This is a genomic window from Cellulophaga baltica 18 (assembly GCF_000468615.2).
GTDB lineage: Bacteria > Bacteroidota > Bacteroidia > Flavobacteriales > Flavobacteriaceae > Cellulophaga > Cellulophaga baltica.
This window is the reverse complement of record NZ_CP009976.1, coordinates 576,715-634,385: the sequence shown is the minus strand read 5'-3', so window position 1 is coordinate 634,385 and position 57,671 is coordinate 576,715. Positions and strand designations below refer to the sequence as shown.

The window sequence follows — 57,671 nt, the reverse complement described above, 5'->3', positions numbered from 1 at the left end:
TTTAAATGCAAACCATGCAGCGGTGATGCCTTTTGGGTTTATTCGCGATTTAGCTTCTCCCGAAGTTAAATTTAATACGGATAAGCAGTGGTTTGGTGAAACTAAAAGTGGCGCAAAGCAATATATTGAAATGCTCCATAAGAATAATATTGCGGTGATGTTAAAACCTCAAATTTGGATATGGCATGGGGAATTTACTGGAAATTTAAAAATGAATAGCGAAGCGGAATGGTTGACACTGGAACAATCTTATAGTGACTTTATTCTAACTTATGCAGAATTGGCGCAAGAAGCTAAGGTAGAGATTCTGTGTATAGGAACAGAGTTAGAGCAGTTTGTGGTAAATAGGCCAGAATATTGGACGGCTCTTATTCTTAAAATAAAAGAACGCTATAAAGGGAAGCTTACCTACGCTGCTAATTGGGATGAATACAAGAAAGTTCATTTTTGGAATACTTTAGATTATATTGGTGTAGATGCATATTTTCCTTTATCTGAAGATAAATCGCCATCTGTTGAGGTTCTGAAAACGGGTTGGCAAAAGTGGAAAACTGGTTTAGCGGAGATAGCGTCAAAAGAAGATAAGCCTATCTTATTTACAGAATATGGCTATAGAAGTATGGATTATACCGCTAAGAAACCTTGGTTGGTAGATCGGAATGATGAAAATGTAAACTTAGAAGCACAAGTAAATGCTACAGAAGCTATCATACAAGAATTTTGGTCGGAAGATTGGTTTGCGGGAGGATATGTTTGGAAGTGGTTTATAGATCACAAACAATCTGGCGGGGGTACGGATAATAGGTTTACGCCCCAAAACAAGCCAGCAGAAGAAACCTTAAGAAAATTATATAAAATCAATTATTGATTTGAAATTTTTTACCATGAAATTAAATTATTTTTTCTTAAGTCTTATTTTCATGGTGTTTGGTACGGTCTTAGGGCAGGATCTAATCATTAAAGAAATTACAATAACAGGTGTAAAAAGAACCAAGCCATCTTTCTTGTCAAAAATTATTACAACAAGAAAGGGGGATGTTTTAGATACCCTTGCGTTAGAAAATGATATTCTAAAATTAAAAAGATTACCACCAGTAGCAAATGCAACTTTTAAAATAAACCAACTACAAGAGGGTACTGTAGCAGTTGTTTTTGCCATTGAAGAAAATTTTACCTTAATTCCTTTTGCAAATCTTTTTAGTTCTTCAAATGATGATTTTGCATTTCGGTTGGGTTTACAAGAATTTAATTTGTTAGGCAGTAATATTACCCTAGGAGGTTTTTATCAATACGATATATTTAATTCTTATGGTGTAAGTATAAGGGCGCCCTATTTGTTTTCTGATAAATTTGGTTTAGCAGTAAGTTATAATGATTTTACAACACAAGAGCCCGTTTTTTTTAGTGAAGCTACTGCAGATTATAAGTATAATAATAAAGGGGTGGAGGTTTTAGGTTTGTACCAAGTTAACCTAAAAAATACAGTGGAGTTTGGGTTTTCTTTTTTTTCTGAAGACTATCAATATATTGATGGCTTTACAAGCAATGAAGTGCCTACAGCATTAAAAGTTGACAAACGCTTATGGAAATTACTGTATAACTTTGAAGCGTTGAATTATCATTACCAATACTTAAATGGCTTTAAAAGCGCATTAAACTTGCAGTATGTGCATAGCGCAGATGCAAATCTTCCAGATTTTGTCATAGGCTTTAATGATTTTCTGTTTTATAAACGTGTAGGTCAAAAAGGAAATTGGGCCAACAGAGTCCGCTTAGGGTTGGCTACTAATTCTGATAGTCCATTTGCTCCTTTTACCTTAGATAATAATTTAAATATTAGAGGGGTAGGTAATACCATAGATCGCGGTACCGGTGCCATAGTATTTAATACAGAGTATAGACATACCTTAGTAGATAAAGATTGGTTTGTATTACAGAGCAATGTTTTTGTAGATGGAGGCTCTTGGCGAAACCCAGGAGGTGAATTAAGTGATTTTTCTCAGAATGGAAATATTAGAATTTATCCTGGGGTAGGTTTGCGTTTTATGCATAAAAGAGTTTTTAATGCCATTTTTAGGATAGATTATGGATATGGAGTCACAAAAGATGCAACAAAAGGCTTAGTATTTGGAATTGGACAATATTTTTAATAATATTTACTACAAATATCAGTATCAATGAACTACAAAAAAACAATCCCCCCTTTTTTGGCTTTGTTCGCGATGATTCAGTTTGGTTTTTCTCAAGAGAAATATCAGACATTTGTTGCTCAAAAAGGAGACGGAATTGTTTCTGTTTTATGGAGAGAAGGCCTTCAGGTAGATAAGTATTACCAGGAATTTTTGAAACTTAATAGGGGTTCAATTATCGATGGAAGTTATTTGGAACGTGGAAAAACCTATAAGATTCCTAATAGCGAAAGTTCTTTTCGGAATATGGGGAGAATGATAACCCTGAGCAATCAAGAGGATCGTCCTATTTTCGATACTACGAAGACAGCGATAAAGAAAAGAGATAGCCTGCTCAATAATACCGTATATTATTTACTTATTGATAATTTTAATGCCGATAATTTTCAGCAAGTAAAAAAGAACTCCAAAAGTAATTATCAGTTAGCTACAGCTATGGCTGTTAATTTGTTAGCTCATGGTGCTCGGGTGTTTTTATTTGAAAATGATAAAGAGGAGGGAGTAAAGTTAGGAGATTATGTAGCTGCAATAAATCAGCGGTATTTAAAATACCAAGAGGACTATCAGCGGCTTTTGGTGGTTGATGTGGGGAATGGCAGTCTTAGTGCTTCTTCTATAATTTCGGTAGCTCATGATCAGAAGAGTAAGGAGGGAAAACATTTTGCCAATAGCATTACAAAAACGTTTAAATCAAAAAAATTTAGATTGAATGCGAAACAATATGAGGCTGAATTTTTATCAAACAAAACCAACTTATATTTAATCAATAATGTGTTGCCAGCACTAAGCTTTATTACCGTAGAAAATCAGAATAAAAAAATACCATCCGTTACAGCTACTGAAGCAAATAAAAGTAAATTTGCCAATGTAATCACTACTGGTATACAAATTGATTACTCAACCATAGCCATGGAAGATAAAAAGTAACGCTTCCAAACACATAAAAATTTATAAATTGAATTTTGAAATTACCATGTTAAAATCAGGCATAAAATATGTTTTGTTTGTCTTAGTTTGTACCGTTATTCTTCCGGTAAATGCTCAGGACTCTGTGAACACCGTAGTTGCGGAAAAAGGAGATGGGATACTCTCCTTATTAAGAAAACACGGGGCAGATCCGTACGAAACTTATGAGGAGTTTGTTTCTATGAATGTTCATAATCTTCGTGATAGTGTTCATCTGTATGAAGGCAGAGCATATAAAATACCTAAAGTAGTCCAGAATTTAAATCTTAAGGTAGAGCCAGAAGCTACATCTGTCGCAGGTGTTTCTTATGAGATATTTGGTAAGAAGTATGCCGAAGTGATTCCGCAAAGTACCAAATTAAAAAATAATGTATACTATTTAGTTTCAGGGCATGGCGGTCCTGATCCTGGAGCTATGACTACCTATGTTGGGAAACCAATTTCTGAAGATGAATATGCGTATGATGTTACCTTAAGGCTTGCTAAAGAATTACTTTCTCACGGGGCCATCGTATATGTTATTATTCGCGATCCTGATGATGGTATCCGAGATGAACGTATTTTGGAGATGGATAGAGATGAGGTCGCTTATCCAAATGAGGAAATTCCGTTAAATCAAGTAGCCCGATTAAAACAACGTGTGGACATCGTTAATAAACTCTACAAAGAAAATAAAGGAAAGTATCAGCGTTTGATTGTAACACATGTAGATAGCAGAAGTAAAGGTCAAAATATTGATGTTTTCTTTTACCATCATGAGGATAGTAAGAACGGTAAAAAATTAGCGGAAAGTATTCATAAAACTTTCGAAGCCAAATACAAGCAATACCAACCTAATAGAACATATTCTGGTACTTTTGAAGATAGGACTGCGCTTTATTTAGTGCGTAAAACGCACCCGGCAATGACTTTTATAGAAATTGGAAATATTACCAATGAAAAAGATCAACGTAGAATTCTTGACCCAGATAACCGGCAGGCACTCGCTAAATGGATTAGTGAAGGGGTGATATTAGATTACGAAAACTAAACGGCTACTTTTCTTCGGTAATAATCGTATAATTTTTCTGGACCAGCACCTAGATAGTTTTTTAAGTGAATGACGCCAAAATGATACTGTAATGTAATTTTCCCTTTATCATCATACCTTCTCGTAGAGGTTTTTACGTGAAAAGGGAGTATGGTAAAATTGGATATTTTGTATATACGTCTTATGAATTCATTATCCTCATAAATGATATAGTTTTCATTAAAACCACTAGTTCTATCAAATAATTTTTTGGTAATAAAAAGCGATTGGTCTCCTCCTCTACAAATAGATAAATTAATTCTAGTAAGCCATCCAAAAAAGTTTAAAAACCTGCTATTGGTATCAAATTTAAGTAAAAAGCATCCTACCTTATTTCCTTGCTTCACTTGATTTACGATAAGACTATCAAATTTTATAGGAGGAAAGGTGTCTACATGTAAGAAGTACAATATAGCACCCTTTGCAGACATTGCTCCAGTATTGAGCTGCTTTGCTCTTCCTTTATCAGAATGAATGACTTTAGCACCATTCTCTAATGCAATCTGTACCGTCTTATCCGTGCTTCCACCATCAATAACAAGAATTTCTTCAATGCACTCAGGACTACTGTGTGTAGTGAGGTACTTGAGAATTTTACTGATGAACTGTTCTTCATTTAGAACAGGGATAATAATGCTTATTTTATAATTACTTGATTTCATTTAAGCTCCAGTTGTAATCAAGGTATTTTACTTTAGCATCTGTGCTTATTGCTATTTTGCTATATGGTTTTATGTATTCTTGTAAAGATACTTTTGTTGTAAAATCACTTTTATACCATTTAAAAATATTAGAAAGTTGTAATTCGTTTTCTGATATAGTATTACGGGTGGTATCGTTTATGAAACTGAACGTTGCTTTCTGTAATTGTGCTTCCATAGTTGCGGGAAGGTAAGCGGTATTTTCAAGCTTAGGACAGGAGTAAGAAGCGCAATTAATTGCAAAATGAATTCTTGGTTCATTCATTTTACGTAAAATTTTATGTTCAATAGTTCCTAATGAATACGTTTTGTTACCAATTTTAACCCATTCTTGATCCCAAGGACTTTTAATATCCTTGATGCTTTTTACGGGGTAATTATCTAGAATTAATTTTACGGTAGCAGCATTGTATAAGTTAATATAGTAAGCTAGTTTCTCATCTTTAGACCATTGATCTGTAGGAGCATTTTTTGCTAAGCTATCTAAATAGGTACTTAAGGCAAAAGCGTCTTTTTTAAAACCTGTATAATTTACATTACCTTTTTGATCAACATATTTTCCAAGCAGTGTATTCCATTCCGCATGGCTGGGTTTGCTGTTGGTATTGGGTACGGAATTACTAGTACTCGTAAAACTAAGAGAAAACAGGGTAAACAGTATTAAGGTAAAAACTTTCATAACTCACTTTTTTACATTAGTTGAAATTTAAAAGATAACCTTACAAGATTTTTTTTATCGGCTTGTATAATCGTTTAAACGTACTTTTTTCCTTAAAGTTGTTTGATCAATTCTCTAAAGAGCTGTACCATACTAGGTTCTGTTTTTTCTGCAACAGCTATAATATCATTAATATCAACAGGTTTCAAGTTTTCTGGATTGCACTCATCTGTTAAAACGGAAACAGCAATAACGGGTAGGTTTAAATGATTCGCAACTATCACTTCGGGAACGGTACTCATACCTACTGCATCTGCTCCTAGAATTTTAAGCATTTTATATTCCGCTCTAGTTTCTAATTGTGGCCCAACAACAGAAGCGTAAACACCTTCTTTTAAGATAATATTTTCTTTTTTTGCTATGGCGAGTAGCTTATTGCGCATATCAGCATCGTATGGAGCGCTCATATCTGTAAACCTAGTGCCAAACTCGGCAACATTTTTAAAAGCGAGTGGTGAGCCTCCTTGAAGGTTTATGTGATCTTCAATAAGCATCATGTCTCCCTTTTTTAAATTGGTATTAATAGCGCCCGAAGCATTAGAGATAAAAAGTTTTTTAATTCCTAATTGATGCATTACACGTATTGGGTAGGTGACATCTATTAAATCATACCCTTCATACATGTGAAAACGTCCTTGCATGACCACAACTTTCTTTCCTTGCAAGGTGCCAAATATTAGTTTCCCAGAATGAAACTCTACTGTTGCTAATGGAAAATAGGGGATGTGGTTGTAGTGAGCTTCAATAGGGTCTTCTAAATCATTTGCTAGTCTACCTAGTCCTGTTCCTAATACAATTCCTATTTCTGGCGCGTCAAAACCTTTTCCAATTAAATAGCTTACAGATTCGTCTAATTCTTTTTTGTTCATGAGTGTTATTTTTTTAAGAAAGATTGAAAGGCTGGATGGTCTTTGATATCTTCTATGACATCAACATCATTCTTTATCTCTAATAAAGTTGTTTTTTTATCTTCTAAATTTTTTAAGGTATCTTTTAATACGGTAGGAGTACCCCACGCTTTGTCCGTGAAAACAGCATGTTCTACTGCCTTCATGCCTAATAGGTAATAACCACCATCTTCTGCGGGTCCTACAACAAAATCAGACGTGTCTAATTGTGTAAAGGCATTCTCCAAATCTTTTTGGTTCAGATCATACATATCACTACCTATAACAATGATTTTTTTATATCCTTGTTTAAATCCAGCTTTAAATGCATTCTCCATGCGTAGTCCAAGGTTAATTCCTTTTTGAAGTTTCTTATCGTAAATTTCGGTACTCCAAATATCGTCTTTCCAAATTTCCTCAGAATAATATAACTGTTTTTTTATATCCAGGTTTCTAGTGATTTCTTCGGTATGGTGGAGTAAGAATTTGTAAATAGCTAATGCTTTTTCATCACCAATACTGGCCGCCAATCTGGTTTTGCATTTGCCAAGTTCTGGATTTCTCGTAAAAATTAAAAGAAGGTTTTCTTTAGACACAAGTGTTTGTTTAGTTTATGATTTTATTGCCTTTGGTCAGTAATTTTCCCCAGTACTTACTAAATACATGGATGTTTTCTGTTCGGTTTTCCTCCGAATCATATACGGGGAGATCTTCTTCTATCCATTTAAATATGCCACCGTATAGATTTTGGACATTAGAATATCCATTTGCTAATAATTTTTCGCCAATATTTTCGGAACGAACCCCTATAGAACAGTAGACCACTATCTTTTGGTTTTTGTCTTGCAGTTTTAATTTATGGGCGTCGTAATTATCATAACCCACCCAAATCGCATTTTTTAGATGGCTTACTTCATATTCCTTTAGTTCTCTTGTGTCTAAAATGATGAGACTGTCTTGTTGTTGTAATTCTGCTACAGTGATGTATGGGATGCTTTCCTCATTGAGCTTTTCTAGCGTTTTTTCAATAGATCTTTGTCCTATTAAAAAATTAGAAAAGCAAAGAAGAATGATTAGAACCAAGTATTGTCTTTGCACTGTAAATTATTTTCTAACAAAGATACCAATTAGAAAAGCTGATTTCAAAACAGTTTTTTATCTTTCTGTAAAGTGGCGCTAATTTCACTATTTTTATACTTCAATAAAATGTATATGAAGGTTATAATCAGGTGTTTATTTTCTTTTATGGGGTTGGTATTCTTACTTTCTTGTCAGTCTAAAGAAAAGAAAAACAAAGTTAAAGAAGAGTCTATAGAGGCTACCGAGGTGGCAATTTTGCCTAATACAGAGGCATACCGGCCTCAGTATCATTTTACTCCGCCAGAAAAATGGATGAATGACCCTAATGGTTTGGTGTATCATCAAGGAATTTATCACCTCTTTTATCAATATTATCCAGATGATATTGTTTGGGGACCTATGCATTGGGGGCATGCGACAAGCAAGGATTTATTACATTGGGAGCATAAACCTATAGCTTTATTTCCAGATAAAAATGGGTATATATTTTCAGGGAGCGCTGTTATCGATACAGAAAATACTTCTGGTTTCGGCACTAAAGAAAACCCTCCGTTAGTAGCTATTTTTACGTATCATGATATGGATGGAGAAAAAGCAGGAAAAACAGATTTTCAAACCCAGGGAATCGCTTATAGTTTGGATAATGGAGAGACTTTTACGGTGTATGAAGGTAATCCTGTTATAGGGAATGACGGAATTAAAGATTTTAGAGATCCAAAAGTTTTTTGGAATGAAAAAGCAAATAATTGGACGATGCTTTTAGTGGCTGGTGATCATTTGCAAATATGGCAATCTGATACACTTATTTCGTGGAAAAAAGTTAGTGAGTTTGGCAAGAACCAAGGCGCACACGGTGGCGTTTGGGAATGCCCAGATTTGTTTCCATTAAAGGTTGCAGGAGAAGCTAAAGAACAATGGGTGCTGCTTATTAGTATTAATCCAGGAGCACCAAATGGCGGTAGTGGTACGCAATATTTTATTGGAGATTTTGATGGAACCACATTTACGTCTACCCAAGAAGAGGATAGGTGGTTGGACTGGGGGACAGATAATTATGCTGGAGTAACCTATAATAATACGCCCGATGGGAAAAGAATTTTCATAGGATGGATGAGTAATTGGTCCTATGCTAGAGATACGCCTACAGAAAAATGGCGCAGCGCTATGACTATTCCAAGAGAATTGAGTTTAGAGAAAATCAATGAGCAGTATGAGTTAATTAATTATCCAATTACAGGATTGAAAAAAGTGTTGAAATCCTCAAATTCTTTTAAAGCTAATCCTATATATTCTGTTGCAGGTTTAAATATTAGTCAATCAGAGATTGTCTTTACCACAGCTTCGAGAGATTTTGAACTTAGTTTTACGAACCCAAAAGAGGATAGACTTAAATTATTATTTGATGGTGCAAACAAGCAAGTTGTTTTAGATAGGGCTACTTCTGGTAAAACAGATTTTCAAGAAGATTTTGCCAAAGAAAATCAGTTGATGCCCATCAAAAATTTACCAGAAGGCGCTGTAGAAGTCCGAATTTTAATGGATTGGTCTTCTATTGAAGTTTTTATAAATAAGGGGCAATATGTGATGACCTCGCAAATTTTCCCGAATGAACATTACACCAATCTAAATTTTCACCAAAGAGGAGAAGAACCTGTAGAAGTTAAGAATTTAGAAATTAGAGAGATTGAAAGTGTATGGTAAAGCCTTTGTATAGACTGTTTCTTTTCAATTAGAAATGTTTTTTTGATGAAATCCATATAAAAATAGCGCTAAGAAGTTTAGCGCTATTTTTATATCCTAATTTTAGGATGAATTGAAATGAATTTAGCCTAAAATTATTTTTTACTTTTTTGAAAGACTTTTAAACTATCTCTATTTTGAGTAACAATGATATAAGGATTTTCTTCTGTGGCATGTTTTACTTTAATCATATGTTTTGCATCACCTGGAACTAAAAAGCCACTTTCGCTAGTTTCAATAGCTTTAAAATTTCCTTTTCCATCACCTTCTAATAAGCATCCGTTTAAAGCATCAAAACGACCAATAAAAACCTCATTACCAAAATCATTACCAACTAGCAAGAGGTCTAAATTCCCATCATTATTATAATCTAGACTTAAAATGCTATTGATAGGAGAAACTTGTGCTTCCCAGGGCAACTGCGTGTATTTGAACTTGCCGTTTCCTAAATTTTCAACGTAGATACTTCGGTCATAATTGCCTGTTAGTGTGGTAGCTCCTTCCAATTCTTTTTCAGAGAGTAAAGTTTTTTCTGTTGCGAGTGCATATTCCTTGTAGAAGTTATATTTTGATCTAAATAGCGTACTCTGGCTGTAAAGGTCTCCCCAGAAATTAGCAGGGAAAGATTTGTAGCTAGTATCTTTATAGCTGTGTTTAAAGTAGGCAAACATGATAGGGTCTAATGTACCATTCTTATCAAAATCTTTAGAGATAAGCGTAACTGGTCTTTCTGCAGAGGGTTGATATAAATTATTACCACCCATATTTCCTACGATAAAATCAATATCTCCATCTTTATCAAAATCTTCCGCGGCTATACTTTCCCACCATCCAACTAGTTGGTCTAGGCCTGTGTTTGCCATTATTTTTAAAGATTTGGTATCATTTTTAAAAATAGTTATGGACATAAATTCTCCTACGACGATTAAATCATCAGAACCGTCTAAATCAACATCTTTCCATGTAGCACTGGTAACCATGCCTATATTTCTGAGTGCTGGAGCATAGCCATCTGTAACATCTTCTAATATGCCATTATTGTTTTTGAGCAAAAAGCTATTATCTGGGATAGGGTGCTTTGCAAATGGCGTTCGGCCTCCCACAAATAAATCAACAAAACCATCTTTGTTAAAATCGGTTACCGTAACAATGGAGCCGCTAGAACTAATCTTTGGCATTTTATTTGTTGCTATTGTAAAATTGCCCTTGCCATCATTAATTAGGAGTCTATCGTCATAAAAACCATTATCTAGCATAAATTCATTACTACCTGATACCAAGTAAATATCTAAATCACCATCATTCTCTAAATCAAAAACAGCGATACTTTCTTCTTCGAAGTTTTTGTTTTTAGGGTCATTAAATAAGTCTTCTTGGATAAAGGTACCCTCCGTATTTTGAAAGAATAATTGCGGAGAAAAGCCTGAGGAACTACCTATGATAAAATCTTCAAATCCATCCCCATTTAAATCGCCAGCGGCAAGGCAAGGACCGTTTTGTGTAAGCTTATGAGGTAAGATTCGTTGTACATTAAAATCAATAATATCTATTTCTTCATGTTTGTAATTAATGGCCGTATTTCTTGTAATGTCTGATAATAAAGGTGTTGAGTTTTTTGAAATTAAAGGAAAACTTAGCTCTTCCTTTGATGGTACGTGCGCTTTGTTATAGTTAAATTGTAATTTTTGGTTTGCAGCAATATTGGATACTTTTTCAAATTGGCCATCAGACCAAAGAACCTCTATGCTTTTTATTGTTTTTTCTGCGCCTAAACCAAAGTGCAATTTACTTTCTACAGAAGACATATAGCCTCTACTTAAGTAATGTTCTTGGTATTGAAATAAATCATTTTCAAATCGGATAACTACTTTACTACCAACACCAAGTTTATTTGTTTTAGGACCAACTAATTCTACTTGGATGTAATTATTTTTTTTAGTGCTATTATTTTTAAAAAGGAAAGCTTCATCATTTATATTATTAACCACATAATCTAGATCCCCGTCGTTATCCAAATCTGCATAGGCCGCTCCGTTTGAAAAAGAAGGAATATTAAGACCCCATTCTTCTCCTACATCTATAAATCTGCCATCTCCATCATATTTGTACGCATAGTTCGGAATTTTGATCTCGGGTATAGAGTCTAATAATTGCATATTACTTAGATAGCGACTCACATTAAATTTGAAGTCGCGAAAGTCTAAATCAGTGATATCTCTAGGGAAGCCGTTCGTAATTAATAAATCTTTATAACCATCGTTATCCATGTCTGCAAAAAGGGGAGACCAACTCCAATCTGTTCTAGAAACACCGGCCATAAGCCCAATTTCACTATAAGGTATTCCGGGACCGTTCCCTTTTTGTAACATGTTTCGACTATACTGATACTCATAATCAAATTTTTCATTGAGTACATAGCTTGTATATTTATTTTTATCAACGGTTGTTTTAAGTCTTTGATTTGTCTCACTTAACATGTCAAGTGTAATAATATCTAGATACCCATCATTGTTATAATCAGAAATATCAGAACCCATTGAAAATTTACTTTGATGTTTGATGACGTCTTTGATTTGGTTGGAGAAGGTTCCATCTTGATTATTAAAATATAGAATGTCATTGGTCAAGTAATCATTACTCACATAAATATCTGGCCAGCCATCATTATTCAAATCTGAAATTGCTAGACCTAGTCCGTACCCTTCTATGGTAATTCCGGCTTTGAGGGTTACATCTGTAAATGTTCCATTGCCATTATTGTGGTACAATTTATCATTGCTTAAAGAAGAGCCGTCCGTGATTTTTTTTCTATAATTGGATGGGAGCACATGAATGTCTACATTGTTAAGTACATATAAATCTAAAAGCCCATCCTTATCATAGTCAAAAAAGGTAGCATTCATACTATTTTCATTACCAGAAATTCCATACTCATGAGCTTTCTCTATGAAGGTTGGAGTGCCATTTTTATTCAGTCCTTGGTTCACAAAAAGCTTATTTCTTTTTTTCTCTTTTGATAGCATGGCAGAGCAAACGTAGATATCTAGTAAACCATCATTGTTAATATCTACAAGGGCAACACCTGTATTCCAATTTTCTTTAGCTTCTGTTCCAGATTCCTTGGAAACATCTACAAATTTTAAGTCTCCTTTGTTAAGGTACAGTTTATTAGCTTCTTGGTTTCCTGTGAAGAAAATGTCAGGTAAGCTATCATTATTAAAGTCGCCAACAGCAACACCGCCACCATTAAAAATATACTCATTATTAATAATGTTAAAACTATCGGTTTCTACTATTTTGTTGTTGAACGTAATACCAGAATGATTAGAATTTATTTTAGAAAATAACGTGTCTTCTTTTTTACCGCAAGAACTGATAATTGAACATAAAATAATAAAAATAAAGATCAGATTTTTCATTGTGTTGGCTGTGTTGTGGTATTTGATCAATTAGGATATTGTGCTGCATTATATTGGTCAAATTAAGAATTATTAGTGACACTCGCTACAAGAGAAAGTATTAGTTTGTAAGTTTTTGGTAATTCATAATTTGTCTCTAAGCAACAGTGTCAATTCAGGATGTTTTCTTTTATGGCTGCCTCCAATTTATTTTTAGAATATTTTGAAAATCATTATAATACGCTTCATTATTTAGATTTAATAAAGCTTGATATTACTAATTTATTTCAAAAAAAACCACCCAACAATTAGTATGTTGGGTGGTTTGGTATTTTTCGCGCTAAAAAATGTTAGCGGAAGACTATGGTCTTATTCCATAGCGCTAATAAAGTCTATTGCACTCTTAGGTAGTAAAACCTTGTCTATGATATGAGCTACACCATTTCTAGCAATAATGTCTGCAGTGGTGATATTCGCATTGACATCGTTGGTTTCATCGCCGATAACAAAATTTTCAGTTCCAAGAACACTGATGATTTCGATATCTCTTTCAGAAACGGTGGTTGCCATTCCGGCAGCTAAATCTGTGCTCATTACTTTACCTGCTAAAACGTGGTATAGAAGTATGTCACTCAGAAGTTCTATTTCCTCATCAGTATCAAAACTTGCAATACCAGTGTAGTCAGCTCCTAATGCATCAAAAAGATCTGCAAATGCAGCATCGGTAGGTGCAAATACAGTAGCAGGTCTAAAATAGGTGAAATTAGTAGCTGTAGTATCCTGTACATTCATGGCATCCGTGAAAGCTCCAACCAAATCGGCTTTAATTAATGCTTCTTCTAATACGCTTAGTTGAGCAGCTTCAATTACCGTTGTCGCTAAGTCATCAGCGCCAAGTAAGGCTATAAAATCTAATGCAGATTGAGGTAAAAGCACTTTGTCGATAATGTCTACAACTCCGTTTCTAGCATCTATATCAGCGGTGATTACACTAGCGTTGGTTGCCGTGGCATCACCAAATGCAAATCCAGCTCCATCAGCAATTACGTCAATAAGGTTATCTGTTAAAAGAGTTGCTGCCGGTCCTACTACTAAATCTGTAGACTCGTTTGCAGGTGGTAATACATGGAATAAAAGAATATTGCTTAATAATTCAATTTCAACCTCATTGTCAAAATCATCAACACTACTATAATCATCTCCTAGTGCGTCAAAAAGATTCTCAAAGGCCTGGTTGTTAGGAGCTAAAACTCTTGCGGTATCCAATGCTGCAATGGCATCTGATAAACCAGCTTTGTCTATAGCGCTTGCCAAAATACTTAAATCTTCAGTTCCTTTTGCCCATTCTAAAAGTGTAGGACGGGTATCAAAACTTAAGGCATCAATGGCAGCTTGTGGTAAAAGAACTTTGTCTATTAAGTGAACAATTCCATTATCTGCATAGTTGTTTGCTTGAGTTACGGTTGATACAGGGTTTGTTTGTGATAATTTTGTTGCATCAAGCAATTGTACGTCGCCATCAGCAGTTACTATTACGGATAGGTCATCTCCTAAAACGGTGGTTAGTGTAGCGCCATCTGTAAAAGAACTCGCTTCTAAATTACCAGAAACCACATGATAGCTTAAGATTTGTGAAAGTAAATCTTTATCTATATTGGCTAATAAATCTTCAGTAGCTGTAATTTCTTCTGTAGTCTCATAACCCAAGGATACTGCTAATGCAGTAAATGCAGCATCAGTAGGAGCAAAAACAGTAAACGGCCCTGTGCCTTCCAAGGTAGCAGGAAGATCTCCTGTGGCAGCAATAAGAGCTGCTTCTAAAGAGGTAGCGCTTCCACTTGCGCTTATTCTAGTATATACGGATCCAGGCCCAACAATGGCGGCTCCGGGAGAATCGACCTCGTCATTATCACAGGAATTTAATCCTACTAATGCGAGCATCGACAATACAATACTTATAGTTTTAAATTTATTCATATCTATATTTTATTAAGATTTTATTGCTTGAAACTTTAATTAATACCCAGGATTCTGGTCTAATACACCTCCACTTTGGTCAATGGCATTTACAGGAATCGGGAACAGGTCAAATTTCTCTGTGTATGCTCTAAATCTGCTATAATCAGATTGATTTATATCAGCAGCTTCATTGGCGATATAAGCGTTAATAACTTCTTGTGCAACACCCCATCTTCTTAAATCAAACAATCTATGTCCTTCCATTCCTAATTCTAAACGACGCTCAAAACGTACCGCTTTTCTAGCAAATTCTTGACTAGCGAAAGCACTGTAAGGTTCAATTTGATAGTTGGCAGCATTTCCGTCGCCCGCTTCATTTTGAACGTAGGTCATATTTTTAGCACGATTACGAACGCTATTGACATACTCTAAAGCAAGGGCTAAATCTGGTGCAGATTTTTCAACAGCAGCTTCGGCGGTCATTAGTAAAACATCAGCGAAGCGCATAACATTATAATTAATACCAGACCAATCAGATCCCCATCCACCAGTTCCGCGGTTGGCATCAACTTCATCTGCTTGGTACACATTTTTCTTAGGTAAATAAGGGCCAGAGACATCTGCAAAAGTTGCTCTGATCCATTCTTTTCCTGGGTTCAGGCCAAAACCATTATAATCTATTCCTCTTCTAGATACGGTATAATCTAATCTTGGATCTAAAGGTCCAGTGTGCGGCGTAAAGTCATCAGCGCTCTCAATGCCATAATCATTAGCAACATCAGTGTCAGCAAATGTATCCAATAATGGTTGTCCGCTGCCGTCTGTTTGGTATGCATTGACTAAATCTTGGGTTGGTTGGTAAAAACCACAACAAGTTCCTAACGGTCCGCCGCCAGGGAAATTTAAGGTGCCTGTACCGTTACCGTTAAAAGAACGGCCGTCATCAGAAACATATTGAATAGCAAACATAGATTCTGAGCTGTTTTCTCCAACAAAATTAAAGTTGTTTACATATTCAGCATTCAAAGAATATGGGCTTGTGGTAACAACCTCATTTAATAAGGTAAATGCTTCGTCCCATTTTTCTTGATATAAATATGCTTTTCCTAAGAATGCCTTTGCAATCCAAGAATTAGCTCTACCATTGACTACCTCAGGACCTAGATTGTCAATTGCAGTTAAGAAATCAGCTTCTATTTGAGCCCAAACAGGCCCCGGATTTGGTTGATTGAACTCTAGGTTGTCAAAATTTTCCACAGAGATAAAAGGAACATTACCGTAAAATTTCTGAAGTTCAAAATTGTAATACCCTCTTAGGAATGTAGCTTCTCCTAGTTGTTGGCTAAAATCTCCCTCAGGTATAGTTGATATCAGAGATAATACGGCATTTGCACTATTTACACCGCCGTATAAGGCACTCCAGCGTCCAAGAAACCATCCGCTACCAGTTTGCCAATCTAGAGTTTCAACTTGGAATAGTTCCGTGTTATCACCATCCGTACTTCCTCTATGTGCGTCATCAGAAACTACATCGGTCCACCAGTTGTCTGCACCTGCCGCAGTTCCTTCACCTAATCTACCAATACGTTCGCCATCCATTGCGGAATACGCAGCCGTTAATTTTAAGTCTACTCCTGTAGCATTTTGTAATGCTTCGTCAGAGAGCGCCCCTGTTGGAGCAATATTTGTAAAATCATCACTACAGGCACCTAGCATCATGCATGTCAGCGATATGGAATAAATTATATTCTTTTTCATTTTTTAAAATTTTAAGTTGATACCTAATGAATAAATTGAGGCTAACGGATAGTTGTTGTCAGATACACCTATGGTAAGGTTATCTATAGAACCATTACTATTAAATCTCGGTTGTAATTCTGGATCTACACCATCATACCCGGTAATAGTAAATAGGTTAGTACCTTGAAGGTAGAAACGAACACTATCCATTCCTAGTAAGCCTGATACTTGATCATTGAAGGTATAACCAATTTGTAAGTTTTTCATACGCATGTATGAACCATCTTCTACAAAAAATGAATTGGCATTACCTTCGTTATTTGTGATACTCTGGCTAAGTGCAGGTAAAGATGCATCAAGATTGGTTGGAGACCACGAGTCTAAAACTCTTACACTTCTATTAGCATTGAAAAAGGTTGGTAAATCAGTATACACTTTATCGTTGTTGAAAATATCATTTCCTTGAGATCCTTGGAAAAAAGCAGAAATATCAACACCTTTATAAGATGCGCTTAAGTTAACACCATATGTAAAATCTGGGTGCGGAGAACCTATAAATGTTCTATCGTCATCGTTAATTGTACCATCATTATTGATGTCACTATATTTAAATCTACCAACACCATCTGCAGCAGAAGCAAAACCTTGATCTGCGCTTGCACTTACCTCGGCCTCTGAAGCAAAAATTCCATCAACAATTCTACCGTAGAAAGAAGATATTGGTTGTCCTTCTTGAGTTCTTGTAACCGCACCTGTAGTTCTAAAACCATCAAATCCTACTTGAAACGCGCTAATTAAATCGATTACTTCATTTTTATAACTAGAGAAATTAAGGTCTACACCATATTTAAAACCAGAATTTAATTCATCTGCATAACTAAGTGTAGCATCAATACCTTTATTCTCAATAGAACCAAGGTTTACATAAGGAGCATTTGCAGCAATTGATGTTGTGCTAAATGCACTGTTATCTTGACTAATTAAATCTTTAGTTTTAATGATGAAATATTCCGCCTCAAGATTTAATTTGTTGTCAAAGAAACCAAGTTCAATACCAAAGTTTGTAGTTTCACTGGTTTCCCATTTTAAATCCGGATTACCCACAGACTCTAAAAGAGCTCCTTGGGTTACAGCACCGCTGCCGTTAAATCCATAATCTGCATATTGTCCACTTAATACTGAAATATTAAAAGTAGGGTTGTCTACAGGAAGCGTTTGGTTCCCTAATTGTCCCCATGATCCTTTAAATTTTAATCTGCTCATTAGGGCATCAGTAGGCCAAAAATCTTCATTACTAGCAACCCACCCAGCACTAAAAGAAGGGAAAATATCGCTTTGATTGTCCCCTAAGAATCTAGAAGATCTATCTTGACGTACCGTAGCTGTTAGTAAATATTTACCTGCGTAACTGTAGTTGGCAGTTCCGAAAACAGAGAATAAAGAGGAAGCATTGTCATAGGCGTATGCTACGTTAGCAGCACCACCACCATTTTCTAATAAATAATAGTCAGGAGTTTCAAAGAAGAAATCAGTTCTAGAAATTTCTTTGCCTTTTCCATTAACATTTAATGCTTCAATACCTACTAAGGCATTAATACTATGTTCTCCGAATGATTTGTTATAACTTAAAGTATTGTTCCAAACCCACTCGTACGTGTCTTGGTCTGCTTCTGTAAGTGTATTTGTTGAGATAGGTTCTGAAGACTCAGGAATTAAAGCTCTAAAACGTCTGTCATTATAGGCTTTAATAGAGCCACCAATAGATGTTTTAAATTGTAAGCCATCAATAATGTCAAGAGTAGCGTAAATATCACCAAAAACTCTAAATGATTTATTAAAGTCATTAGCTTGTCTATTTGCTTCTGCTATTGGATTGTTTGGATTGGAAAGTCCAGTATCATTACTATAGTTACCAGCATAGTTTCCTAAGTCATCATAAACAGGAACTAAAGGAGACATTCTTGTTGCAAAATTATACCAAGATTGACCGCCGCCTCTTCTATCAAAAGAGATGTTAGCGTGTTGACCAACTTTAATTCGATCACCGATTTTAAATTCTGAGTTTAATCGCATAGATCCTCTTTTAAAACCAGTAGCAATTTGAATTCCCTCACGATTTAAATAACTTGCAGAAAACAAGAATTTAGATTTTTCGTTACCGTTTTCAAGAGTAATAGAGGCATTTTGAGTAATGGCTGTTCTATATAGTTCATCTAACCAATCTGTTCCTCCGTTAGGCTTTACTGTTGCAGAAATACCATCTGGAGTTCTCTGTAAAGTTGCGGGAGTAATAGGGTTTGGTCCGCTACCATATTGTGGGTGAGAAGGGACACCCCCATCGTTTCTGATACTTTGCCAGATCATGTCTCCATGTTGTTCTGTGTTTAAAAGCTCTGGTACGTTTGTAGCTGCAGAGAAACCAGTATAGGTATCTAAAGATACTCTTGCTTTATCCATATTGTAGCCACCACTTCTCGTTGTAATAATCACAACACCATTAGAGGCTCTTGCTCCATATATTGCTGCTGCACCATCCTTTAGTACATTCATTTGCGATATATCTGCAGGGTTAATAGAGTTTAAGATACTTGCGTCGTCTGTTTGTACTCCGTCAATAATATAAAGTGGATCATTACTGTTACCAGTACCGTACCCTCTTATTCTTACTGTTGGTGACGCACCAGGAGATCCATTATTTGTAATTGTGACCCCAGAAACACGTCCTTGTAATGCTTCTGCAGCATTTACAATAGGCGCTTTTGTTGCTTCAGAAATATCAACACTACCTACAGAGCCTGTAAGGTCTCCTCTGGTTTGTGTAGAATATCCCGTAACAACAACTTCTTCAAGTGCCGCAGCGTCTTCTTGTAAAACTACATCTATAGTAGACTTTCCATTGACAGCCATTTCTATTTTTTTGTAGCCTACATAACTAAAAACCAATGTAGCATCTGCTTCAGCAGCTATGCTAAAGTTTCCATCAAAGTCTGTTTGTGTTCCAATTGTTGTTCCTTTAACAACAACAGTTGCACCAGGTAATGGGCCAGTTTCATCTGACACCGTACCAGTAACCTGTTGCGCATTACTAAACCCGAAGCATAGCAAAGCTCCAAGGAATAATGCACTTTTAAGTGATTTTAGATTCATAAATTTTAATTTTAGTTGAATTTATCTTGAGTTATTAGGGTAAGCGAAAATCATTAAGAGCTTTTAAATATTTAGTTTAATCTGATATTAAATATTCATTTTTTATCATTAAAATAGGTCTTTGATTATGAATTTTACTAATAAAAAGACCTGTAAATGCATATTTGTAATAAAAGTATTATGTTAAAACTGTATTAATTTGTCATTTTTGATATTTAATTTGTCATTTTTGACACTGATAGATAAACTATAACGTTGTAGTGTATTTATTTAACAATTTGATTAATGATTTTAAAAGTTTGAGGGTAACATATTTTTTGTTTTTCCTTGAAAATGTTAAAATAATAACTAATTCGTAAATCTTATTTATGGAAAATTTTCAATGGAATTTTACTTCTAAAAAAGCAGTGAATGAACATGCTGTCACTATTCAAAGTTTAGAATATTTAAAAAGTATTCCCGATAGGAGGAAGACAACGAGAGATTGGGGGTCTAGAGTAAAGTCTAAATATCATAAAATTATCTATATTAAAAATGGAAGTGGATTTTTCGAATCAGATAAAATTTTAAAACAAGAACTTTTTAAGGATACACTGTTAGTTATTTATCCTAATACTTGGTACAGATGCGTGCCGGATAGTGCTTCTTTATGGGAGGAATATTCTGTGACTTTTAGGGGGAATTATATGGAATATTTAGTTGAGAACGAGCTGTTTAATATGAATCAGCAAGTGTATCAAATAGGTTACAATTATGAGATTGACTTGCAGTTTGAATCCTTAATTGCTATTTTGAAAAATAATTCTTCTAGTGAGGATGTAGGAGTGCAGTTTATTTTTATTGATATTTTGAGGGTACTTTATTCTAATTACGTAAAGAATAAAAATCAAATTTTCAGAAAAGAGAAAATAATAACTGATGTTGAAAGCTATATAAAAGAGCATGTAAAATCTAAAATAGTTTTTGATGATGTTGCTCGAAAGTTTAATGTTAGTTATTCTTTACTGCGAAAACTGTTTAAGGAAAAAACCAATATGACCTTAAAACAATACCACTTAATGCACCGGTTAAATAAGGCTAAGGATATGATAGCTGAGAGCGATCTAAGTTTTTCAGAAATTGCGTTTCAGTGTGGTTTTGAAAATCTACAGTCATTTTCAAAAACTTTTAGAGCTAAAGAAGCTACTACTCCAAGTGCTTTTAGGAGGATAAGAGCGCTTTAAGCTAGCGTTTGTTAGTGTGGTACCCGATGACTATAAGTTGTGATTTCAGGTTTAAAATTCTGGAGTGATTATTACAGCTTCTATAAAGTTATAATTGGGATCAGGATTAGCCTGAAACTCAAAATTTCCAAGGTAGATTTCTTTAATATTGTCCTGATTTGCATCACCTAGTCTCATGGTCATCGGGCGTATTTCAGGAAGCTCAGGATGTGCTATTTTAAATTTAAAATTACCCTCATTAATAAAGTAAAGGACTTGCTCCGTTTTTCTAAACTCCGGCTCAACAAAAAATGAGGAGGAAACCAGATCTGTTAAACCATCATGATTCAAATCTATCTCTAAAAGACTTGTGGCTCCATAAGATGGGAAAAAATAAACTTCCTTCCATGTTTTCTTCTGGTTTTCAAAAATACGTATGCCGTGAAAACTTTTCTTTACAATGCTATAATCGGCATTGTCTCCATTTGCCATGATTAGTTCTTCTTTGCCGTCATTGTTGAGGTCTGCAAGGAGAAAAAAGCTTGAGCCGTGGTGTGGAGGAAAGTCTAGTATAATAGTTTCTTTGAAATTAGCATTACCATCATTTATAAATAGACTTATACGCTCTCTTGCTTGGGTTGTTAAGGCGTAAAAGTCCATCTGACCATCATTGTTTACATCTCTCAATACAAAGTTTCTAGCGCCAGGATTTGTTGCTATTATTTTTCGTTCTTTTGATTTTCCATCTACTACGGATATCTGGCCTGTGTAATTACCAAATTCTGCGATTAAATAATCTTTAATACTATCATTATTTAGATCTACGTGTTCAAAATCTACAGGTCTATGAAGTTTATCAATGATCAGTTGTTGGTTTTTAAAATCAGCATCAAACTCATGAAGACTCCCTAATTTTTTTTGCGTAGGGTTCATGTTACCGCCAATGCAGAGTACACTATTGTTTTTGATTTGGACTACAGGGCTTGGTAGTTGTACACTATGTTTTTTTTTGGTAACTAAGTCAGTAACTTTTAATTGTCCTAAAACATTAGATGTCATGAGCTGATGATCATGAACGCCAAAATAGGTTGTTAATCCCTGTTTTTGATCCAAATTTTTGAGGAGCTCAACAGAGGATATTTGTAAGTGGTTTTCAGCTTTAGTCTTTTGAGGTGAGGATGTGCTAGGGGAATTATCAATATAAAATTTTTCAATTAACAACCATTCTTCATGGGAGAGCATTGGACTAATCGCGTAAACACCCTTCTCTGCTAAGTTGATGTATTCATCATAGCCAATTTTGGAAACGATGGATTTCTGATCACCTAAGCCCATCCTGTTTTTCATTTCAGGTAAAAGAGTGTTTTTCCAAATATGTTGAGGAAGTACCTTTGGTTCTGGATACAAGTGGCAACTTGCACAATACATTTTTGAAAGTTCTTGTCCTGTTTTTGGCTTTTGGGTTCTTTCAGGAAAATCAAATTTCAAGTAAACAAAGCCTATGATGATACAAAAAGAGGTGAAAACTAAAATATATATTTTTGAGTTCTTCATATTTTATATAAATATATGGCTCATTTTCAGTTTTTTATACAAAAAAACCCAAACATTTCTGTTTGGGTTTTTGTTGTGGTGCCTCCAGGAATCGAACCAGGGACACATGGATTTTCAGTCCATTGCTCTACCAACTGAGCTAAGGCACCAATGCCGTTAAGCGGCTGCAAATATAATTTCTATTTTCCGATATCCAAATAAAAAATGAAAAAAATGTGAAAAGTTTTTTTATAATTTCAGAACTTTGAGGCATGAACCTAATAATAGACGCAGGTAACAGCTTAATTAAAATTTCTGTTTTTCTTGATAAAACAGAAATTCATCACGAACAATTCGCAATTTCAGAATTTGTAAAGCGAATAAAACAGGTTTTTGGAGCTTATCCGAACATTACAAATGCGATTATATCGTCTGTAGGTGTTCTGGATAAAAAAGATATGGCAGTGGTATCATTGTTTTGTGAAGTGCATCAATTAACAAACAAAACAAAAACACCATTTAAAAACTCATATGCTACACCAGAAACTTTGGGTGTAGACCGTATTGCATTGGCAACGGCAGCATTTTATCATAATCCAAACAGCAATACTTTGGTTATTGATGCGGGGACGTGCATTACCTACGACATGGTAAATGATTATGGGGAGTATATTGGCGGAGCCATCTCACCAGGAATACAAATGCGATATAAGGCCTTGCATCAACAAACAGCAAAATTACCACAGCTAGAAAAAGAAGATTTAATAGATTTTATTGGAAACTCTACAGAAACATGTATTCACAGTGGCGTGGTAAATGGTGTTTCGGTTGAAGTAAACGGAATAATTGAACAATATAATCATCGATTTAATAATTTAACAGTTATTTTAACAGGAGGTGATGCGCTATTTTTGTCAAAACGAACAAAAAATACCATATTTGCCAATCCAAAATTTCTCCTCGAAGGGTTAAATTGTTTATTGGAATACAATAAAAAGTAAATGATTAAGAAAATTTTTGTTGCAATAGTGCTCTTAAGCTCAATAGGATTAAGCGCTCAGAACGGAACTGTTTCTCCATATTCTTATTTTGGTCTAGGAGATACCAGAAATTCAGGAACAGTAGATAATCAAATGATGGGGGGCATTAGTATGGTTGGAGACAGTATTCACATCAACCTAAAAAATCCTGCCGCGTATAGTAAGTTAATGTTAACGACCTATGCTGCAGGGATATCCTACAATAATATTGGTTTGAAAACTTCAGATGCTAGTCAAAGTACTTCTGTTACAAATTTAGATTATTTGTCTATCGGCGTGCCTTTAGGTAAAGGTTTTGGCATGGGCTTTGGTTTAATGCCTTTTACTTCTGTAGGGTATGATTTAGAAACTTCTACCACAGTTGATGATGTAACTATCATTAATAATTATGCCGGTGACGGTGGTTTAAATAGGGTTTATTTCTCGTTGGGCTACCAATTGTTGGATGATATATCTATAGGGGCTACTGTAAATTATAATTTCGGTACTATTAATTCCACACGGGTTCAAACATCATCTGATGCGCAGTATGGTGCATTGGATAGGAGAGAAACGCAAGTAGGTGGTTTTGATTTTAATTATTCTATTAATTATACGCCAAAAATTTCTGAAAAATATACCTTGTACACAACTATTGGGGTAGATACTCAGATAAATTTAAATGCGGAGAATTCTCAATCAATAGGTTCTTTCTCTAGGGTTACAGGTCAAGAAATAGAAGTTGTTGATGTAAACTTAGATGCGCAAGCTAGAAAATTTGCTCCGGTGAGAATACCAACCAAGACTACCTTGGGAGTTGGTATTGGGGAAGATTTAAAATGGTTTTTAGGGGCCGAATATACCTTCCAAGAGTTGAGTACGTATAGAAATGACTTCTTTGAAGTAGACAATTTAACCTATAACGATGCAAGTGGTTTTGCAATAGGAGGATATTTTGTTCCGGAGTATAATTCTTTTACAAGTTACTATAAGAGAGTTACTTACAGAGCTGGTCTGAGGCTTTCTCAGACAGGAATGAAGGTGAATAATGAAGACATAAATGATTTTGGCATAACTTTTGGAACTGGATTACCATTGGGCAGAGATATCTCTAATCTTAATATCGGTTTTGAAATCGGAAAAAGAGGAACTATCGATGCTGGTTTGATCAAAGAAAATTATTTTAAAGTAAACATTGGACTATCTTTAAACGATAGATGGTTCAGAAAAAGAAAGATTAATTAACCATTAAATACTAGATTATGAAAAAGAAGTTTTACATCGTAGCCCTAGCGGTTTTAGGCTTTGTAGGAACAATGTCGGCTCAAAACAATCCGGAATGTACAACAAACCTGTCTATATACTCAGAGCACGTAAAAGTTAAGAATTATGAAGCAGCATACACACCATGGAAAATGGTTTATGATAACTGCCCGAGTTTACACAAAGCAAACTTTGCTTATGGTGAAAGAATTTTAAATTATAAAATTGAAAAAGCAACAGGAGCTGAAAAAGAAGGTTTCTTTAAAGACTTGATGGATCTTTACGATGCTAGTTTGGTTCACTTCCCTTCTAATTTTACAGTAGCAGGTGTTGCTGCAGATAAGGGTATTGCTATGTACGATAACAAAATGGGTTCTGAGCAAGAAATCTTTGATGTATTAGACAAAGGCTTTACTCAGGATAAAGCAAACTTTAGCAATCCAAAAGCATTGTATATCTACTTTACGGAATTAGTAGAATTACATAATGCAGGATCAAAAGACTTACAAGAGGTTTTTGATGCTTACGATAATGTAATGGAGCAAATAAGTGTAGAGAATAAAAAATTAACAGATCGTATTGAGCAATTATTGCCTAAAGAAGACGCTGGTACTATTACTTCTAAAGAAAAGAGAATTTTAGCTGCTGCTTCTCAAAATTCAGAAAATTATGGTAAAATAGAAGGTAGTATTGATTCTAAGTTAGGTGCTTTGGCAGACTGTTCTAACTTAATTCCTCTTTATCAAAAGAATTTTGAAGAAAAGAAAAGTGATATCACTTGGGTAAAAAGAGCGGTAAACAGAATGTTCAACAAAGAATGTACTGATGATCCAATGTTTAAGAAATTATTAGATGCACAATTGGCAATGGAGCCAACGGCAGATTTATATGTATACTTAGGGTATTTAGAGATGAAGGCTAATAAGACTAGCTCAGCAGTTTCTTACTTTAATAAAGCAGTAGATTTAGAAACGGATAAGTACAAGAAATCAGATTTATTATATAAAATAGCAACAAGCTATTCTAGAAGTAGTAGATCTAATGCTAGAAGTTATGCTCAGAAAGCAATTGATGCTAATTCTTCTAACGGAAAGGCTTATTTATTGATAGCAACTTTATATGCTAACAGTGCTAATGATTGTGGTGCAACTGCTTTTGACAAGAGAGCAATGTATTGGAAAGCTGCAGAAATTGCAAGACAAGCAGGAAGAGTTGATCCTTCTTTAAGTGGTAGATCTAACCAGGCGGTAACGAGTTACATGTCTAAGGCGCCATCAAAAGAAATGATATTTAGTTCAGGAATGGCAGGTAAAACTGTTACCTTTAACTGTTGGGTAGGTGGTAGCGTAAAAGTGCCTAATCTATAAGATGATAAAAAATAAAGTATTTACATTTAAAAGCATTGCTGTGGTTTACACCATGGCAATGCTTTTTTTTGCTTGTTCAGATGATTATGAAAGAGTCGGAGAAGAAGCTAAAAAGAATTTGTACCCGCAAGGAGTTGCGGAAAATTACAAGTTAGTATACACAGAGGCAAAAGAAGTTTTGTCAAGTGAGGAGGTGTCTAAAAGTAATAAGATTGCTGTATTGACCGGAGAAATTAGTGAGGACTTTGAAAATCTCTCTTTTCCGCATCGTACTTTTCCAAAAGGAATACGGGTTGAGTTTTTTGATAAAGACGGTAATAAAAGCGTAATTTTGTCAGATTATGCAATAATTTATTCCGGCACTAGCGTTATTGATTTGCAGGGTAATGTAGTGATAGAAATGCAAGATGGTAAACGTTTAGAAACAACGCAGTTATATTACGATCAGCATAACGAGTGGATTTTTACGCAAGAAAGGTTTAAGTATTCTGATGAGAAAGACGGAACACTTATTCATGGAATGGGAATGGATTTCAATAGAGATTTTACGATTTTAAATGCGCATAAAACAGGAGACGGATACAAAATAATAAAAGATAAAGAAATAGATGGTTAAGATTTTTAAGTTTACGGAATACTTATATTTGGTTGTGGCATTTTTCTCTCTGTACCGCATTTACACAGACTGGAATGAGAACCGTGAATTCGCTTACCTATTTATCTTTTTTGCAATCATGTCTATAGGCATGTTTTTCTTTAGAAGAAGCTACCGTAAAAAATTTGAAAAACACAAACAAAACCAAAATCAATAATTTTGGGAACCTCAATTGTTATCATAATTTTTTGTTTAATACTTTCTGCCTTTTTTTCAGGTATGGAGATTGCTTTTATTTCTGCGAACAAAATTCACATTGAAATAGAGAAAAAACAAGATGGTTTTCTGGCTAAGATACTTACTAGATTAACCAAAAAGCCTTCTAAATTTATTGCCACCATGTTAATCGGTAACAACATAGCACTTGTTGTGTATGGTTTTTATATGGGTGATTTATTAATGTTGTGGTTTCAGAGTTTCGGTACCTTTGAGAGTGTAATTTTTAAAACCTTATTTCAAGATTTTAGCTTACTCACCCAAACAGTTATTTCTACATTGGTTATTTTGCTAACGGCAGAATTTTTGCCTAAAGTGCTTTTTCAAATATATTCAAACAGCCTGCTTAAAGCTTTAGCGTTACCTGCATATTTGTTTTACCTTCTTTTTTCGTTTATTTCGGAGTTTGTTATTAAAATTTCAGATATTATTCTGAAAGTTTTTTTTAAGACTGATGGCGATGAGGTACAATTAGCATTTAGTAAAATAGAATTAGGGGACTACATCACAGAACAGATGGAAACCGTAGAAAAAGAGGATGAGGTAGATTCTGAAATTCAAATATTTCAAAATGCGTTAGAATTTGCTGCGGTAAAGGCAAGAGATGTTATGATTCCTAGAACAGAAATTGAAGCTGTTGAGATTCATGAGTCTCCAAAAAATCTAACTAAAAGATTTTCGGATACAGGGTATTCTAAAATTTTAATTTATAAGGATACCGTAGATAATATTATAGGTTACGTACATTCTTATGAGCTTTTTAATAAGCCAAAAACTATAAAAAGCATTTTAATGCCGGTAGAGTTTGTACCAGAAACAATGCTTATCAGCGATATTTTAAGTAGTCTTACTAAAAAACGAAAGAGTATTGCGGTAGTGTTAGATGAATATGGGGGTACCTCTGGTATCATGACGGTAGAAGATATCGTAGAAGAGCTTTTTGGTGAAATAGAGGATGAGCATGATTCTACAGATTTGTTTGAAGAACAGGTGTCAGAAACGTTTTATAAGTTCTCTGCACGTTTAGATGTTGATTACATTAATGAGAATTATAGATTAGAGCTTCCTGAAAGTGATGAATATGGCACCTTGGGTGGTTTAATAGTGAATGAAACAGGGGAGATACCGGATAAAGATTCTCAAATAAAAATTAATCACTTCTTGTTTACGGTCTTGGAAGTGTCTAGTACTAAGATTGATTTAGTTTCCTTAGAAATTTTAGACAAAGATTAACTGCTGCTTATTTTAAATCATTTTTTCTTCTTAAAAACCGTATCATTCTAATCACTTGATAACACTATGGTTAAGCGGTTTTATTTTAATAATTTTTTGTCTTTAGTATTTGAAAGAAAAATGGTATTTTCGTCGCCTGATATAAATTAGTATAATATAATGGCAATTTTAGATAAAATTAGAAGAAAAACTACCATCTTGATTTTAATCATTGGTTTAGCATTATTTGCATTTGTAATTTCTGGAATATTCAGTACAAATGCTTTTTCTGGTGCAAAGGTAGGTTCTTCAGTAGCTGAAGTAAATGGCGACGAGATTTCAATAGATGGTTTTAGAGAGCAAGTAGAAATTGCTTCTAAGAGCTACGGCGCAAATGCATCTTCAATGCAAGTTGTAAATAATGTTTACGAGCAGAATGTAAGAAATGCTATTCTAGACCAACAATTTGAAAAATTAGGTATTGTTGTAGAACAAGATCAAATTGTAAATTTCTTAAGAACGAATCCTACCTATTCTCAATTACCACAATTTTTAAACGAGAATGGTGTTTTTGATGAAAATAAATTTATCAGCTTTATTGCAGATTTAAAGTTGAATAATCCAGCTGGGTACCAACAGTGGTTGCAGGAAGAGCAAAGTATCATTCGCGCAGCGAAAGAGCAAATTTACTTTAACTTAATTAGAGCTGGTGTTGGAACAACCTTAAAAGAAGGAGAGTTAGATTATAAATTGGCTAATGATAAGTTTGATATTAGTTATGTAAGAGTTCCTTATGCTTCTATCTTAGATAGCACAGTTGCAGTTAGCAAAAGTGAAATAGAATCGTATGTTAAAGCACACGCAGAAGACTTTAAGCAAGAAGATAGCAGAGATATTCAGTTTGTGTATTTCGAAGAAAAAGCTTCTTTGTCAGATGAAAAAGAAGTAGAAGAAAAAATTACAGCTTTATTAGGGGATACTCAAATGTTCAATGAAGCTAAAGATACTACTGAGACGGTAAGAGGTTTTAGAAACACTTTAGACAATATTGCATTTTTAGATGTGAACTCAGATACTAAGTTTGATACTATATATAAGCCTAAATCTAGCTTATCACCAAAAGTAGCAGATACTTTAGTGAAAATGAATATAGGACAGATTTACGGTCCTTACCGTGACGGCAATACATTTAAAGTTTCTAAACTAACAGGTAAGCGTGCTGGTGGTAATGTAAAAGCTAGTCACATCCTTATCGCTTTTGCAGGAGCAACTAGTGCAGGAGAAGAAGTGACAAGAACTAAAGAAGAGGCAGAAAGTAAGGCAAAAGAAGTATTAGCTGAAGCTAAAAAATCAGGGGCTGTATTTGCAGATCTTGCCAAAGAAAACTCAGATGGGCCTTCAGGACCTAGAGGTGGAGATTTAGGATTCTTCCAAGAAGGGGCTATGGTAAAACCATTTAATGATTTTGTTTTCAATAATGGTACAGGTGCTATTGGTTTGGTAGAAACAGATTTCGGTTTCCATATTGTTAAGGTAGAAGAAAAGCAAGATCTTTATCAAGTTGCAAACTTGGTACGTGAGGTAGAGCCTTCTGAAGAGACAATAGATTTACTTTTCCAAGATGCTACTAAATTTGAAATGTCTACGGTAGAAAATAGCGCTAAATTTGAAGAGGTGGCTAAACAAGATAACTATGTAGTTAGACCTGTAAATAAATTGAATCCTATGGATGAAAATTTACCAGGTTTAGGATCGCAACGTGCAATTGTACAATGGGCTTTCAATTCAGATTCAGAAATAGGAGATGTAAAACGTTTTGATTTAAATGATGGTTATGCGGTTGTTAGATTAACGGCTAAATATGCTAAAGGATTAATGACCTCTGAAGATGCTTCTCCAGTGGTATTGCCAATATTGCGTAAGCAGAAAAAAGCAGCTATGATTATCGAAAAGAATAAAGGAAAATCTTTTGATGCTTTTGCAAAAGACAACAATGTTTCTGCAGCTACGGCTTCTGCAATATCTGTGAAAACACCAACAATTGCTGGAGCAGGTAGAGAGCCAGCTGTTGCGGGTACTGCATATGTTTTGGCAGAAGGAAAAACTTCAGGATTAATTGAAGGAGAAAGTGGTGTGTATATGGTAACGGTTACTAAGAAAACGCCAGCAACAAAACTAGAGAACTATAGTACGTTTGCAAATACCTTAAAGGCTTCAAACAGTACAAGAGTAAATACTTCAGTATACCAAGCCTTAAAAGCGGCTTCTGAAATTGAAGATAATAGATCAATGTTTTACTAGAGTTCTAGTATTTAAAATAACAAAAAAGGCTTCCCAACGGGAAGCCTTTTTTGTTATGGGCTGTTTTAGAATCATAAAATCATGTCTTTGTAAGAGCGTATGGTATTATAACCTTTTTCTTTAAAATAATTAGGAGTGGTATTGTCTCCTGCAGCTAAAATAAAATCACCTCCCCAGGCTCCTAAGCTCTTAATAGCGCCCTTATAATCTGAGAATAAGAGTTCTTTTACAGGTTTCATGTTTAAGACCTCACTGACGGTTGTTTCATGTTGCGTGAGCAGGCTTTTGAATACAGTACTATCTTCACAGGCTATAATTGCTTTTGTTAAAGCATTTATCTCTGAAATAAATGCCTGTTTATTAAAGTCCGCTTTGCGATAGGTGGAAATACCTTCTCGACTATTCTGTTTTTTATTCAGATGTACAAAGTATATATCATCTTTAAACGTTGGCTGAAAGGTTGTTTCGGTTACTTTGGGTGTTGTATTGTCTAGTTGATATAGAATAGGGGTGTTGTGCTTAGCGCAGGCAATATCATAGCCACTTCCGGAAAATGAATTCCATAATAAGGTATAAGGGCTTACTTTGGCCCATTGTGCTATATTGTTGAGTAAGGTTGAAGAGGAACCTAAGCCCCAATCTCTAGGAAAGTCTAAGGAAGTTTGTATATTAAATCCTAATGTTTCGGATAAGAAAGTTGGGTTTAATTTTTTAGCCTCCAAAAGCATTTTCTGTAAAACCGATGCAGTTTCTTGATTGCTAGAACTTATAATTTCTAAAGTATTTATTTTAAAATGTACTTCAAACCAAACCTTTTTTAAATGATCTATACTTTGCCATTGTATAGTGTTGGTGGTGTTTTGCGTTACCGATAAAGTTTGGCCGTATTTGGTAGGCAGTGCTAAGCTTATAGCGCCATCTAAAACACCATATTCTCCCGTGATTAATAATTTTCCGTTACTGTAGAAATTCGTAATCATTCTTTTTCTTGTAAACTATTATAAGCTGCTATTACGGCGCTGTGTGTAACAGTGTTGTGTTTGAAATGGTGTACTAAAGTTTTTTTATCCCCTTCAGATGCCCCTAATTGATTTAGGATATTCATCAGGTGCATTTTCATATGTCCTTGTTGTATTCCTGTAGTAACTAAGGATCTTACTGCTGCAAAATTTTGTGCTAAACCTGCTACAGCTACTATTTGCATTAAATCTTTGGCAGAAGGATTTTGAAGTATTTCTAAGGCTAATTTAACCAAAGGATGTAAACCTGTTAGTCCGCCTACTGTTCCTAAAGCAAGTGGAATTTCAATCCAAAATTTGAATATGCCATTTTCTATGCTAGCATTAGTTAAACTGCTATAACTTCCATCTTTCGCGGCATACGCGTGTATGCCGGCTTCAATGGCTCTAAAGTCGTTCCCTGTAGCTAAAACAACAGCATCAATACCGTTCATGATTCCTTTATTGTGTGTCACAGCACGGTATGGTTCTACTTTTGCAATTTGCACGGCTCTAACAATTTTTTCAGCAAAATCTTGAGCAGTACTATTGTTATCTTCGTTTAGTTGTTCTATAGGGCAGCTAACTTCTGCACGGACCAAACAATTGGGTACATAGTTGCTTAGTATGCTCATTACAATTTCTAACTGCTCCTCATGTTCTTTGAATTCTGGTGATTTAGCAAATTCATTCTTAAGTGTTTCTGCAAACTGCTCCAAACAAGAATTGATGAAATTTGCCCCCATGGCATCTAGGGTTTCAAAAGTGCAATGGAGTTGATAGTAGTTTTCTAATTCGGCTGTTTTATTACGTAAGGTTATGGCGGTGATACCACCTCCACGTTTCTCCATGTTTTTGGTAATATCCTTGGCGTCTTCTTTTAATTTAGGGGCTATCAAATTAAAAAAGGATTCCAATTTCTCAAAAGCTCCAGTATACATAAAGTGTACCTGTCCTACTTTTTCGGTATTAATTACCGTTGTCTTAAAACCTCCTCGCTTTAACCAAAATTTAGCCGCTTTACTAGCCGCAGCTACTACAGAACTTTCTTCAATGGCCATTGGTATGGCATAAAGGGTATCGTTAATAAGAAAATTTGGTGCAATACCAAGAGGTAAATAATAATTAGTTATGGTATTTTCAATAAACTCATCATGAAGTTTTTGTAGTGTTTCGTCAGCATTCCAATACCTTTTTAAAATGGCAATCGTTTCGTTAGAATTTGTAGTATAGCTTTTCGCTATCCAAGCTATTTTTTCTTCCTTGGTAAGCTTGGAAAATCCTTCAATAGGAGTGTTCATATTTTGTTTGGTTTCAAGTGCCAAAGATAGTAATTACGAATAAAAAGTATTTGGTAGAATAAGATCTTTGAAGGTGCGCTTCAATTTGTGATATTTTTTGTTAAAAGTTTATTTTTATATTAAATTATTACTAAACTTGGTGTTTTTAATCATATTTTGAGAATAAGTGAAATCAAACTTTAGAAAGTAAGTCTTTTAGTACTCGTATGTAGCTAAATAGCTTTCAGATTTTGCAATTCAAATACTAACAAACAGGAACATAAATGAAAAAATTAGGTTTTATTTTCTTTTTTATTTTAAGTGCTACTAGTCTTACGTTTGCACAAAAAAAAGCAATTACTCTTGAGGAGATATGGGGTGGTGCATTTAGAACAGAAGGACTAGATGAAATTAGGTCTTTAAAAAATGGAACACAGTATACCGTATTAAATTTTGATAGAGCGGCAAAAACAACAAGTGTAGATATCTATGATTATGCTAGTTTGGCAAAAGTAGGTACCGTTGTAAATTCTGCAAGCCTTGAAAACATACCTTATTTTACATCCTATGAGTTTACGGCAGATGAAAGTAAAGTGTTGTTGGCTACAGAAGTTGAGTCTATATTTAGAAGGTCTTCTTTAGGTATTTATTATATCTATGATGTAAAAACGGGTAAAACCATCAAAATTTCAGAAGATAAAATTCAAGAACCAACATTATCTCCTGATAATAGTAAAGTAGCTTACGTTTTTGAGAATAACATTTATATCTATGACATCTCAAAAAATAGCACAGCTATGGTTACAAAAGATGGTGTTAAGAATAAAATCATCAATGGGGTTACAGATTGGGTATATGAAGAAGAGTTTGCATTTGTAAGAGCATTTAATTGGAATGCAGATGGCACTAAAATTGCCTTTTTAAGATTCGATGAAACTAATGTTCCAGAATTTTCAATGGATGTGTATGGTGCTGAATTGTATCAAACTCAGCAAGTTTTTAAGTATCCTAAGGCCGGTGAGAATAATGCTATTGTTAGTTTGCATATGTTAGATGTTAAATCGTCTGAAATTTCTAAAGTAGCGTTGCCGTCATCATACTATATTCCACGAATTAAATGGATGAACAATGCAAATATGCTTAGTGTTCAAACCTTGAATAGACACCAAGATAATTTAACGTTGTATGCAGTAAATGCTAAGAATAATAAAGTGTCTGTTCTTTTAGAAGAAAAAGATAAAGCATATGTTGATGTTACAGATAATCTAACCTTCTTAGCAGATGACAGTTTTATCTGGACGAGCGAGAAAGATGGTTTTAACCATATTTATTTGTATAATGAGAATGGTAAATTAATGAACCAGATTACCAAAGGCTCTTGGGAAGTAACTAATTATTATGGCTACGACCAAGAGGAGGATAGAGTTTACTATCAATCTACAGAAGATGGTTCTATCAATAGAAGTGTTTATAGTATAGACAGTAGTGGTAAAGATAAACGCCGACTTACAACTAAAAATGGTCAAAATAATGCCGACTTTAGTGCAGACTTTACTTACTTCATTAATAATTTTTCAAATGTAAATACTCCTTCAGAATATAGTTTGCATGAAGCGCTAACCGGTAAGCGGGTAAAAGAAATTCTGGATAATAAAGCCTTGCTTTCTAAATTGGATGCATATGAAATTAGCCCAAAAGAATTTTCTTCAATAGCTATAAATGGGAACGAATTAAATATGTGGATGATAAAGCCTGCAGATTTTGATGCCTCAAAAAAGTATCCATTATTTATGTTTCAATATAGTGGCCCTGGTTCACAATCGGTTTCAAATTCTTGGATGGCATCTAATGACTATTGGTATCAGTTATTGGCATCAGAAGGTTATGTTGTAGTTTGTGTAGATGGTCGTGGTACAGGTTTTAAAGGAAGAGATTTTAAAAAAGTAACACAGAAAGAATTAGGAAAATATGAAGTAGAGGATCAAATTGCTGCGGCTAAAAAGCTAAGTGATTTGCCGTATATTGATGCAGAAAGAACAGGAATTTGGGGATGGAGTTATGGTGGTTTTATGTCTACCAACTGTATTCTTAAAGGAAACGATACTTTTGAAATGGCGATTGCTGTTGCGCCAGTGACTTCATGGGCATTTTATGATACCATTTATACAGAGCGTTACATGCAAACACCGCAAGAGAATCCTAGTGGTTATGATGATAATTCTCCATTTAATTATCCAGAGCTTTTAAAAGGAGATTATTTATTGGTTCATGGCACAGGTGATGATAATGTACATGTGCAAAATACTATGCGAATGGTAGAGGCCTTAGTACAGGCAAATAAACCATTTGATTGGGCTATTTACCCAGATAAAAATCATGGTATTTATGGCGGTAATACAAGACTTCACTTGTATACCAAAATGACCAATTTTATTAAAGAAAACTTATAATCTAACTACTCAAAAAAAATCTAAATATAGTATATGGAAAAGACGATTAAACCATTCGAAGACCCGCAGTTATTTGGGCATCCAAAAGGATTGTTTTATTTATTTTTTGCGGAGCTTTGGGAGCGTTTTAGTTTTTACGGAATGCGTGCATTGCTTACGCTTTATATGGTTGATGTTGTTTTTGCGGCACTTACCACTAGAGATTTTGCTGCCGCTGCCGTATATGCCTCTTATGGTTCACTAGTATATGCTTCTACCGTAATTGGAGGTCGTATTTCAGATAAGATTTTAGGCATGCGAAACTCTATCTTCTTAGGTGGAATTTTAATGGCTATTGGTCACTTTGTATTAGCGGTAGAAAACAACTATGCTTTCTTTATCGCTTTAGCTCTTATCGTTGTTGGAAATGGTTTTTTTAAGCCAAATATCTCCACATTCGTTGGCTCTCTTTATAAAGAAGATGATATTCGTAAAGATTCTGGTTTCGTTATTTTCTACATGGGTATTAATATCGGTGGATTTGCTGCGCCATTACTTTGTGGATGGTTAGGTAGAGAATACGGTTGGCATTATGGTTTTGGTCTTGCAGGTATCGGGATGCTATTGGGGCTGATTGCTTTCTGGAGCGGAATTAAAAAGAATGTTTTTGGACAAAGAGGTTTGCCGCCATCAGAAACAATTCTAGATAAGCCAATATTAGGGGTTAAACAAGGTTTGATGATTCCTATTCTAGCAGTTGTTGCAGTGCCAGTAATAGCCTATTTACTTTCTTCTTATAAAGCCTTAGGAGAAAAAGGTAGTTTCTTAGAAGATGATAACATTGTCAATATTATCTTTTATATTATTGCTATTGCAATTGGTGCTTTCCTAATTAAAATATTAGTAGAAGCAACTTCGGAGGAACGTAAAAAATTAATTGTAGCCATATTAATAACATTCTTTATTACTATTTTTTGGGGTTTTCATGAGCTATCAGGAAGTATAATTACGCTGTTTGCGGCACGTAATGTAAATCTAACATTTATAGATGCTTCTCAGACAAATGCATTGAACTCTATGTATATCATTATTTTGTCTATTCCAATTTCAATGTTATTCACTTATTTAAAGAAGAAAAAGTTAGACCCAAGAACACCTTATAAATTTGGACTTGGCTTAGCTTTTGCAGGGATTAGTTTTTTAATTCTTTCTATGAGTAGTGGTAGCGCGGATGAGAATGGGATGGTTCCGTTTTCTTATTTGCTAATTATGTATTTCTTAATTTCGGTAGGGGAGTTGTTCATGTCTCCTGTTGGATTGTCTAAAATAACCGATTTATCACCAAAAAGAATTGTTGCTTTTATGATGGGGATTTGGTTTTTAGCTTCTGCATTTGCATTTCAAATTGTAGGTTTTATTGGTAAGCAATTGGCAATAGAAAGTACGGATAAGAATGTAGGTGGTTTTGAAACCTTAGGTATTTATACAGATGGGTTTGGCTTAGTGGCTAAATACGCTCTTGGTGCCGCGGTGATTGTTCTTTTAGCATCGCCTCTAATTAAAAAATTAATGGGGAAAGTACATTAGTCTTTCTGTTTTAAATAATAAGCTCCCTTTTCACCGGTGTCGTGAAAAGGGAGTTTTCTTTTTATACAAGTGGCTTTCCATCGGGCTACATCACTTCTGTAATTGCTTCCGTCTGCTATAAGCTCTAGGGGTTGTATAGAATCTATTAAGCGTTCTAAATTTAGGTTAGGAGATTGGGTCAAAAGAATTGTACTGTGTTTATGGCTCGGGTAAATACCTAAGCTGTCTATAATCGCAATTCTCTTACCTTCTAAAAGATAGCTGTTCCTTAACGTATCTATAGCAAAGGTTTCTATCCGTTCTTCTATTTGATAATTTTTGAGTGTATATTCAAACGCGGTGGCATTTGTACTCAAAAGGTGTAAATTTGTTCCTGTTTTTTCTAAAATTCCTGTAGCTCTAGATTGATGAAGTACCATACTTTCATAAGTAGTGCTAGCCTTATATTTTAAAAAGAAAGTGTATGATTGCAGCGCAATAAGTCCTATGAGAAAAGCAACAATCACCTTGTGTCTTTTGGAGCTAAAAGCAATAACAATTAGGAATGTAAGACTGTAAAGCACCAGTAACTGTACGGTATCAAAAGAAATGCCTTTAAAAACAAAAGTATCTTGATGGGCAATCCATCGTACTATAAAATTCATATAGCTAAGGATTGTATTGTAAGCATCTGCAACAAATGCAGGTAAGGTATTTGTAAGGGATAAGATAATGATGACAATACCGATACCTAGTATAATTCCCAAAAATGGAATAATTAATAGATTGGCAACGAAAAAGAGTCCCGGGAATTGGTGAAAATAGAATAAGCTGATGGGGAGCACTCCTAGCTGCGCCGCAATACTTACACTTAATAACTGCCAAAAGTATTTTACGATTTTATTCTTAGGAAACCAGAATCGTTGTAACATTGGATAGATCCATAGGATAGCAAATACGGCAGCATAACTCATTTGAAATCCTACTTGAAAAAGATAATTTGGTTGTATTAGTAGAATAAAGAAAAGCGATAGCGCAAGTATATTAAAGCTGTTTGTGGGCCGGTTTAAGAACATGGCATAAGCAAGGAATGAAAACATAGTAACGGCTCTCACAATTGATGCAGATAGGCCTGCAAGTAGGGCGAAGCTCCATAGGAAGAGGAGGATTACTACTAATTTTATTTTCTTTCCGTGCGGTAAACGTTCTAAGGGCTGTAAGAGAAACTGAAGAATAAGAAGTAAGATGCCAATATGTAAACCAGATAGCGCTAATATATGAATGGCTCCTGCGTCTTTATAATTGTCATAAGTTTCTTCAGAAATATCATTTCGTTGCCCTAATAATAAGGCTTGAATAACACTAAGGTTTTCTGGGTTGAAATTTTGTTCTTTAAGTTTTCCGATGATGGTAGTTCTCCAATGGGCTGCATGGCCATATAGAGTACTTTTTGAATCTTTTAGAAGGATGTATTCAGCAGAGGTAGCGTAGAGTTGATCATATACGTCTAAGCCTTTCAAGTATTTTTTGTAATTAAATTGATGGGGGTTTAGTGGTGCTTTAACGCTTGATAACGTATTGAAGGTGATAAGCTCGTCATCAACCTTTAAACCTTGAGAGCTACTATCTTTTTTAATGGATAGTATAATCTTCCCTGTTGTTCTTCTTTTATCTGCTTCAAGAATCGTTGCAAAATAGCGTCTCGAAAACGAATTTGGTTTTAATACTTCTGTTATTTTAATCCGAAGCTCTTTACTGCCGGTATTAGAGATTTTAGTGTAATGATTAGGGGTGTTTATGGGATTGGCTAATGTAATTGCTAAAAATCCAATACAAGAGGTTAGAAGTAGTGCTGCGCTTCCAAAGAGAACGCTTTTTATTTTTCTTGTGGTATAAAGTAAAATGGCTACTACGATAAGGGTAGAGACCGTAGCTATTAATGGTATGCTAATGGAGGTTTCAATAATTCTCCCGAAAAGAATTCCTGCAACTAAAAAAAGTGTCAATTTTATTGGCACAAATTTCAGGAGCTTCATAGGCGTTAATTAGTTATAATATTCTTGTTGCTTTTACAAAAGCATAATTCCAATATCCTTCCTTCAAGGAAGATACTATGACTCCTCTAGAGGTCGTAGAGTGAATAAATTTTATGCCATCGTCATCAACAGAAACCACAAGGCCAACATGGTTTATTCTCTTAGATCGTTTACTCGTTTTGAAAAAAAGTAAATCGCCTTTATCTACATCTTTTACTCGAATGTCTTTTCCTTCTTCGGCAATAACGTAAGAGGTTCGCGGTATGGAAATATCTTGATCAGCAAAAGCAACATATAATAATCCAGAGCAATCCATTCCTTTTTTGGTAGTTCCTCCATATTTATAACGGGTACCCTTGTATTCAAGAGCAGAGCTTATCACTGATTCTGCAACGCTATGATATCTTGGTGATTCAGAATTTGCGCGGGGTAAATTACTTGCGGTAGTAGTTTTGGCTTCCGCTTTATTAGCTTCTACGGTAATTTTTCTTTGGTCGGTATTGCGATTGTTGGAAGTGCTTTTTTTTGCACCGCAGCTAGTAACTACTACAACTAAAAATAGGTAAATAATTTTACGATTCATGGTTAAGAAATATGGGACTCTAAATTCAAATTTAAAGAATAAAAGTGAATGGTAGTCGTATGTCTTAACGTTCTTTTAATAAAAAAATGAATTTTATTTTATTAAGTGACTGATAATGAGGCTTGCGGTTTTTGCACTAGCGCCTGTTCCGCCAAGCTTTTCTTCGAGTTCTTCGTAATTATCCAAAACAATTTTTCGGGTTTCAGGGTTTAATATCTTTGTTAATTCTGTCGTAAGGTTTTTGGTGGTTAAGGCATCTTGTATTAGTTCTTTTACCACCTCTTTATCCATGATTAAATTTACTAACGAAATATATTTCAACGTAATTATTCGTTTTGCAATTTGATAAGAAATCCAATTACCTTTATAGCAAACCACTTGAGGAACTTTAAATAAAGCAGTTTCTAGTGTAGCGGTGCCACTTGTTACCAATGCGGCATGTGCAATTTGTAAAATACCATACGTTTGATTTGCAATTAAGCTGATATTGGATTTTTTTAAAAACGGCGCATAGAATGCTTGGTCTAAACTTGGTGCGCCTGCAATTACAAATTGATAGGCGTCAAATTTCTCGGCGACAGAAAGCATCACCGCTAGCATTTTAGAGACCTCTTGCTTTCTACTTCCTGGTAATAATGCAATAATTGGTTTCTCTTGGTCTAGGTTGTATTCTTTTTTAAAAGCAGCAACGTTAATTTTTGGAGCTTGTGCGATGGCATCAATTAAGGGGTGGCCAACGAAATTTACAGCAAAATGATGTTTCTCTTCGTAGAATTCTTTTTCAAAAGGTAGCGTCACATACATTTCATCAATAGTACTTTTGATTTTCGCGATGCGCCCTTCTCTAGATGCCCAAATTTGTGGTGCTATATAATAGCTGGTTTTGAAACCTGCTTCTTTAGCCCATTTAGCAATGCGTAAGTTAAAACCAGAGTAATCAATAAATACAATTACGTCGGGCTTGAATAAGGCAATATCTTCTTTGCAGAAACTTATATTTTTAAAAATGGTATTGATGTTCGTAATTACCTCAATAAACCCCATAAAGGCAAGTTCCTTATAGTGTTTTGCTAAAGTTCCGCCAGCCTGCTGCATCAGATCTCCTCCCCAACATCTAATATGGGCTTCTGAATCTTTTTGTTTCAGTGCTTTAATTAAATTAGAGCCGTGTAAATCGCCAGAAGCTTCTCCTGCAATGATGTAATATTTCATCTGTTTTTAAATTAAAGGTAATAGGCAGATTTTGAATCTATATAACGCAAAGAAATCACCTTAAAAAATCTTGTAATACATAATTAGCAAAGCGGTAAGTAGGGTGGCAATCAAAACTCCTCTAGCTCTTAAATCGCGCTTTATTTTTAAAAAGCCAAAGAATGCTGCTAGGTTTAAGACTGCTCCAAGAGCAAGCAAACTCCCAACATGCCCTTGCGAAACAGCAGCTAGATAGGTTTCTTTAATACTTAATTCTGAAAAAATAATAATATATAAAAGCGTGCCGATGGTATTTGCTATAATTCCGATAACAAAACCAATAAGTATTTCTTTTTTATTCATTAGTTTAATTTCCAATTATTTATGGTTTGGATGGCATGGTGTGCGGTTAAATCAAATTGTGTAGGGACTACAGAGATAAAACCATTTGCTAAGGCCCATTCATCCGTATCTTCGCCCTTGTCCAACAATTCAAATTCTCCCGTTAACCAGTAATATTCTTTTCCAGTAGGGCTAGTTCTTTTGTCAAATTTTTCTTTCCAGTTGGCTCTAGCCTGTCTGCAAATTTTAATTCCTTTTATCTTTTTTGCTTCAAGCTTAGGAATATTTACATTAAGTACAACGCCAGTTGGAATACCATTTTCTAATGCTTCCCGAATAATTTGTTGTATAAAATTTTTCGCAGGAGAAAAATCTGCTTCCCATTTGTAATCACATAAAGAAAAACCAATGGCAGGTATGCCTTCTATTCCTGCCTCTATGGCAGCACTCATGGTGCCAGAATAGATCACATTAATAGAAGAATTAGATCCGTGGTTAATACCACTCACACATAAATCTGGTTTTCTATCTAGTAATTCTTGTAAGCCTAATTTAACGCAATCGGCAGGAGTGCCGCTACAGCTATATTCTACAGTGCTTTCATCTTGGTCTAAATCGAGCGTCATTTTTTTAGAATACAATAAGTTATCTATAGTTATAGCGTGGCCCATACCAGATTGCGGACTGTCTGGTGCTACCACCACAACTTCGCCGATTTCTTTCACGAAACTTACTAATGCTCTCAAACCAGGTGCGGTAATTCCGTCATCATTTGTAACTAAAATCAAAGGTTTTTTCATTCCACATAATTTATATTGTAAAAATACGTTTTTCATTAAGATATGTCCGATAAACTGTTTAACAAAAAATTTAGATTGCCAATATTATACTGGCACGGTTTTTTCAGTATCTTAGAGAATTCAATAAGTATTGGAGCAAAACAGTGATAATAATGCTTAGATTGATTAAATAATAAGTAGATGAAGAATAAATTAGCCTATGCACTTTTAATGATGCTATTTGCGGTAGCATCGTGCAGTTTTACAAATAAATCTTTCGAAAATGACGATAAGGATAAACTTTTATTAGATCTCATCACTTATGTTCTTGAAAAAGGTCATTATGATCCTAAAAATATAGATGATGATTTTTCTGTTGAGGTTTTTGAAGATTTTATTAATGGATTAGATCCAACAAAAAGATATTTTTTAGAAAGTGATATCAAAGATTTTGAGCAGTATAAATTTCAGATTGATGATCAGATAAAAAATACAGACATCACATTCTTTAATGCAGTTTACGACCGTTTAATGGTTCGTATGAAAGAAGCTAAAGGAATTTACAAAGAAGTTTTATCTGCACCTTTTGATTATTCTGCTCAGGAGAATATTGATATGGACTACGAGAAGCAAAATTTTGTAAGTTCTAGATCAGATTTAAAAGAGCGTTGGAGAAAACAATTAAAGTATGCTACTTTGGGTAATTATGACTCAAAAATAAAAGTAGATGAAAAAGATAATAAGAAAAAAATTAATTTAAAAGAAGCAGAGAAGGAAGCACGTGTAGATACGGAAGAAACCTTAGATGAGTTTTTTGATTTTGTTTCTGATTTAGAACGTAAAGACTGGTTTGTTCAATACATAAATACGATTGTAGAAGAGTTTGATCCTCATACCTTCTATTTTGCTCCTGAGGAAAAAGAAAAGTTTGACACTAGAATGTCTGGGAAATTTGAGGGTATTGGTGCTCGATTACAGAAAAAACAAGATGGTGTTAAAATAGTCGAAATTATTTCTGGTGGTCCCGTGTGGAGAGATCGTCAAATTGAAGTAGGAGACGAAATCATAAAAGTGGGGCAGCATGGGGAAACTCCTGTAAGTATCGTAGAAATGAGATTGGATGATGCTATAAAATTAATAAAAGGAGCCAAAGGTACTGTTGTAGATTTAACAATGCGTAAAGTAGATGGTACTACAGAGGTGGTTTCTATTACAAGAGATGTGGTGGAGATCGAAGAGACCTTTGCGAAATCTGCTAATATTATTAAAGGAAACGAAAAATTTGGAATAATTAATCTCCCACAATTTTATGTGAGTTTTGATGATTATGAAGGGGAGAGAAATGCAGCTTCTGATGTAGAAAAAGAAGTAGAACGTTTAAAAGAAGAAGGTGCCGAAGGATTGATCTTAGATTTAAGAGACAATGGTGGAGGATCTTTAAAAACGGTTGTGGAAATGGCTGGCTTGTTTATTAAAAACGGACCAATTGTTCAAGTGCGTTCTAATGATGATCAAAAAGAAGTTCATGATGACGTTGATGATCGTATTCAATGGGATGGACCTTTAGTAATCCTTGTAAATGAATTATCAGCTTCTGCTTCTGAGATTTTAGCAGCAGCAATGCAAGATTATAAAAGAGCTGTTGTTATAGGTAGTAAACAAACTTTTGGTAAAGGAACAGTGCAAAATGTAATTCCTTTAGATAGAATTGTGCGTAGTAATGAGCATGGAGATTTAGGAGCTATTAAATTAACAACTCAAAAATTCTATAGAATTAATGGTGGATCTACCCAATTGGAAGGTGTAAAATCTGATGTTGTGGTACCAGACAAGTATAGTTATATAGATTTAGGAGAGCGCGATCAGCAAAACCCGCTTGCTTGGGATAAAATATCTCCAGCAGACTATACGCCTTGGGATGGTCATATAGATTATGAATCTACCGTTTCTAATAGTAATAAGCGTATGGCTCAAAACCCTCAAATAAAATTAATAGAGGAGAATGCTAAATGGCTAAAAGAGCAACAGAATGAAACCGTAGTATCTTTGAATTATATAGATTATAAGGAAGATGAAGCTAAGAGTTTAGAGAAGTCTAAGTATTTTAAAACCCTTTCTGCTTACGATTCTAAATTAACCTTTGAGTCTTTAAAGTATGAAGAGAGTTTGTTTACGCAAGATTCTGTCTTAAGACAAAAACGTGAACGCTGGCATGAAGATCTGGTTAAGGACGTTTACGTGGAAGAAGCGGTAAATGTTTTGGAAGATTTAAAGAATAATTCTTTAAAATCAGGAAAGCTTGCAAGTGTTAACAAGCATACTCAGAAAATGAAAAACTAGACTAAAAAATAAATATAAAAAAGCCGTTCATTAGAACGGCTTTTTTTGTTTTAAGAACTACAGGATAGCATGGAGCAACCTACTTTATTTCTTGCCCATTCTGGACGTTTAGCAAACCATTTTTCAAATTCTGGTTGCTCATCATAAGGGTGTTTTAATAAAGTATATAATTCATCTACTAAGCTATAATCTTTTTCATCTGCTTTATCAATAGCTAATTGCGCCATATAATTTCGCAGCACATACTTAGGGTTTGTTGCATTCATTTTTAACGCTCGTACTTCATCAGTTGTAGTTTCTTTTCGTAATCGTTTTATGTATAGATCAAACCAAATTCTCCATTTTTCTAAGGCATCATCTTTTAATTCTTCTAGCGTGTAAAAGGAAATTTTAATTTTAGCTAAAGCACTATCGTCTGTGTCATTTTTAGTAACTAAGCTTAAGTTTCTAAAAAATAAAGTCATATCTGTTTCAATAATCTGCAAAGTGGTTTCCAAGGCGCTTAATAAATCAGCATCACCATCATCAGTGCTAGAAAGACCAATTTTATCTTTCATCATGGCCACATACTTTACAGCATAATCATTTTTATAGGCTTCCAAAATGTCTTCAAAAGGTGCTGCATCTTCAACAAGTGGGTATAATGCATTTGCTAGTTGGTATAAGTTCCATAAGCCAATATTAGGTTGGTTGCCATACCTGTACCGTTTGTGTTGTCGGTCTGTGGTATTTGGTGTCCAACCTTCATCATAACCTTCTAACCAGCCATAGGGGCCGTAATCTATGGTGAGCCCTAAAATAGACATGTTGTCTGTATTCATTACACCATGTACAAAACCAACACGCTGCCAATGAATAATCATTTCTAAAGTACGTTCAGCGACTGTTTTAAATAATTGTATGTACCCTTCTTTTGAGCTGTCTTTAATCTCTGGAAAAAATTGGGCTATGGTGTAATCAACAAGAGTAGTGAGTGTTTTGTAGTCTTGTCTGGAGCTAAATATTTCATAGCTTCCAAAACGTAAAAAGCTAGGTGCTACTCTAGATACAACAGCGCCTTTTTCATAATCGGGATTGCCATTGTATAAGACATCTCTCAATACTTGATCACCGGTAAGGGCTATAGAAAGTGCGCGTGTAGTGGGTATGCCTAAATGATACATTGCTTCGCTGCACAAGTATTCCCGAACAGAAGATCTTAATACGGCCAAACCATCGGCAGTACGGGAATATGGAGTTTCTCCAGCGCCTTTTAATTGAAGTGTCCACCGTTTATCATTATGCATTTTTTCTCCTAGATTGATAGCGCGACCATCTCCTAATTGACCAGCCCAGTTTCCAAACTGATGACCGCCATAACACATGGCGTAGGGGCGAGAATTTTCGCCTATCTTATTTCCTGTGAATATTTCTAAAAAAGAAGTGCTCTTCAATTCCTCATCAGATATGCCTAACTCAGAAGCCATTTCTTCAGAGCTGTGAATCAATTCTGGCTGTGCTGTTTTCTTAGGGGTTACCAAAGAATAACAAGCGCCACTTACTTGGCGTCTGGTATTTTCCAAAATTGGGTCTTGAGGTAGGGAATGGGTAAAGCTGTCTTGAGGTTCAAATTTCATAATTAAGGCTACTTAATAAGTTGATGTCTTCGTCGTAAAAGAATATACAAAATTAAAGTAACTTGCCAGTCTGACAGATCAATTATGAAAAATAAAACAATTTACTCACTTTTAATGGTGGTATGTCTGGTAGGCTTTTGGCTGTTTGAGAATTTCTATACACCAGATACATACACAGCTCCAGAAGGAACAGCACCTGTTGTGGCAATTTCAGCAGATTTTCTTCCAAGTTCTACCACAGGAGAAATTGTACAGCATAATTATTATACCCTTTCATATAGCGAAAGACATGAGCAGGCAGAATGGGTGGCTTATCAATTAGATCGAAGTCAGCTTACCTATGATGATAGAAAGCGGCCTTATTTTATAGAAGATCCTCAGGTTCGTACCAAGTCTGCAGATTACAAAAATTATAAAGGTTCTGGTTATGATAGAGGACACCTTTGTCCTGCCGGAGATCGTAGGTTTTCTGAGTACGCCTATAATGAGACTTTCTATACCAGTAATATTAGTCCGCAGAATAATGAATTTAATGCCGGCATTTGGAATGATTTAGAAAAGAAAGTGCGCTATTGGGCTAAAAAATATGATGGGGTATATGTGGTTACTGCAGGGGTTTTAAAAAATGGTTTGGAAACTATAGGTGATGAGGAGGTGACTGTTCCTGAGTATTTTTATAAAATAATAGCAAGAAAAGAAGCGGGTTATGTAAAAGCCATAGCTTTCTTATTTAAAAATAAGGAAAGCAAGGACGCTCTTAAAAGTTTTGCCGTTAGCATTGATGAAATTGAACGCCTAACAGGGATAGATTTTTTTGAAAAAATACCTGAAGCTACACAGCAAAGCTTTGAGAGTAAGGTGCGAATTTCTGATTGGAAATTTTAGAAACCTTCTTTTAAGCGGTTAGCATCCATCTTTAAAAAAATAAATAGCAATGCGGTAAATCCTAAAAGACCAGAGCCTCCATAGCTAAAAAAGGGCAGTGGAATTCCAATAGTGGGTAATACGCCAATTACCATTCCTATATTAATGAAATAGTGGACAAGTAATATAGATATTACGCCATATCCATACATGCGGTTAAATGCGTTTTTCTGTCGTTCTGATAGGAATACCAAACGTAATAAAAGAATTGTAAATAGGATAATAACAATGGTAGTTCCTAAAAATCCCCATTCTTCTCCTACGGTACTGAAAATATAATCTGTGTGCTGTTCTGGTACAAAATCTCCTTTGGTACGCGTACCTTCGAGAAAACCTTTTCCGAAAAAGCCACCAGATTCAATTGCTTTTTCAGATTGATAGGTGTTATATCCAATGGTTTTTCTGATCTCTTCTAATTTAGAAGGGTCTTTCTCTAAACTTAACCATAAGCTAAAACGGTCTCTATGGCGTTGTTCAAAAACATTTTCAAAAACAAAATTTACAGAGAGTGAAAATAAGAGTGTAATAATAAAAACACCCACTACAGGTAGTACCGGAATTTTGTACGATTGTTTTTTAAGTAATAAGAATATAGCTAATAGTAGACCTATGATTATGGCAATCCAGATGGTACCAAACATAAGTGTACACACAAAAATTAAAATAGTATATAAGCCAATACCTAAATAAAATAACGGTACACCTTCTCTGAAAAGTACAAATACTAAAGAGAAAAATACTAGGGCACTACCGGGATCTGGTTGTGGAATAACAAGTATGGCGGGTATTAAAAGTATTAGAAAAGAATAAAGTTGATCTTTTCTTCTTCTAATATCGGTTTGTATATCGCTTAAATATTTAGCAACAGCCAATGCCGTAGCTACTTTTGCTAATTCTGACGGTTGTAGGTTAAAAAAGCCTAAATTGTACCAGGAGGTTGCTCCGGCTATGGTGGTACCAAAAACAAAGAGGCCTAATAATAGTGCCAACGAAATAACATAGAGTAAGCTAGAGAAGCGTTCAAAGAAATTACTCTCTAGTGCTAGAATAATCACGATTAAAGCAATGTCTAGCGCTATAAAAATTAACTGTTTTCCATAGATGGTAGAGAAATCAAATATATTGTCTTGCCCTTCTGCATAGGTGCTAGAATAGATGTTGATCCATCCAATCGCAACAAGAAGTACAAAAATTAATATGGATAGCCAATCTACACGTTTTAAAACTCCTTTACCAGACACGCTCATTAATTATAAATGGTTCACCACTAATTGCTTTAGCGTATTCTTTTTCTAAAGTTCTGTCTAGCATTCTTTTTTCTAAATCTTTTCTAGTGATAGCTCCTTTAAGGTATTTTTCTATAAGAAGAGAGGCTATATGGCCTGCATATCGCCCTCCATAATAGCCGTTTTCTATGTAAACGGCTATTGCAATTTTAGGATTGTCAACCGGAGCAAAGGCAACAAAGACAGAATGATCTGTAAGTTGTGTTCGTACTCCGTCTATACGGGTATAGTTTTCTACCGTACCGGTTTTACCTGCAATTTCTAAATCAGGAATTTGAACACCTCTACCAGTTCCATGTTTGTAGACATTGGCCATACCTTGAACCACAGGCTCAAAATGTTTCTTGTCAATAGTGGTATAATGCTTTTCAATATATTTTTGATTCGTAATTTTCTGCCCTTCTACTTCTTTTAGTACGTGAGGAACTACATAATATCCACGGTTAGCGATGGCAGCGGTCATGTTGGCTAATTGTATAGGTGTTACTAAAATTTCACCTTGACCAATAGCATTTGATATGAAATAGGATGAAGACCATCTATTATCTCCATACATCCGGTCATAAGTTTTTTTAGTAGGTATTGATCCGCTTCGGCCTGTAGGGATATCAGAGCCTAAGAAATTCCCTAGCCCAAAACTTTTTACATGTTTATCCCAAACATCCATTCCTTCATCTGTAGTAGGGAATTTTTCAAATATTTTTCTAAATGTTCCTGCAAAATAGGCATTACAAGATTTGTAAATTCCAACATCCAAATCTCGTAAGCCGCCACCGCAGTGACATCCTCTTTTTTTGTTCCCTACGTAAAAGCCGTTATAACACTGAATTTTAGTGTCTGGTGTAATAACATTCTCTTGTAAAGCAATTAGAGCGTTAATGGCTTTAAAAGGCGATCCTGGAGAGGTTTGAGCTAGTACAGAGCGGTCATAGGTTGGTTGTGCAATAGAGTCGTTGTAAAGTTTGGTGTAATTTTTAGAACGTTCACGCCCTACGAGTAGTCCTGGATCATACGTAGGTCCAGAAATCATGGTTAAAATTTCACCAGTAGCAGGCTCAATAGCAACAATACCGCCACGTTTTCCGTTCATAAGTAATTCTCCGTATTCCTGTAATTTCTTATCAATAGTAATTTTAATCTCTTTACCTTGTTCTGGTAAAGTGTCTAGAATACCATTTTTGTAAGGGCCAATATCCCTATTAAACCTATCTTTTTGTATGTATTTTACGCCTTTTCTCCCACGAAGAATTTCTTCATATTGCTTTTCTATTCCAGTTCTTCCTTTAAGTTCTCCTAGTTTGTAATATGGATTTTCATTTAATTCATAGTCATTTACTTCAGAAATAAAGCCAAATACATTGGCGCCACTATGCGTGTCATAATATCTCAAGGATCTTTTCTGAATATAAAACCCACTGTATTTACGCATTTTTTCTTGCAGACGTGCGTAGTCTTTCTTAGATAATTGTGGAACTAAAACAGAAGGTAGGCGTGGTGAGTAATTTTTTGCTTTCCCAAATTGCTTTAAAAACGTAGCTTTTTCTATACCTAACAAAGTACAGAACTCCAAAGTGTCTAGTTTTTTAACTTCTCTAGGGATTACCATGACATCATATGCTGGTTGGTTGGCAACAAGCAATTCGCCATTACGGTCATAAATATAGCCGCGTTCGGGGTAGTCGTAGATTGCTTTAATCGCTGTATCTTCTGTAACCTGCATAGAAGAGTGTCTGAATACCTGTAGGTAAGACAGTCTTCCGATAAAGGTTAAACCAATGAGAACAATGATTGATGATAATAATATTTTTTTCATTTTTGGATGAAAATCTAGAAATTAGGGGCAAAAGAGTTTTATAAAGGTCCCAAAATTAGATAGAATTTTTGACTAGTTTTCTTTTTTAACACTGAAAAGAGAGCTTAATAAAATGCACAAAAATAGAGACGCAATACTCACAACAAGTATTTTCTTTAAAATTAGAAGAAAATTATCAAAATTAAAAACTTCTAGGGTAAAGAAAACAGTATGGTGTATCACAATTAACAAAGCTAGGTACGTTAACTGCTGTATTCTTGGAGCGGCATTTAGCCTAAAACTTTGGAATTCAAAATTGACTCCAAAACAAAAACGCATTATAGTAGGGCGTAGGTAGGCAATAGTAAGTGTTGCTGCGGTATTAAAAGCTAAGGTGTCAGAAAAAATATCTACAGTAAATCCTAGGAAAAATGAAATGATTATAAATACAGCTCTGTTTTGTTTGATGGGGTACCAGTATAAAAACAAGATATAAATTATCGGGTTTATAAAACCCCAAAAATTAATATTATTACAAATTAAGACCTGAGCCAAAACCAGCATAATAAAGCGGACGATATTTATAAAGTAATATTTACTTGCCATTGGTTACTGGAGATTCTAATTCTTCAAGTACAACACGGTTGGTGTTGTTAATGATATACACGTTTTTAAGGTTTGACATATCATTGAAAAGTGAAATATTTATAGTGTACGAACTTTTAGAAACATCTAATCCAAAACTTTTTATAGTTCCTATTGGAATATTTTCCGGAAAAATACTAGAGGCAGCACCTGTTAAAATAGTGTCGCCAACTTTGATAGGTATACGTCTAGGGATATCTATAAGTTGTACCGTATTGAAATCTTTGGTGTCCCAAATTAGAGACCCAAAGTTATCTGTATTTTTTAGTTTGGCATTCAAATTAGATTTACGATTTAAAATACTTTGTACCCTTGAAAATTTTCCACTAGTATTTTCTATAATTCCAAGAATACCATTAGGGGTAATAACACCCATGTCTTGTTTGATACCGTCTTTAGAACCCTTGTTAAGGGTAATATAGTTGTCTAAATTGGAGTAACTGTTTTTGATAATTTTTGCGGATACAATCGTGTAATCCAATAAGGTGCTGTCAAGTGCTGTGCTATCTATGGCAACTTCTTCGTTGTATTCATTATTGATAATAATGCGTCTTAAACGCATATTTTCATCTACTAATTTCTGGTTTTCTTTCTCTAGATTGAAATAAGAAAAAATACCGTTAGTAGTTTTGTAAACACCACCAGTTAACCAATTAGCAGAATTAAAAAATTTTGATTGGTGGTAGGAATGCGATTGAATGGTAAAGGCAAGTGAAATAAATAATAGGAATAAATAAAGGAGCAGATTTTTATTCCGAAATATAAAATTGATAATCTGTTGCATTCACTTTAATTATTTTTAAGTGCGGCAAAATCATTAAAGCACTTTTGTAATGTGATATTATAAAAGTGCTCTACGATTACGCTTTTCGCTATTTAATCAAGATACTTTTGTAGCGTTCAAGATTCTTTAATGCGATTCCTGTTCCGCGTACAACCGCTCTTAATGGGTCTTCTGCTATATATACGGGTAAATCTGTTTTTTGAGATAACCTACGGTCTAATCCTCTTAACATAGAACCACCACCTGCTAAATAAATACCTGTATTATAGATATCTGCAGCAAGTTCTGGAGGTGTTTGTGATAAGGTTTCCATTACGGCATCTTCAACACGTAGAATAGACTTATCTAAAGCTTTAGCAATTTCTCTATAAGAGATTTGTACTTGCTTAGGCTTACCGGTTAATAAATCTCTACCTTGAACAGACATTTCGTCTGGAGGTGTTTGTAAATCTTCTGTAGCAGAACCTATGGTTATTTTTATATTCTCTGCAGTACTTTCTCCAACATAAAGGTTGTGCTGTGTACGCATGTAATAGATAATGTCATTTGTAAATACATCACCCGCAATTTTTACCGATTTATCACATACAATACCTCCTAAGGCTATAACTGCAATTTCAGTAGTACCACCACCTATATCTACAATCATGTTACCTTTTGGTTGCATAATATCTAGTCCGATACCGATAGCCGCGGCCATAGGTTCGTGTATTAAGTAAACTTCTTTACCGTTAACACGCTCTGCAGATTCTTTTACAGCACGCATTTCTACTTCGGTAATTCCAGAAGGAATACAAATAACCAATCGTAATGCTGGTGGAAACCATTTCTTCTTTAATGCAGGGATATTCTTTATGAACATCATTAACATTTTTTCAGAAGCATCAAAATCGGCAATTACACCATCTTTTAGTGGACGTATTGTTTTGATGTTTTCATGGGTTTTTCCTTGCATCATATTGGCTTCTTTACCAACGGCAATTATTTTTCCACTAATTCTATCTCTGGCTACGATAGAAGGGCTATCAACAACAACTTTGTCGTTATGTATTATAAGAGTATTAGCTGTACCTAAGTCAATAGCTATTTCCTCTGTCAAGAAATCAAAAAATCCCATTTCTATTTATTTGGTTGTGGACTAAATGTAAGTTTTATCGACGAAAGTAACAAAATTAATGTTTAAAATGACGTGTACCGGTCATTACCATAGAAATTCCGTTAGAATTACAATAATCTACACTTAATTCGTCTTTAATTGATCCTCCAGGTTGAATGACACTTGAAATTCCGCTATTGCCTGCTATTTCTACACAATCTGGGAAAGGGAAAAATGCATCACTCGCCATAACAGCGCCTTTTAAATCAAAATTGAAAGTGTTTGCTTTATGTATTGCTTGGTTAAGGGCGTCAACTCTAGACGTTTGACCCGTACCGCTAGCAAATAATTGTTTGTTTTTAGCAAGAACGATGGTGTTAGATTTTGTATGCTTACATAATTTAGAAGCAAATATTAAATCTTCAACCTCTTCTGCTGTAGGTGCTACTTTTGTTGCTGTTTTTAAATCGGCCTTAGCGTCAGAGATAAAATCTTTATCTTGAACTAATACGCCATTTAAACAAGTGCGAACTAAAGTTTGTGGAAGCGCTACATTATTTTGTACTAAAATAATTCTGTTTTTCTTTCCTTTTAAAATTTCTAAAGCATCTGCAGCATAGCTTGGAGCAATAACTACTTCGCAGAATAATTTATGAATTTCTTCAGCGGTAGCTTTATCAATTTCTGTATTGCTAATTAAAACACCTCCAAAGGCAGAAACAGGATCTCCTGCTAATGCATCAACATAGGCTTGGTGCAAGGTGCTTCTGGATGCTAGACCACAGGCATTATTATGTTTTAAAATAGCAAATGTAGGTTCATCATCCTTAAACTCTCCCATTAAATTTACCGCAGCATCAACATCTAAAAGGTTGTTGTAGGATAATTCTTTTCCGTGAAGCTTGTTAAACATAGCTTCAAAATCTCCAAAGAAAAAGCCTTTTTGGTGTGGGTTCTCTCCGTAGCGTAAAACCTGACCTTTGGTTTCGCTAATTTTTAAAACAGTTTCTTGATGGTCTTTATTGAAGTAATTAAATATAGCCGTATCATAATGAGAAGAAACATTGAATGATTTTGCTGCAAAACGCTTACGATCTTCCAATGTTGTTGTTCCATCATTAGCCGAAACCAGTTCTAAAACTTCAGCGTAATCTTCCATAGAAGAAACACAAAGTACATCTTTGAAATTTTTGGCTGCTGCACGAATTAATGAAATACCACCAATATCAATCTTTTCAATAATATCTTGCTCAGATGCACCGCTAGCTACTGTTTTTTCAAAAGGATACAAATCAACAATAACAATGTCTATTTGAGGAATATCAAACTCTGTTAATTGTTTTTGATCATTTTCATTATCCTGACGGTTTAAAATACCACCAAATACTTTTGGGTGTAATGTTTTTACACGACCACCTAAAATAGAAGGGTAGCTTGTAACATCTTCCACAGGAACTACATCTATACCTAAATCACGAACAAATTTTTCTGTACCACCAGTAGAATATATGGTGATGCCCAGTTCTTGAAATTTTTTAACAATTGGCTCTAAGCCATCTTTGTGAAATACTGAAATTAATGCTGATGTAGCTTTTTTGGTGGTGCTCATTTTTGTGTGCTTATGATTAATATCTTAAGCACACAAAAGTAATTTTTTTGAAGTTAAAAAAGCACCGATCTTATCAACAAAAAATATAAAGTTTTAAAGAATTTTTGCAACTTCAGCATTTATGAACTCTAAAAAGCGCTCATCTTCTGCTGTGAAAGGATCTGGAGTGTTAGAATCGATGTCTATTTGACCAATATTTTCACCGTTTACAAACAATGGGACTACAATTTCTGCTTTTACAGTTATACTGCATGCAATATAATTGTCTTGTGCTTTTACATCTGGCACCACAAAGTTTTCGTTACTCACTGCAACTTGGCCGCAAATACCTTTTCCAAAAGGGATAATGATATGATCTGTTGGTGCACCTGCATATGGGCCTAACTTTAATTCATTTTTGTCTCCATTTTTAAAATAGAATCCTACCCAGTCATAATGAGGTATATTCTCTTTAAGTAAATCGCAAATTTGCTGTAATTGTGTATCCGTATTAGCGTCAGAATTGCTAGTAATAGATAGGATTTGTTCTTTTAGCGTGTCAAACATCTTTTATCTGTTGATTTTTTGCTTCAAAAGTCGAATATTTTATTCAAAAATGACAAAACAAATACAATAAATATTCGTTAATCTTTATAGGTATTTAGGCGTAGCGAATGAATATTTTGTAATTTTGTGGGAATGAAAAAAGGACTTTTCAATATAGTTGCTGTAACCATGGCGTTCTTGCTGTTGGCTTCTACGATTTCGTGGAAGGTAGAGAAACATTATTGTTTAGGTCATCTTATGGATATTGCTCTATTTACTTCCGCACAAGATTGTGGTATGGAGATGGTTTCCCATTCTGATGAGAGTGGTGAGCATGTTGAAGATTCAAATTCTTGTTGCAATGATGAAACAATCATAACCGAAGGCCAAGATAATTTAGTAGTTCAAACTAATGATTTTGATTTAGCGCAGCAGTATTTCGTAATTGCTTACGCTTATTCTTATTTTAATTTATTTGGCAATAGATTTGAAGAGAAACCTTCTTTTCATCACTATCCACCGCCAATTATCGTCAAAGATATACACGTACTAGACGAGGTTTATTTAATTTGATTTTTTATTTATAGTGGACTGCATGCCGTTGTATCTTGTTTTTAGAACTAGATTTTCTGTATGCTATTTAGTTCTTTCCAGTTTTGGGTTTGACACTGAATATTTTTTTACTTAAATAATTTTTTAAATTTAATTTTCAAATGAATACATATATAAAACTACTAATTGCAGTACTGTTGCCTTTTGCGGCGCTTTCTCAGGATAAAGTAGAAGGAATGGTGGTTGATGGCGGTGCTATTAATGCTACTTTAGGCTTACCAGGGGCAAATGTGTACTGGATGAATTCTCAAATAGGTGTGGTGACCGATTTTGATGGAAATTTCTCAATTCCCTATGATGCACAGTACCATAAGTTGATCATTAGTTATGTGGGTTTTGAATCCGATACCTTAACTGTAGATCAACCAAGAAAAATTAAACATACATTAAATCCATCAAACGCTCTTAATGAGGTGGTGGTAAACCAAAAGCGAGATGCGGTGCAGAAAGCCTACTTTAGTTCGCAGAATGTCGTAACTATAAATAGTGCAGAACTGCTAAAAGCAGCATGTTGCAATTTATCAGAAAGTTTTGAAACCAATCCTGCTATAGACGTCAACTTCTCAGATGCATTAACGGGTACAAAGCAAATTCAAATGCTGGGGCTTACCAGTCCTTATTTATTAATTACCCAAGAGAATATTCCTATGGTGCGTGGGGCGTCTCAGGCATACGGTTTAACATTTACACCTGGTACTTGGGTAGAAAGTATTCAAATTACGAAAGGTGCGGGGAGTGTTGTAAACGGTTATGAAAGTATTTCTGGGCAAATTAATACAGAGCTTGTAAAGCCACTTACGGATAATGCTGTTTTTGTAAATGGCTATGCCAACCAAAATGGGCGCTATGAATTAAACACGCATTTGAATAAGAAGTTAACCGAAAAATGGAGTACAGGATTGTATATTCATGGTAATAAACGTACGCAGAAAGAAGATAATAATGGTGATGGGTTCTTAGACGCTCCTTTGGCAAATCAAATAAATGTGATGAACCGTTGGCAATACCAAGATCCGGAGAATGGATGGGTGAGTTTTTTAAATGTGCGTTTTTTGAATGATGAAAAACAAGTAGGGCAACTTAATTTTAATCCAGATACGGATAGGGTAGACCAGAAATTTACTGCCGCTAACCTGTTGGGAGCCCCTGTGTTAAACGGAACTGAAATATGGGGAAGTGAGATTAATACCCGCCGCTTTGATACGTCTTTAAAGTTAGGCTATGTTTTCCCTGAATTACCTTTTCAAAGTGTAGGTTTTCAAACTTCGTATAGTTTGCATAAACAAGATTCGTATTTTGGACTTAATACGTATGATATTACGCATGAAAGTATATACACGAATCTGCTGTTTAATTCTATTATAGGTGATACCAAAAACAAATTTAAAACTGGAGTTACCTTTGCCTATGACGGCTATGATGAAATGGTGCTTACAGATGATTATTCTAGAGTAGATACCTCTATAGGGGCATTTTTTGAATTTAATTATGATAATTTAGATAATGTAAATCTTACTGCGGGTCTGCGGGTAGATAACCACAACCGATTAGGGACTTTTGTAACTCCGCGATTGCATGTGAGATATACCCCTTGGGAGAAAGGGAGTTTACGAGGCTCTTTTGGTAGAGGTAAACGTGCTGCAAATATTTTTGCCGAAAATCAACAACTTTTTGCTTCTTCAAGAACCATAAATATTACAAATGCCGGTGGAGATATATATGGTCTAGACCCTGAAGATGCCTGGAATTATGGCGTAAGCTTCTTGCAAGGGTTTACTTTTTTAGACCGCCCAGGAAATGTGAGTGTAGATTTTTATAAAACCGATTTTAAGAATCAGATTGTGGTAGATTGGGAAAATCCTCGTGAGATTTCTTTTTATAATTTAGACGGTAAAAGTAGTGCAAGTAGTTTTCAAGTAGAAGTGAATCATGAGATACTTCCTAAGCTGGAGCTCAGAACAGCCTATAAATATTATGATGTGAATACAGATTATACAGCTGGTAATTTGCAAAAACCATTACAAGCGCAACATAGATATTTTGCTAACTTAGGGTATACAACAGAAGTAAAGGAAAATGGTGCACAGTGGCGCTTTGATTATACGGTTCATGCTTTGGGAAAACAACGATTACCAGATACTTCATCTAATGAGGAGGCGTATCAATTAGGAGCCTATGCAGATCCTTATAGCCTAATGAATGGACAGATTACCAGGGTATTTTCAAATACTTTTGAACTCTATGTAGGCGGGGAAAATTTAACAAATCACACGCAGGATAATCCTGTTTTGGGAGCGGATAATCCGTTTGGCTCAAATTTTGATACTAGTATTGTATATGCGCCGATTATGGGACGCATGTTTTATGCTGGATTTCGATTTAAACTTTAAAATACTATTATATACTAATACCTATTACTATGAAAAAAATAATTTTAACAGCAATTGTGGTTTTGATGGCTACTATTAGTTACGCTCAGGACAAGAACAAAAAAATGACTTTTGATGTCAATGGAAAATGTGGTATGTGTAAAGAGCGCATTGAAAAAGCTGCACTTGGCGTAAAAGGCGTGAAGTTTGCTACTTGGGACATTCCATCGCATCAATTATCTGTGATTATGGATGAGAATAAAACAGATGCTATGAAGATAAAAACGGCAATAGTGGCTGTTGGTCATGATACTAAGGAGTTAAAGGCTACTGAAGAAGCATACAATAGCGTACATCCTTGTTGTTTGTATCGCGATGATAATTCTGATGACTCTGGTCATCATTAAAAAAATACAGTATCTAATACGGGTTAAATGCTTTAAACTAAAAACGCTCCAATTTTCATTGGAGCGTTTTTTATTTACTTGTAGTGGTTTATTACTACAT

44 protein-coding genes and 1 tRNA gene (2 of these 45 only partly in view) are annotated in these 57,671 nt (G+C 34.8%); 19 read left to right on the top strand and 26 right to left on the bottom strand.

Annotated features, from left to right (window positions below; all coding sequences use genetic code 11):
• The 4 genes in view from M666_RS02570 to M666_RS02555 are tightly spaced (at most 28 nt apart) and all read left to right on the top strand, a layout consistent with a single transcriptional unit that may run on beyond the window.
• A protein-coding gene (locus M666_RS02570) for a glycoside hydrolase family 113 (RefSeq protein ID WP_029444968.1) crosses the window boundary here: on the top strand, positions 1-868 show its 3' portion. It extends 137 nt beyond the left edge of the window; only the last 868 of its 1,005 coding nucleotides appear in the window; its start codon lies beyond the left edge, outside the window; the stop codon is at positions 866-868.
• A 16-nt stretch (positions 869-884) separates the two neighbouring features.
• Positions 885-2,150, top strand: a complete 1,266-nt coding sequence (locus M666_RS02565) for a POTRA domain-containing protein (RefSeq protein ID WP_029444967.1) — start codon at positions 885-887, stop codon at positions 2,148-2,150.
• Positions 2,151-2,177: 27 nt separating this feature from the next.
• Positions 2,178-3,116: an N-acetylmuramoyl-L-alanine amidase gene (locus M666_RS02560; RefSeq protein WP_151198017.1), complete on the top strand. Its 939-nt coding sequence runs from the start codon at positions 2,178-2,180 to the stop codon at positions 3,114-3,116.
• 28 nt (positions 3,117-3,144) lie between these two features.
• Entirely contained in the window at positions 3,145-4,185 is a 1,041-nt protein-coding gene (locus M666_RS02555; RefSeq protein WP_081977551.1) for an N-acetylmuramoyl-L-alanine amidase family protein, read from the top strand.
• Here M666_RS02555 and M666_RS02550 read toward each other — a convergent pair.
• From M666_RS02550 to M666_RS02530, 5 genes are all read right to left on the bottom strand, one after another.
• A complete protein-coding gene (locus tag M666_RS02550; RefSeq protein ID WP_029444965.1) occupies positions 4,182-4,886 on the bottom strand; it encodes a TIGR04283 family arsenosugar biosynthesis glycosyltransferase in 705 nt (234 codons plus the stop codon). The genes M666_RS02555 and M666_RS02550 overlap by 4 nt on opposite strands.
• Entirely contained in the window at positions 4,873-5,604 is a 732-nt protein-coding gene (locus M666_RS02545) for a DUF547 domain-containing protein (RefSeq protein ID WP_029444964.1), read from the bottom strand. The genes M666_RS02550 and M666_RS02545 overlap by 14 nt, the downstream gene beginning before the upstream one ends.
• 92 nt (positions 5,605-5,696) lie before the next feature.
• A complete protein-coding gene (locus tag M666_RS02540) occupies positions 5,697-6,512 on the bottom strand; it encodes a purine-nucleoside phosphorylase (RefSeq protein ID WP_029444963.1) in 816 nt (271 codons plus the stop codon).
• Positions 6,513-6,517: 5 nt separating this feature from the next.
• Positions 6,518-7,126 (bottom strand): TIGR04282 family arsenosugar biosynthesis glycosyltransferase, encoded by a 609-nt coding sequence (locus M666_RS02535; protein WP_025613777.1) that lies wholly within the window; start codon positions 7,124-7,126, stop codon positions 6,518-6,520.
• Between the two features lie 10 nt (positions 7,127-7,136).
• Complete coding sequence (locus M666_RS02530; RefSeq protein WP_029444962.1) at positions 7,137-7,628, bottom strand: rhodanese-like domain-containing protein; 492 nt, start codon at positions 7,626-7,628, stop codon at positions 7,137-7,139.
• A 114-nt stretch (positions 7,629-7,742) separates the two neighbouring features.
• Between M666_RS02530 and M666_RS02525 the strand changes: the two genes are divergently transcribed.
• Positions 7,743-9,311: a glycoside hydrolase family 32 protein gene (locus M666_RS02525; RefSeq protein ID WP_029444961.1), complete on the top strand. Its 1,569-nt coding sequence runs from the start codon at positions 7,743-7,745 to the stop codon at positions 9,309-9,311.
• 134 nt (positions 9,312-9,445) lie between these two features.
• On the opposite strand, the gene M666_RS02520 is transcribed toward M666_RS02525, so the two are convergent.
• From M666_RS02520 to M666_RS02505, 4 genes are all read right to left on the bottom strand, one after another.
• Positions 9,446-12,769: a VCBS repeat-containing protein gene (locus tag M666_RS02520; RefSeq protein ID WP_029444960.1), complete on the bottom strand. Its 3,324-nt coding sequence runs from the start codon at positions 12,767-12,769 to the stop codon at positions 9,446-9,448.
• A gap of 348 nt (positions 12,770-13,117) precedes the next feature.
• The gene (locus M666_RS02515; protein ID WP_082007878.1) at positions 13,118-14,725 is read right to left on the bottom strand and encodes a fasciclin domain-containing protein; all 1,608 of its coding nucleotides are present in this window, start codon (positions 14,723-14,725) and stop codon (positions 13,118-13,120) included.
• Positions 14,726-14,764: 39 nt separating this feature from the next.
• Positions 14,765-16,465, bottom strand: a complete 1,701-nt coding sequence (locus tag M666_RS02510; RefSeq protein WP_029444958.1) for a RagB/SusD family nutrient uptake outer membrane protein — start codon at positions 16,463-16,465, stop codon at positions 14,765-14,767.
• 3 nt (positions 16,466-16,468) lie between these two features.
• Complete coding sequence (locus M666_RS02505; RefSeq protein WP_029444957.1) at positions 16,469-19,594, bottom strand: SusC/RagA family TonB-linked outer membrane protein; 3,126 nt, start codon at positions 19,592-19,594, stop codon at positions 16,469-16,471.
• 368 nt (positions 19,595-19,962) lie between these two features.
• Between M666_RS02505 and M666_RS02500 the strand changes: the two genes are divergently transcribed.
• A complete protein-coding gene (locus M666_RS02500; RefSeq protein ID WP_024479004.1) occupies positions 19,963-20,817 on the top strand; it encodes an AraC family transcriptional regulator in 855 nt (284 codons plus the stop codon).
• 51 nt (positions 20,818-20,868) lie between these two features.
• Here the strand turns inward: M666_RS02500 and M666_RS02495 are convergent, their stop codons facing one another.
• Both M666_RS02495 and M666_RS02490 read right to left on the bottom strand, forming a co-directional pair.
• Complete coding sequence (locus M666_RS02495; RefSeq protein ID WP_082007877.1) at positions 20,869-22,350, bottom strand: FG-GAP repeat domain-containing protein; 1,482 nt, start codon at positions 22,348-22,350, stop codon at positions 20,869-20,871.
• A gap of 76 nt (positions 22,351-22,426) precedes the next feature.
• A tRNA-Phe gene (locus tag M666_RS02490) sits at positions 22,427-22,499 on the bottom strand.
• Between the two features lie 102 nt (positions 22,500-22,601).
• On the opposite strand from M666_RS02490, the gene M666_RS02485 reads away from it, so the two are divergent.
• The 6 genes from M666_RS02485 to M666_RS02455 all read left to right on the top strand — a co-directional run bounded on the left by M666_RS02485 (position 22,602) and on the right by M666_RS02455 (position 30,362).
• Entirely contained in the window at positions 22,602-23,330 is a 729-nt protein-coding gene (locus M666_RS02485; RefSeq protein ID WP_024479002.1) for a type III pantothenate kinase, read from the top strand.
• Entirely contained in the window at positions 23,331-24,593 is a 1,263-nt protein-coding gene (locus M666_RS02480; protein ID WP_029444955.1) for a BamG family beta-barrel-assembly machinery protein, read from the top strand.
• 17 nt (positions 24,594-24,610) lie between these two features.
• Entirely contained in the window at positions 24,611-25,978 is a 1,368-nt protein-coding gene (locus M666_RS02475; RefSeq protein ID WP_029444954.1) for a tetratricopeptide repeat protein, read from the top strand.
• 1 nt (position 25,979) lies between these two features.
• Complete coding sequence (gene lptC, locus M666_RS02470) at positions 25,980-26,594, top strand: LPS export ABC transporter periplasmic protein LptC (protein WP_024478999.1); 615 nt, start codon at positions 25,980-25,982, stop codon at positions 26,592-26,594.
• Between the two features lie 258 nt (positions 26,595-26,852).
• Complete coding sequence (locus M666_RS02460; protein ID WP_051333131.1) at positions 26,853-28,082, top strand: hemolysin family protein; 1,230 nt, start codon at positions 26,853-26,855, stop codon at positions 28,080-28,082.
• A 159-nt stretch (positions 28,083-28,241) separates the two neighbouring features.
• Entirely contained in the window at positions 28,242-30,362 is a 2,121-nt protein-coding gene (locus M666_RS02455; RefSeq protein ID WP_024478997.1) for a peptidylprolyl isomerase, read from the top strand.
• A gap of 71 nt (positions 30,363-30,433) precedes the next feature.
• On the opposite strand, the gene M666_RS02450 is transcribed toward M666_RS02455, so the two are convergent.
• The gene (locus tag M666_RS02450) at positions 30,434-31,342 is read right to left on the bottom strand and encodes a GYDIA family GHMP kinase (protein ID WP_029444952.1); all 909 of its coding nucleotides are present in this window, start codon (positions 31,340-31,342) and stop codon (positions 30,434-30,436) included.
• Positions 31,339-32,661, bottom strand: coding sequence for a hydroxymethylglutaryl-CoA reductase, degradative (locus M666_RS02445; protein WP_029444951.1), 1,323 nt, complete (start codon positions 32,659-32,661; stop codon positions 31,339-31,341). The genes M666_RS02450 and M666_RS02445 overlap by 4 nt, the downstream gene beginning before the upstream one ends.
• Positions 32,662-32,924: 263 nt before the next feature.
• On the opposite strand from M666_RS02445, the gene M666_RS02440 reads away from it, so the two are divergent.
• On the top strand, positions 32,925-35,090 hold the full coding sequence (locus M666_RS02440; RefSeq protein WP_029444950.1) for a S9 family peptidase: 2,166 nt from the start codon (positions 32,925-32,927) through the stop codon (positions 35,088-35,090).
• A 33-nt stretch (positions 35,091-35,123) separates the two neighbouring features.
• On the top strand, positions 35,124-36,656 hold the full coding sequence (locus M666_RS02435; protein WP_029444949.1) for a peptide MFS transporter: 1,533 nt from the start codon (positions 35,124-35,126) through the stop codon (positions 36,654-36,656).
• On the opposite strand, the gene M666_RS02430 is transcribed toward M666_RS02435, so the two are convergent.
• The 5 genes from M666_RS02430 to surE all read right to left on the bottom strand — a co-directional run bounded on the left by M666_RS02430 (position 36,653) and on the right by surE (position 41,587).
• Positions 36,653-38,671, bottom strand: a complete 2,019-nt coding sequence (locus tag M666_RS02430; RefSeq protein WP_029444948.1) for a ComEC/Rec2 family competence protein — start codon at positions 38,669-38,671, stop codon at positions 36,653-36,655. The two genes, M666_RS02435 and M666_RS02430, sit on opposite strands and share 4 nt — an antisense overlap.
• Before the next feature lie 13 nt (positions 38,672-38,684).
• Complete coding sequence (locus M666_RS02425) at positions 38,685-39,254, bottom strand: C40 family peptidase (RefSeq protein ID WP_029444947.1); 570 nt, start codon at positions 39,252-39,254, stop codon at positions 38,685-38,687.
• A 93-nt stretch (positions 39,255-39,347) separates the two neighbouring features.
• On the bottom strand, positions 39,348-40,466 hold the full coding sequence (gene lpxB / locus M666_RS02420; RefSeq protein ID WP_029444946.1) for a lipid-A-disaccharide synthase: 1,119 nt from the start codon (positions 40,464-40,466) through the stop codon (positions 39,348-39,350).
• A 60-nt stretch (positions 40,467-40,526) separates the two neighbouring features.
• Entirely contained in the window at positions 40,527-40,808 is a 282-nt protein-coding gene (locus M666_RS02415; RefSeq protein WP_029444945.1) for a hypothetical protein, read from the bottom strand.
• Positions 40,808-41,587 (bottom strand): 5'/3'-nucleotidase SurE, encoded by a 780-nt coding sequence (surE, locus tag M666_RS02410; RefSeq protein ID WP_024478988.1) that lies wholly within the window; start codon positions 41,585-41,587, stop codon positions 40,808-40,810. The genes M666_RS02415 and surE overlap by 1 nt, the downstream gene beginning before the upstream one ends.
• Before the next feature lie 180 nt (positions 41,588-41,767).
• On the opposite strand from surE, the gene M666_RS02405 reads away from it, so the two are divergent.
• Positions 41,768-43,906, top strand: a complete 2,139-nt coding sequence (locus tag M666_RS02405; RefSeq protein WP_029444944.1) for a carboxy terminal-processing peptidase — start codon at positions 41,768-41,770, stop codon at positions 43,904-43,906.
• A 50-nt stretch (positions 43,907-43,956) separates the two neighbouring features.
• Here the strand turns inward: M666_RS02405 and M666_RS02400 are convergent, their stop codons facing one another.
• On the bottom strand, positions 43,957-45,522 hold the full coding sequence (locus tag M666_RS02400; RefSeq protein ID WP_029444943.1) for a protein adenylyltransferase SelO: 1,566 nt from the start codon (positions 45,520-45,522) through the stop codon (positions 43,957-43,959).
• Positions 45,523-45,606: 84 nt separating this feature from the next.
• Here M666_RS02400 and M666_RS02395 point away from each other — a divergent pair, with 84 nt between their 5' ends.
• Positions 45,607-46,407 carry a DNA/RNA non-specific endonuclease gene (locus tag M666_RS02395; protein WP_029444942.1) on the top strand — a complete coding sequence of 267 codons (801 nt, stop codon included), beginning with the start codon at positions 45,607-45,609 and terminating at the stop codon, positions 46,405-46,407.
• Here the strand turns inward: M666_RS02395 and rodA are convergent.
• The 6 genes from rodA to M666_RS02360 form a co-directional block, all read right to left on the bottom strand.
• Complete coding sequence (gene rodA, locus M666_RS02390; RefSeq protein ID WP_029444941.1) at positions 46,404-47,687, bottom strand: rod shape-determining protein RodA; 1,284 nt, start codon at positions 47,685-47,687, stop codon at positions 46,404-46,406. The genes M666_RS02395 and rodA overlap by 4 nt on opposite strands.
• Positions 47,677-49,545 carry a peptidoglycan D,D-transpeptidase FtsI family protein gene (locus M666_RS02385; protein WP_029444940.1) on the bottom strand — a complete coding sequence of 623 codons (1,869 nt, stop codon included), beginning with the start codon at positions 49,543-49,545 and terminating at the stop codon, positions 47,677-47,679. Before M666_RS02385 ends, rodA begins: the two co-directional genes overlap by 11 nt.
• Before the next feature lie 574 nt (positions 49,546-50,119).
• A complete protein-coding gene (mreC, locus tag M666_RS02375; protein ID WP_029444939.1) occupies positions 50,120-50,953 on the bottom strand; it encodes a rod shape-determining protein MreC in 834 nt (277 codons plus the stop codon).
• 88 nt (positions 50,954-51,041) lie between these two features.
• Complete coding sequence (locus tag M666_RS02370) at positions 51,042-52,070, bottom strand: rod shape-determining protein (protein WP_024478980.1); 1,029 nt, start codon at positions 52,068-52,070, stop codon at positions 51,042-51,044.
• A 55-nt stretch (positions 52,071-52,125) separates the two neighbouring features.
• A complete protein-coding gene (purH, locus tag M666_RS02365) occupies positions 52,126-53,658 on the bottom strand; it encodes a bifunctional phosphoribosylaminoimidazolecarboxamide formyltransferase/IMP cyclohydrolase (RefSeq protein ID WP_024478979.1) in 1,533 nt (510 codons plus the stop codon).
• 93 nt (positions 53,659-53,751) lie between these two features.
• The gene (locus M666_RS02360; protein ID WP_029444938.1) at positions 53,752-54,204 is read right to left on the bottom strand and encodes an XrtF-associated fRMsr-like GAF protein; all 453 of its coding nucleotides are present in this window, start codon (positions 54,202-54,204) and stop codon (positions 53,752-53,754) included.
• Between the two features lie 132 nt (positions 54,205-54,336).
• Here M666_RS02360 and M666_RS02355 point away from each other — a divergent pair, with 132 nt between their 5' ends.
• The 3 genes from M666_RS02355 (at position 54,337) to M666_RS02345 (ending at position 57,571) form a co-directional block, all read left to right on the top strand.
• Positions 54,337-54,756, top strand: a complete 420-nt coding sequence (locus tag M666_RS02355; RefSeq protein ID WP_029444937.1) for an HYC_CC_PP family protein — start codon at positions 54,337-54,339, stop codon at positions 54,754-54,756.
• 140 nt (positions 54,757-54,896) lie between these two features.
• Positions 54,897-57,185: a TonB-dependent receptor plug domain-containing protein gene (locus M666_RS02350; protein WP_024478976.1), complete on the top strand. Its 2,289-nt coding sequence runs from the start codon at positions 54,897-54,899 to the stop codon at positions 57,183-57,185.
• A 29-nt stretch (positions 57,186-57,214) separates the two neighbouring features.
• The gene (locus tag M666_RS02345; RefSeq protein ID WP_024478975.1) at positions 57,215-57,571 is read left to right on the top strand and encodes a heavy-metal-associated domain-containing protein; all 357 of its coding nucleotides are present in this window, start codon (positions 57,215-57,217) and stop codon (positions 57,569-57,571) included.
• A gap of 94 nt (positions 57,572-57,665) precedes the next feature.
• Here the strand turns inward: M666_RS02345 and groL are convergent, their stop codons facing one another.
• On the bottom strand, positions 57,666-57,671 hold the end of the coding sequence (groL, locus tag M666_RS02340; protein ID WP_024478974.1) for a chaperonin GroEL. 1,623 nt of this gene lie beyond the right edge of the window; the window shows 6 of its 1,629 coding nt (coding positions 1,624-1,629); its start codon lies beyond the right edge, outside the window — the gene reads right to left on this strand; it ends in the stop codon at positions 57,666-57,668.

Excerpts from the sequence above, each read along its gene's own strand:
- M666_RS02480 (WP_029444955.1), top strand. The coding sequence starts at position 23,331 with ATGATTAAGAAAATTTTTGTTGCAATAGTGCTCTTAAGCTCAATAGGA.
- M666_RS02505 (WP_029444957.1), bottom strand. The coding sequence starts at position 19,594 with ATGAATCTAAAATCACTTAAAAGTGCATTATTCCTTGGAGCTTTGCTA.
- M666_RS02500 (WP_024479004.1), top strand. The coding sequence starts at position 19,963 with ATGGAAAATTTTCAATGGAATTTTACTTCTAAAAAAGCAGTGAATGAA.
- M666_RS02435 (WP_029444949.1), top strand. The coding sequence starts at position 35,124 with ATGGAAAAGACGATTAAACCATTCGAAGACCCGCAGTTATTTGGGCAT.
- M666_RS02385 (WP_029444940.1), bottom strand. The coding sequence starts at position 49,545 with ATGAAAAAAATATTATTATCATCAATCATTGTTCTCATTGGTTTAACC.
- M666_RS02355 (WP_029444937.1), top strand. The coding sequence starts at position 54,337 with ATGAAAAAAGGACTTTTCAATATAGTTGCTGTAACCATGGCGTTCTTG.
- M666_RS02445 (WP_029444951.1), bottom strand. The coding sequence starts at position 32,661 with ATGAACACTCCTATTGAAGGATTTTCCAAGCTTACCAAGGAAGAAAAA.
- M666_RS02360 (WP_029444938.1), bottom strand. The coding sequence starts at position 54,204 with ATGTTTGACACGCTAAAAGAACAAATCCTATCTATTACTAGCAATTCT.
- M666_RS02550 (WP_029444965.1), bottom strand. The coding sequence starts at position 4,886 with ATGAAATCAAGTAATTATAAAATAAGCATTATTATCCCTGTTCTAAAT.
- M666_RS02560 (WP_151198017.1), top strand. The coding sequence starts at position 2,178 with ATGAACTACAAAAAAACAATCCCCCCTTTTTTGGCTTTGTTCGCGATG.
- M666_RS02350 (WP_024478976.1), top strand. The coding sequence starts at position 54,897 with ATGAATACATATATAAAACTACTAATTGCAGTACTGTTGCCTTTTGCG.
- M666_RS02545 (WP_029444964.1), bottom strand. The coding sequence starts at position 5,604 with ATGAAAGTTTTTACCTTAATACTGTTTACCCTGTTTTCTCTTAGTTTT.
- M666_RS02440 (WP_029444950.1), top strand. The coding sequence starts at position 32,925 with ATGAAAAAATTAGGTTTTATTTTCTTTTTTATTTTAAGTGCTACTAGT.
- M666_RS02485 (WP_024479002.1), top strand. The coding sequence starts at position 22,602 with ATGAACCTAATAATAGACGCAGGTAACAGCTTAATTAAAATTTCTGTT.
- M666_RS02395 (WP_029444942.1), top strand. The coding sequence starts at position 45,607 with ATGAAAAATAAAACAATTTACTCACTTTTAATGGTGGTATGTCTGGTA.
- mreC (WP_029444939.1), bottom strand. The coding sequence starts at position 50,953 with ATGCAACAGATTATCAATTTTATATTTCGGAATAAAAATCTGCTCCTT.
- M666_RS02400 (WP_029444943.1), bottom strand. The coding sequence starts at position 45,522 with ATGAAATTTGAACCTCAAGACAGCTTTACCCATTCCCTACCTCAAGAC.
- M666_RS02345 (WP_024478975.1), top strand. The coding sequence starts at position 57,215 with ATGAAAAAAATAATTTTAACAGCAATTGTGGTTTTGATGGCTACTATT.
- M666_RS02455 (WP_024478997.1), top strand. The coding sequence starts at position 28,242 with ATGGCAATTTTAGATAAAATTAGAAGAAAAACTACCATCTTGATTTTA.
- M666_RS02415 (WP_029444945.1), bottom strand. The coding sequence starts at position 40,808 with ATGAATAAAAAAGAAATACTTATTGGTTTTGTTATCGGAATTATAGCA.
- surE (WP_024478988.1), bottom strand. The coding sequence starts at position 41,587 with ATGAAAAAACCTTTGATTTTAGTTACAAATGATGACGGAATTACCGCA.
- lpxB (WP_029444946.1), bottom strand. The coding sequence starts at position 40,466 with ATGAAATATTACATCATTGCAGGAGAAGCTTCTGGCGATTTACACGGC.
- M666_RS02515 (WP_082007878.1), bottom strand. The coding sequence starts at position 14,725 with ATGAATAAATTTAAAACTATAAGTATTGTATTGTCGATGCTCGCATTA.
- M666_RS02510 (WP_029444958.1), bottom strand. The coding sequence starts at position 16,465 with ATGAAAAAGAATATAATTTATTCCATATCGCTGACATGCATGATGCTA.
- M666_RS02525 (WP_029444961.1), top strand. The coding sequence starts at position 7,743 with ATGAAGGTTATAATCAGGTGTTTATTTTCTTTTATGGGGTTGGTATTC.
- lptC (WP_024478999.1), top strand. The coding sequence starts at position 25,980 with ATGATAAAAAATAAAGTATTTACATTTAAAAGCATTGCTGTGGTTTAC.
- M666_RS02475 (WP_029444954.1), top strand. The coding sequence starts at position 24,611 with ATGAAAAAGAAGTTTTACATCGTAGCCCTAGCGGTTTTAGGCTTTGTA.
- M666_RS02450 (WP_029444952.1), bottom strand. The coding sequence starts at position 31,342 with ATGATTACGAATTTCTACAGTAACGGAAAATTATTAATCACGGGAGAA.
- M666_RS02565 (WP_029444967.1), top strand. The coding sequence starts at position 885 with ATGAAATTAAATTATTTTTTCTTAAGTCTTATTTTCATGGTGTTTGGT.
- M666_RS02495 (WP_082007877.1), bottom strand. The coding sequence starts at position 22,350 with ATGAAGAACTCAAAAATATATATTTTAGTTTTCACCTCTTTTTGTATC.
- M666_RS02405 (WP_029444944.1), top strand. The coding sequence starts at position 41,768 with ATGAAGAATAAATTAGCCTATGCACTTTTAATGATGCTATTTGCGGTA.
- M666_RS02460 (WP_051333131.1), top strand. The coding sequence starts at position 26,853 with ATGGAGATTGCTTTTATTTCTGCGAACAAAATTCACATTGAAATAGAG.
- M666_RS02370 (WP_024478980.1), bottom strand. The coding sequence starts at position 52,070 with ATGGGATTTTTTGATTTCTTGACAGAGGAAATAGCTATTGACTTAGGT.
- M666_RS02540 (WP_029444963.1), bottom strand. The coding sequence starts at position 6,512 with ATGAACAAAAAAGAATTAGACGAATCTGTAAGCTATTTAATTGGAAAA.
- M666_RS02425 (WP_029444947.1), bottom strand. The coding sequence starts at position 39,254 with ATGAATCGTAAAATTATTTACCTATTTTTAGTTGTAGTAGTTACTAGC.
- M666_RS02520 (WP_029444960.1), bottom strand. The coding sequence starts at position 12,769 with ATGAAAAATCTGATCTTTATTTTTATTATTTTATGTTCAATTATCAGT.
- M666_RS02430 (WP_029444948.1), bottom strand. The coding sequence starts at position 38,671 with ATGAAGCTCCTGAAATTTGTGCCAATAAAATTGACACTTTTTTTAGTT.
- purH (WP_024478979.1), bottom strand. The coding sequence starts at position 53,658 with ATGAGCACCACCAAAAAAGCTACATCAGCATTAATTTCAGTATTTCAC.